Genomic DNA, 56812 nt, shown 5'->3' with positions numbered 1-56812 from the left:
CCGCATCAACGCCACCACCGTGGGCGGCAACCCCATGCGCGCCTACCTCACGCGCGACGGCGACTACTTTGTGCCCCTGGGCACCCGCGTGCAAAAAGCCCGGCGCGTGCAGGCCGACCTGTTCGTCTCCATCCATGCCGACGCCTTCACCACGCCCGAGGCGCGCGGCGCCAGCGTGTTTGCGCTGAGCCAGGGCGGGGCCTCCAGCACCGCAGCCCGCTGGCTGGCCAACAAGGAAAACCAGGCCGACCTGGTGGGCGGCATCAACGTGCAGTCCAAGGACCAGCATGTGCAGCGCGCGCTGCTGGACATGAGCACCACCGCGCAGATCAACGACAGCCTCAAGCTCGGCACCGTGCTGCTGGGCGAGATCGGCAATGTGGGCAAGCTGCACAAGCCGCGCGTGGAGCAGGCAGGCTTTGCCGTGCTCAAGGCGCCCGACATCCCCAGCGTGCTGGTCGAAACCGCCTTCATCAGCAACCCCGAAGAGGAAAAGCGCCTGCGCAGCAGCGCCTACCAGGAGCAGCTGGCCGATGCGCTGATGCGCGGCATCACGCGCTACTTTGCCAAGAACCCACCGCTGGCGCGCAGCCGGTCGGTGTAGGCAGGTCCAAGGGCCGGGCGCGCGGGGCAGCCAGACCACCTTGCGCGCACTGCCAACTGCAGGCACAGTAGGCTGCATCGGCCGGGCGCGCACCGCGCCCAGGCCAGCAAGGAGAACTGCCATGGCCCTGCCCCACGCCCAATCTGGCCAGATCGTCAGCGTGCGCCCTCTGGGGGCGCGTTTGGCCGACACCGTCACCACCGCCATCCTCAAAGCCGGCCAGCTCGAAGTCATGCGGGTGGTCCTGCCGGTGGGCAAATCCATGAAAGAGCACCAGACGCCCGGCGAGGCCACCGTGTTGTGCATCGAGGGCGTGGTGGAGTTTGCGAGCGACCAGGGCGTGCAGCAGTTGCACCCCGGCGACTTTGTGCATCTGGCACCGCGCGCGCTGCATTCGCTCAAGGCGGTGGAGCCTGCGTCCCTGCTGGTCACGATGTGCCTCAAGCCGGCCCCAACCGCTTGAGCCGCTGCCCGCCAAGGCGGTCAGCGCCCCAGCCGGAACACGCTCACGATCTCTGACAGCCGCGCCGCCTGGTGCTTGAGGCTGTCGGCCGCCGCCGCGCTCTGCTCCACCAGCGCAGCGTTCTGCTGGGTGACCTGGTCGAGCTGCATCACCGCCTCGCCCACCTGGCTGATGCCGATGGTCTGCTCGCCCGTGGCGCTGGAGATTTCGCCAATCAGGTCGCTCACCCGCTGCACTTGGGCGACGATGTCTTCCATGCTCTGCCCGGCGTTGCTCACCAGCTGCGTGCCGTTTTCCACCTTCTCCACACTCGCACCGATCAGGGCCTTGATCTCCTTGGCGGCTTCGGCGCTACGCTGGGCCAGGCTGCGCACCTCGCTGGCCACCACGGCAAAGCCACGGCCCTGTTCACCGGCGCGTGCGGCCTCCACCGCCGCGTTCAGCGCCAGGATGTTGGTCTGGAATGCAATGCCGTCGATCACGCTGATGATGTCGGTGATCTTTCGGGACGCGGCCGAGATGTCCTGCATGGTCGTCACCACCTGGCCCACCACCTCGCCGCCCTTGACTGCCGCCTGCGATGCCGAGCCGGCCAGCGTCGCGGCCTTGCGCGCGGTGTCGGCGTTGTTCTTCACGGTGCTGGTGATCTGCTCCATGGAGGCGGCCGTTTCCTCCAGGTTGCTGGCCTGCTCTTCCGTGCGCTGGCTCAGGTCCGCATTGCCCATGGCGATCTCGCTGGAGCCCGTGGCAATGCTGTCGCTGCTGTGCCGCACATCGGCCACGATGCGCACCAGCGAGGTCTGCATGCCCTGCATGGCCCGCATCATCTCGGCCACCTCGCCCCGCCCATGCACCTCGATGGGCTGGGACAGGTCGCCCTCGCCAATGCGCTGCGCCACCGCGCTCACCGCCCCCAGCGAGCGTCGGATGCGCTGCACCACCACCCACGACAGCACCACCAGCAGCGCGAGCCCCGCCACGCCGGCCACCAGCACCGTCATGCGGTAGGACTGGATGAGTTCAGCCGCCTCGGCCGCCTGCTCGGCCGAGCGGCGCACCTGGTAATCGACCATCTTGTCAGCAATGGCGTTGTACTTGTCCAGCACTGGGGCAAACGTGCCCAGCGCATAGGCGCGCGCCTGGGCCATGTCGCCCGCCTTTTTCAGCTCCAGCGACTTGTCGCGCGTCTCCAGGTACGACTTGCGGATGGTGGCCAGCTCCTCCTGGATGCGCAGGCCCTCGGGGCTGTTTTCCAGCTCGGTGTAGCGCTTTTGCACCTTGCTGGTGTCGGCCGTGGTGGCCGCCATCGTGTCCTTGAAGTAGTTTTGCAGGTCATCGCCCTCGGTCTGGGCGATGGAGAACACGCGCGTGGAATTGACGGCGATGTTGCTGCGCCAGCGCAGCGCCAGTTGCAGCCTCTCCACCTGCTCTGATGCGAGATGGTCCACCGTGGCCCCCAGATGCTGCACCCGCACAAGGCTGAGCACCAGCACCACCACCAGCGCCAGCACCGCCACCCCCACGATCAAGCTGATCTGCTGCGCCACCGTCAATTGAGCGCCCACGGCCCCCCGGCCGGCGTGCTGGATGTGCTGGGTCATCGCGTGTCCTTGTGTAAGTTTTGTACGCCCAGGAAATGATCTGCCTGCGCAACGCGGTTGGCAACAGCGCCAAGCGCAGGCAAACCCTTAGAGCCTGCTGAGGTTTTGGCCGGGGATCCGTCCACGCGCTCTAGGAGCCTGTCCTACAGCCACCGCCCTCGCCTGCCTACACCGACAAAAAGCATCACGAGCCACAGTAGAGGCACAGGTCGAGCTTCAGCCGCCACTGCGGAAGGGGACCACGGCCTGACTCCACAACCATCAAGGAATCTCGCCATGAAAATCCGTCACATTCTTCTCGCGACCACTTGCACCGCGGCCCTGGCACTGGGTGGTTGTGCATCCAACCCCACCAACGCCCAAGTGGGCACTGGCGTCGGCGCCGTGGTCGGCGGCGTTGCCGGTAATGCCATCTTCGGCGGCCCCGTGGGCACCATCGGCGGTGCCGCAGCCGGCGCCCTCATCGGCCATGAGGTGGGTGAAGACCGCGACCAGCGTCGCCCCTACCGCCGTTAAATTTGCGGGGCGCTGAGCGCTCCCGCTGGATGCTCAGCACCTGTTTGGGCATCAAAAAAGCGGCAGGCGCATGATCCACATGCGCCTGCCGCTCTTGTTTTGGTAGCAGATGGGCGATCTTCAGACCGTACGCGCCTGACGCCCTGCGCGCCACGCGCCAAAGATGGCGATCAGGCCCGGCACAAAAATCATCGCCCAGATGATCTTGTCCAGGTTCTCCTTGACCCACGCAAAGTTGCCGAAGAAGTACCCCGCCGTGGCAATACCGAGCACCCACAGCAGCGCACCACCCACGTTGTACGCGGTGAACTTGGCACGGTTCATTTCAGCCACACCCGCCACGAAGGGTGCAAACGTGCGGATGAAGGGCATGAAGCGCGCAATCACGATGGTGATGCCGCCGTAGCGCTCATAAAACTCATGCGCCTGATTGAACGCCCGGCGGTTGAACCAGCGCGAATCCTCCCACTGGAACACCTTGGGTCCAAAGTAGCGGCCAATCGAATAGTTGCACTGGTCGCCCAAAATGGCCGCCGCCAGCAGCACCCCGCACGCCAGCGGAAAGTTCATCATCCCCGCCCCACACAGCGCGCCCACGATGAACAGCAGCGAGTCGCCCGGCAGGAACGGCATCACCACCAGACCCGTTTCGACAAACACGATGGCGAACAGCAGCGCATACACCCACATGCCGTAGGTCTGCACAAACGCCTCCAGGTACTTGTCCACGTGCAGGATGAAGTCGATGAGAAAAGTGACAAGTTCCATGAAGAGGCAGGCCCGGCGCGGCGCGGAAAAAAGGTGGGCGCATTATCCCCATCCCGTCCGCCGCACCGCCCGATATCCCTGCACAGCCCCCGCCCTAAAATCCCCCGGGTGAACGACACCACCTCCTCCCTCGCAGCGGCGCAGCCCGCCTCCGGCCCCACGCCCCCCGCGCGCCGCCCCATCCGCGATCTGCCCGATGAGCTGATCAGCCAGATTGCAGCTGGCGAGGTGGTGGAGCGCCCGGCCTCGGTGGTGCGGGAACTGGTGGACAACGCACTGGACGCGGGTGCCACGCAAATCACTGTGCGGCTGTCGGCAGGTGGGGTGCGGCTGATCACGGTGGAAGACGATGGTGGTGGCATTCCGCAAGAAGAACTGCCCGTGGCCCTGCGCCGCCACGCCACCAGCAAGATCACCAACCTGAACGACCTGGAGACCGTGGCCACCATGGGCTTTCGGGGCGAGGCGCTGGCGGCGATTGCCTCGGTGTCGGAGATGGCCCTGCTCTCGCGCCCGGCGGCTCAGGCCAGCGCCTTCTTGCTGGACGCACGCAGCGGCGAGCTGCGCCCCGCCGCACGCAGCACCGGCACCACGGTGGAGGTGAAGGAACTGTTCTTCTCCACCCCCGCGCGCCGCAAGTTCTTGAAGACCGACGCCACCGAGCTGGCGCACTGCATTGAATCGGTGCGCCGCCACGCGCTGGCGCGGCCTGATGTGGGCTTTGCCATCTGGCACGAGGGCAAGCTGGTGGAGCAGTGGCGCGCCACCTTCGTGCCCGGCCAAACCGATGCGCAGGATGCGCTGGCCCGGCGCCTGTCAGATGTGCTGGGCGAGGACTTCGTCACCCAGTCGGTTGCTGTGCAGCACCGCGTGGGGCCTGTCACCGTCACCGGCCGCGCAGGCCTGCCCGACGCGGCCCGCTCGCGGCCTGACCACCAGTACTGCTACGTCAACGGCCGCTTTGTGCGTGACAAGGTGCTCACCCACGCGGCCCGCAGCGCCTACGAAGACGTGCTACACGGCAACAAGCAGCCCATCTACGCGCTGTATGTGGAGATTGACCCGGCGCGTGTGGACGTGAACGTGCACCCCACCAAGATCGAGGTGCGCTTTCGCGACAGCCGCGAGGTGCACCAGGCCGTGCGCCATGCGGTAGAAAACGCGCTCGCAGCGCCCCGCGCCGCCGCACTGGCAGCGGCTGCGGTGGCGCCCAACCCCACTACAGCAGGTGATGCGGAACATTTCAAGCCCCAGACGCCCCAAGCGCTAGTGTGGAATGCCCAGGCTGCTATCAAATTTGAAGAACGCGGCCACCGCGTCGAAGACTTGGCGGCCCTGTGGGCACCGCGCGGTGCGCCCTCCGCAAGCACTATGGCAGACCCAGCGTCTGGCGCTGCGGTGGGTGGGCTGTGGGCACCTTCGGCCCAGGCCGATGCGAACCCAACGCCTCCAGCGCCCGCAATGCCTGGTACATCCGGCGCGTCTGCTACGGGGTGGGATGGCGCGCAGCCTGCAGAGATAGCGGCGCCCTCTGCAGCATCCACAACCGCGCCCCGTGCCAACAACCCGTCCACGGCCTGGCCCGTGGGCCGCGATGGCCAGGAAACCGCCTGGCCCCTGGGCAAGGCCGTGGCGCAGTTACACGGTGTGTACATCCTGGCCGAAAACGCCCAGGGCATGGTGGTGGTGGACATGCATGCCGCCCACGAACGCATCGTCTACGAGCGCCTGAAGGCCCAGGTGGACAGCGGCGCGCGCATCGCGAGTCAGCCCTTGCTGATCCCTGCCACCTTCGCCGCCACGCCACAGGAAGTCGCGACGGCCGAAGAGTCTGCCGAGGTGCTGGCCATGCTGGGCCTGGAGGTGGTGCCCTTCTCCCCCAAGACGCTGGCCGTGCGCGCCGTGCCCACCACATTGGCGCAGGGCGACCCGGTAGAGCTGGCTCGCAGCGTGCTGGCCGAACTGGCCGCACACGACGCCACCACCGTGGTGCAGCGCGCCCGCAATGAAATCCTGGGCACCATGGCCTGCCACGGTGCCGTGCGGGCCAACCGCAAACTCACCATCGACGAGATGAACGCCTTGCTGCGCCAGATGGAAACCACCGACCGCTCCGACCAGTGCAACCATGGCCGCCCCACCTGGCGGCAGCTGAGCATGAAGGAGCTGGACGCGTTGTTCCTGCGTGGACGGTAGCGGCGGGCACCACCCCGCCCGCGACATAGCCAGAGCCCCCTCCTCCAGCCATTGCCCATCGCCCTCCATGACCCCTCGTTGCAGCACCACCGCCCCTACACCCGCCCTGAACCTGCTGGCGGCCACCACCGCCCTGTGCCTGGCCTGGCCCGCCCACGCCGGGCGCCCCCTGTCCGTGGACGATGCGGGCGTGGACGAGGTGGGCCAGGGTCACGTCGAAGTGTGGTGGGAGGGCCAGCGCGGCCAGCCCGGCACGGTGTCCATGGCCCCTGCGTTCACCCCCATCGCTGGACTGGAGCTGGGCGCCGTGTTGGCGCGTGACCGCAACGAGCGCCATACCCTGCAAGGCCTGCAGGCCAAGTGGCTGTGGAGCCCCGCGCAAGAACAAGGCTGCAACGCAGGCAGCAGCGCGGGCGTCGTGCACCGGCGCCAAGGTGCCGGGCAGAGCGCAGGCAGCGTGGTCGCGCTCAATCTCATCGGCACCTGCGCCGCGACCTGGGGCGTGGTCAATGCCAACCTGGGCAGCCAGCGCGAGCGCGGCCAGTCCTGGCGCGCCACCTGGGGCGCCTCGGTGGAACGCAGCTGGGGCGCCATCACGCCGCACCTGGAAGCCTTTGGCACCCAGCACGGCGCCCCCACGTTTCAGACCGGCGCCCGGTGGGAGTGGGCGCCCGGCAGGCAGCTCGACGCCACCATTGGCCGCCAGCAAGGGCGCACCTTGCTCAGCGTGGGGTTTGCGCTGGGGTTCTGACCCCGCACCACACCGTCGCATAAAAAAAGCCCGCCGAAGCGGGCTTTTTGACGGGTGCGCAGAACGCTACTTAGTAGCGTGCAGTGGCATCTTTCAGTTGTCCCGCGCTGCCTTGGCCGTGTCGGCAAAGTCGCTGAACACGCCGTCCACACCCAGGTTGTAGAACAGCTTGTACTCGGCCTTGGGGTCGCCCTTGAAGTCCGAGGCCAGGCGCTTGGCTTCGTTGCGGAAGGTGTAGGCGTGCACGAACAGGCCTTCAGCGTGTGCGTTCTTCACCACGTCAGTAGGCGCCATCATCACGCGGTCGCGCTCGTCGATCTTGCCGTCGCCGTTCAGGTCGTCAGGCTTGCCGTCCTTGTTGGCATCCACTTGCTTGGAGGGGATCAGGTAGGGCTTCCAGGGACCAATGCCGTCGGCATAGGTCTTGACTTCCTTGAGGCCCGCGGGGGTCAGCAGGCTGGCGAAGGTGCGCGAGTCACCGGCCACGGCAAAGTCATAGGGCTTGTCGTACGGGGCCACCAGCGACATGGTGCCATCGGGGTTCACATCGTCTGCGTCCACCAGCTGCACCAGGCGCACCTGGGTCTTGGTGCGCAGGTACTTGAGGTTGGAGACTTCGAACGACTGGATGATGACGGGTGAGCTCTTGGAGGTGTAGCCGTACTTGGCCAGGATGGCCAGCAGGCGGTCTTCCAACGGCAGGCCTTGCTTGACGTGGTAGGTGGGGTGCTTGGTCTCGGGGTACACGCCCACGGTGCGGCCCGCCTTGGCGCCTTCGGTCTTGGCCAGGTCCAGCACTTCTTCAAAGGTGGGGATCTGGAACTTGCCGTTGTACGACTGGTCGCGGTCGGAAAGGGGCTGGATGGCGCGCAGGGTCTTGAGTTCGGCCAGGGTGAAGTCGGTGACAAACCAGCCTTCTTCCTCTACGCCGTCCACCACTTTCTTGGTCTTGCGGCTGGCGAATTCGGGGCGGGTGGAGACATCGGTGGTGCCGGTGATGTTGGGCTCGTGGCGGGCGACCAGCACACCATCCTTGGTGGCCACCAGATCGGGCTCGATGAAGTCGGCGCCCATGTCGATGGCCAGCTTGTAGCCTTCCAGCGTGTGGTCGGGCCGGTAGCCCGCCGTGCCCCGGTGGCCGATGACCAGGGGCTTGTCGCCGTTCAGGGTGGGGTACGGATAGTTGTCGCTGCCGCCGCAGGCTGCCAGCGTGGCCACCATGGCCAGCGCGCCCCATTTCACACCAGGGATGTGCATGCTCTTCTCCTCGCTATGTTGTTGGTAGAACCGCCGAACTGTGGCGTCGGCATGTGACAAGGCCATGACGTTGGCTTGACCAACGGATGACGGCCGAGCCACCCGCCAAACGCACCAATATGTGGCAACTATCCTGGCCACATTCCCCACCATTGTGCATAGACATCGGCATGAACGTATAACTTTTGGACATAATTCGATGTTGCGGTGCGCCAAACCAGTGCACAGCTGCCTTCGATTTTGTTGACCCCTTACTGCTGAAAGCCCTTTGAACCATGAAACACGCGACCGCCGAGAGCTTCCTTTCCCACGTGGCGCTCCGCAATCCCGGCCAGCCGGAATTCCTGCAAGCTGTCACCGAAGTGATGGAAAGCCTGTGGCCGTTCATCGCGCAGCACCCCCGCTATGCTGAGCACGGCCTGCTGGAGCGGCTGGTGGAGCCCGAGCGCGTCGTGATGTTCCGCGTGTCCTGGGTGGACGACCATGGCGCCGTGCAGGTCAACCGCGGCTACCGCATCCAGCACAGCATGGCCATTGGCCCCTATAAGGGCGGGCTGCGCTTTCACCCGTCCGTCAACCTGTCGGTGCTCAAGTTCCTGGCTTTTGAGCAGACCTTCAAGAACGCACTGACCACACTGCCCATGGGCGGCGGCAAGGGTGGTTCCGACTTCGACCCCAAGGGCAAGAGCCCTGCCGAAGTCATGCGCTTTTGCCAGGCCTTTGTGACTGAGCTGTACCGCCATGTGGGTCCGGACACCGATGTGCCCGCCGGCGACATCGGCGTGGGCGGCCGCGAGGTGGGCTTCATGGCGGGCATGTACAAAAAGCTGGCCAACAACGCGGCCAGCGTGTTCACCGGCAAGGGCCTGTCGTTCGGCGGCTCGCTGATCCGCCCTGAAGCCACGGGCTATGGCACCGTGTACTTCGCGCAAGAAATGCTCAAGACCCGGGGCCGCTCGTTCGATGGCCTGCGCGTGTCGGTGTCGGGCTCGGGCAACGTGGCGCAATACGCCGTTGAGAAGGCCATGCAACTGGGTGCCAAGGTCATCACGGTGTCAGACTCCAGCGGCACCATCATTGACGAAGAGGGCTTTACGCCTGAAAAGCTCGCCATCCTCATGGACGTCAAGAACCACCTGTACGGCCGCGTGAGCGATTACGCCGCACGCACGGGCGTGAAGTTCGAGGCCGGTGTCCGCCCCTGGCACGTGAAGGTGGACGTGGCCCTGCCCTGCGCCACGCAAAACGAGCTGGACGAGAACGACGCGAAAACGCTCATCCAGAACGGCGTGGTCTGCGTGGCCGAGGGCGCCAACATGCCCTCGACCATCGAAGCCGCCAAGGCGTTTGAGGCCGCTGGCGTGCTCTACGCCCCCGGCAAGGCCAGCAACGCGGGTGGCGTGGCCACATCCGGCCTGGAGATGAGCCAGAACGCCGCCCGCCTGTCCTGGCCGCGCGAAGAGGTGGACGCACGCCTGCTGCAGATCATGCAGGGCATCCACGCGGCCTGCCTGCAATATGGCAAACGTGCCGACGGCAGCGTGAGCTACATCGACGGTGCCAACATCGCCGGCTTTGTGAAGGTGGCCGACGCCATGCTGGCACAGGGCGTGGTGTAGGACCCCAGCAGGGCCTCAGAGCCTGTTCGCACAGCAAATCACTGGGGCTTCGGCCCCTTTGTTTTTGGCGCGCGGCGCAGTGCAGGCTATGCTGCACCTGGAAACAAATACGCACACTTTTGGGAGTCCGGCATGGAAATCTTCAGCTTCTTGAACGTCATGGTCGAAAAGGGAGGCTCGGACCTCTTTTTCAGTGTCGGCGCGCCGGTCAATCTCAAGATCGAAGGGGTCACCCACCCGTTGAAGATGCCCGCCTTGCTGCCCGGCCAGGTCAAGCAACTGGCCTACTCGGTCATGAACGAAAAGCAGATCGGCGAGTTCGAGGCCAAGCAGGAGATGAACCTGTCGATCTCGGCCGAGAACCTGGGGCGCTTCCGGGTGAACGTTTTTGTGCAGCGCGGCGAAACCGGCATGGTGGTGCGCTACATCAAGAACAAGATCCCGCCACTGGCCGCACTGGGCCTGCCCCCGGTGCTGGAAAAGCTGGTGCTGCGCAAGCGTGGCCTGGTGCTGGTGACCGGCGCCACCGGCTCGGGCAAATCGACCACGCTGGCGTCGATGATCAACTACCGCAACGAGAACGTCACGGGCCACATCCTCACCATCGAAGACCCGCTGGAGTTCTTGCACGCGCACAAGCGCTCGGTGGTGGACCAGCGCGAGGTGGGCATCGACACGCAGTCGTACGAAGAAGCCCTGAAGAACGCGCTGCGCGAGGCACCCGACGTGATCATGATCGGCGAGATCCGCGACCGCAACACCATGAAGCAGGCCATTGCCTATGCCGAGACGGGCCACCTGTGCCTGTCCACGCTGCACGCCAACAATGCCAACCAGGCCATGGAGCGGGTCATCAACTTCTTCCCCGAGGATGCGCACCACCAGCTGCTGATGGACCTGAGCCTGAACCTGGCTGGCGTGATCTCGCAGCGCCTGATCCCCGGCCTGCACGAAAAGCTGGTGCCTGCGGTGGAGGTGATGCTCAACTCGCCCTACATCGCGGACCTGATCGCCAAGGGCGAGTTCTCCGGCATCAAGGAGGCCATGGGCCACAGCACCGAGATCGGCATGTGCACCTTTGACCAGGCGCTGTACCAGCTCTACACCGACGGCCGCATCTCGCTGGACGAGGCGCTACACAACGCCGACTCGCGCACCGACCTGGCGCTGCGCGTGCGCCTGGCGGCGGGCGTGACCACGCAGGATGCGGGGGACCTTTCCATCGACACCTCCTCGCCCATGCAGTCGGCCTCGCGGCTGTCGTGACAGGCAGCGCGCGCATGCAGCATTGGCCGTTTCCGCCGTTCTTTCGCGACGCGCGGCCGGCAGATGTCGTCACACCGGCAGACGCCATCGTCTTCACAACGGGCGGGGACACCCGCCACGGCGTGCTGGAGCAGTTTGACCCGCAGGCACAACGCGCCGTGCTGATGCCGCCAGAGGGCACGGCGGCGGTGACACTGCCGTTTGCGGCCATCAAGAGCATCCAGCTGATGCCACCCATTCCGCTGGCGGCCGATACCGACCTGACGGCGCGTTACCAAGCCGCCGGGGGACACGAAGTCAACACCACATCGCGCCCCTTCACCGTGCAATTCATCGACGATGAAAACCTGCGCGGCGAGACCAAGGGCTTTGTCAAAACCCGCCAGGGCCTGTTCTTCTATCTGACCACCGATGCGGTGCACTGCGTGCGGATATTCATCCCCACCACGGCACTGCGCAGCTACCAGGTGGGCGGCCTGCTGGGCCAGCACCTGATCCAGTCGAACCTGGTCCGCGCCGACACGGTGCAACTGGCCCTGACCGAGCAGGAGCGGCGGCGGCAAGGCCCCTCGGCCAACGGCGAACCCATCCGCAGCCCGGCGCAGCTGGCCGGCCAGATCACCCAGATCGGCAGTTTTGTGCCCGTGCGGCTGGGCGACCTCCTCATCAACCAGGGACTGGTCAGCAACGACCAGATGCGGGATGCCCTGACGCTGATGCAGCGGGGCAACAAGCACCTGCTGGGCAACATCCTGGTGGAGATGGGCGCGCTGAGCCGGGCCCAGCTGACCGAGGTGGTGGCGCAGCAGTTCAGCATTCCGATGGTGGCGCTGGACGGCTTTGTGGTGCAGCCCGAGGTGCTGCGCCTGGTGCCCAAGGAATACGCGGTAGAGCACCAGGTGCTGCCCCTGCTGGTCAGCGACAAGAGCCTGGTGGTGGCGGTGGAAAGCCCGGTGGATGCCGACTACCTGGACGAGCTGCGGTTCTCGGCCCAGAAGCAGGTGGTGCCCGTCATTGCCAACCCGGACGAACTGGCGGCGCGCATCACGGTGGAATACTCCAAGGTGGGCATGGACCGCACCGATCTGTCGATTGAAGAAGAGCTGCGGCAACTGTCCCAGCGGCTCACGGCCAGCGACACATCGCCGGGCCACCCAGACCTGCAGCGGCAGGTGTCCGACAACGACAGCCTGGTGGTGCGGCTGGTCAACAAGACCATCCTGGACGCCCAGGCACGGGGCGCGTCGGACATCCACATCGAGGCCTACCCCGAGGAGCAGCCCACGCTGATCCGGCTGCGCGTGGACGGCGATTTGACCGAATACATGCGCATCCCGTTCGTGCTGCGCGCGGCGCTGCTGTCGCGCATCAAGATCATGGCCAACTTGGACATCTCCGAGCACCGGCTGCCGCAGGACGGAAAGATCGACTTCTCGCGCTTTGGCCACACCAAGCTGGAGCTGCGCGTGGCCGTGCTGCCCACCACCAACGGGCTCGAAGACATCGTGATGCGGCTCCTGGCATCTTCCAAACCCATCCCGCTGGCCAAGCTGGGCATGGATGGCGCCCTGGTCGAACAACTGCAGCAGATGGTGCACCGCAGCTATGGCCTGATCCTGGTGTGTGGGCCCACGGGGTCGGGCAAGACCGCCACCCTGCACTCGCTGCTGGCCGAGGTGAACCACCCGGACACCAAGATCTGGACGGCAGAAGACCCCATCGAGATCACGCACCACGGCCTGCGCCAGATCCAGATGCACCCGCGCATCGGGCTCACGTTTGCCACCGCCATGCGCGCCTTTTTGCGGGCCGACCCCGACGTCATCATGGTGGGCGAAATGCGCGACAGTGAAACCGCCCACATCGCCATCGAGGCCTCGCTGACCGGCCACATGGTGATGTCCACCCTGCACACCAACAGCGCGCCCGAGAGCGTGATCCGCATGCTGGACATGGGGCTGGACCCTTTCAACTTTGCCGACGCGCTGGTGGGGGTGCTGAGCCAGCGACTGGCGCGCCGCCTGTGCCCCGACTGCAAGCAGCCCTACACCCCGGACGCCGACGAGCTGCAGCAGATCGCTACGGACTACGCGGCCGGCACCGGCCTGGCGCCCGAGAGCCTGCTGGCGCCCTGGCGCAGCCGCTTTGTCCCCGCAGGGGCATCGGACTGGGTGCTGTACCGTGCCCAAGGGTGCAACCATTGCGACCACACGGGCTACAAAGGCCGCGTGGGCATCTACGAGCTCATGGCCGCCTCGCCAAGCATCAAGAAGCTGATCCAGACCCGTGCGCCAGTGGACCAGCTGTTTGAGGCCGCCACCGCGCAGGGCATGCTGCGGCTGCTGCAGTACGGGTTGCTCAAGGTGCTGGAGGGCGTGACCGACCAGCGCAGCGTGCGCGGAGCCTGCTCCTGAACCCCAGAGCCCACGGGCGATCTCGCAGGGGATCGTCCATGGGGTCTTCCAATACCCTCCGTCGTCACCGAACTTTTGCACCGGGACCAGAATCTGTCGGACGATGAAACGAATCCCTCTCCTTGCATCCCTGGCGCTGGCGGTGGCCGTGAGCGTGGGTTGCGCCACCCTCGACGCCAAGCAGCGCGAATGGATCTTCCAGCCCAGCGACCGCAGCTGGGGCGGTGCGCCGTCCACCGAAGGCATGCAGGACGTGTGGATCGAGTTCACCTCCGACACCACCGGCAAGGCCGAGCGCCTGCACGGACTGTGGCTGCCCCACACGAAGGCCAGCGCGCCGGTGATGCTGTACCTGCACGGCGCGCGCTGGAACGTGGCAGGTTCGTCGGGCCGCATCCGGCGCATGCAGGAGCTGGGCTTTTCGGTGCTGGCCATCGACTACCGGGGCTTTGGGCGCAGCAGCGCAGGCCTGCCGTCCGAAGCCACCGCCGCCGAGGACGCCCGTGCCGCCTGGAACTGGCTGGCCGAGCAGCACCCGGACAAGCCCCGCTACATCTTCGGCCACTCGCTGGGCGGCGCCATCGCCATCGACCTGGCACGCCAGGTGCCGGATGAAAAGGGCACCATCGTCGAAGGTACCTTCACCAGCATCCCCGACGTGGTCAGCACCTTCAAGTGGGGCTGGCTGCCGGTGTCGCCGCTCATCACGCAGCGGTTCGAGTCCATCCGCAAGGTGGCTGACATCGGCTCGCCGCTGCTGGTGGTGCATGGCAGCGACGACAGCCTGATCCGCCCCGCGCTGGGCCGCCAGCTGTACGAGGCAGCGCGGGAACCCAAGCAGTTTGTGCTGGTGGAAGGCGGCTCGCACCACAACACCAACTCTGTGGGCCAACGGCAGTACCGCGAGGCCGTGGCCTCGCTGTTTCACCTGAAGTAAGCGCGGCGGCTCGCCGCGACATTTCGGCCGCGACGTCCCAGCTGCGCGGTGTCAGCGGCGCACCGCCTGTGCCAGCGCCGCCCAGGCCTTAAGGGTGAGCGGGTGGGTAAAGCCGGCCCCAGCCACGGGGTGGGACGACAGCTTGACCACCACCATCTCGGCGGCAGGGTTCACATGGATGAACTGGCCGTGGATGCCCGCAGCCTCGTAGGCACCATCGGCGTTGTGCAGCACCCACCACTGGTTGCGGTAGCTGTAGCCGGGCCGAAAGGCCATGCCACCCATCTTGAACTTCTCGCGGTCGCCGCCCTTGGCGGTGTCGTCGATCACGGCCTTGTCAAAAATCTTCTGGCCGTTGAAGCTGCCTCCCAGGCGCAGCATCTCGCCAAACCGCGCCAGGTCGCGCGCCGTGGCATTGAGCCCCGCGCCCTGCAGCGGCGTGCCCACGCTGTCCACCATCACATGCGCATCTTCCTCGGTGCCCAGCTTTTGCCAGATGTTGTCGCTCATCAGCTCCGCCCAGTGCTTGCCCGTGGCGCGCGACACGATCCAGCCCAGCACCTCCGAATGCACGGTGCGGTACACAAAACCGGCGCCGTGTTCGCCTTCCTTCTTGAGCGTCTTGAGGAAGTCGTACACATTGGTTGGCCCCTGGTAGCCCGGCGAACGGGGCAGCAGACCGCTGGACCAGCTGTAGCCAAAGATCTCAGTGGTCGGGTCGGTGTAGACCTCGCGGAAGCGCACGGCGCCCGTCATGTCCATCACATCGCGCACCTTCATGTCGCCCCAGGCCGATTCGGCCAGCTCCGGCACGTACTTGGTCACCAGCGCCTCGGGGTCGATCTTGCCCTCGTGCGCCAGCTGCGCCGCCATGAGCCCGGTGAACGACTTGGTGACCGAGAACAGCAGATGCGGCGTGTAGGGCTTCATCTGGTTGTCGTAGCGCTCGTACACCACGCGACCCTTGTGCATCACCACCAGGGCATCGGTGTAGGTGCGGGTGAACCATTGGTCCACCGTGATGGGCTGGCCCTTGTCGTCATCGAATGCCACACCGCCCAACGGTCGCGGGTCGGCGGGCAGGGCCGAGGGCGCGGCACCGCCCCTGCGGATATTGCGCGTGGGCTGCAGCTCGCGCAGGTGCTGCACGGTCCAGCGCAGCTGCGGGTATTTGTAGGAGTTGCTCAGGTCCACCCGCTGCGCCCCCTCGGGCGGGAAGGTGCTCATGTAGCCCAGCTTGTCCAGCGTCACGGTCTCGGGCGCAGGCAATGCCGGGGCCTGCGCCTGGGCTGGGGCCGCCAAGGCCACGCCCAGCGCCGCCACGGCGCAAGCGGTTTGCCACAGCGTTGCAGCGGCTTTGCCAGAACGCCGGGGCGGTGCAGAGCGCACTGAGGGATGGGGGTACGCCACAGAGGCGCTGTGGATCTTGTGCATGTCTTGTCTCCTTTTTATGTTGTGTTGTGCAGCATCTGGGCGCGGCAACCCTCAGAACAGCGTCCAAGGCCAGTCGATCCGCCAGCCACCGCGCAGCCATGGTGCTTCGCCCCGCACTCGCCAGGATGTCACCGGTGCGACCTTTGTCATACACAAATCTGCGCAAGTTCTCACTGGCCCAGGGCAATCAACCTGCCTGCGGCGCACCCACCCCTTCTGGTACGCTCAGACAGATATGTCTGCCCCCTCCGCCACCGCAGCGTCTGCGGCCGCCCCTGTCTCTGTCCAACCCGGCCTGGCCATTCTGGTACTGGCCCTGTTGCTGTCCATCCAGCCCGTCACCACCGACCTGTATCTGCCCGCCCTGCCCGCGCTTACCCGCAGCCTGGGTGCACCCATGGCGGCCGCGCAGCTCACGCTCAGCGGGCTGCTGCTCGCGTTCGGTTGCTCGCAAATGGTGTGGGGCCCGCTGTCTGACCGCTTTGGCCGCCGCCCCGTCCTGCTGGCAGGGCTCACCATCTACACCGCGGCCTCGCTGGGCAGCGCTTTTGCGCCGACCATGGGTCTCCTCATCCTGTGGCGCATCGCCCAGGGGGCTGCCATGGGCGCCGTGGTGATGTGCGCGCGTGCCATCGTGCGCGACCTGTACACCCCGCTGGAGGGCGCGCGTGCCATGTCCAAGGCGCTCACGGGGCTGGGCATCGTGGCCTGCATCTGTGCGCCCATGGGGGGCCTGCTGAGCGAATGGCTGGGCTGGCGCGCTGCGCTGCTGGCGCTCACGGTGTACGCCGTGGTCACACTGGCGCTGGTGGCCTTGCGCTTGCCCGAGACCCTGTCCCACCGTAACCCGCAGGCCCTGCAGCCCCGCGCACTGGTGGGCACCTGGCGGCATGTGCTGCGCAACCCCACCTTCTGGGCGTTTTCACTGCAGACCACGGCCACCTACGGCGGCCTGTTCACGTTTCTGGCGTCGTCCTCGTTCGTTTACATCGATGTGCTCGGCCTCACGCGCACCATGTACGGCTGGGTCATGGCCTCGGCCTGCGTGGCCTACTTTGGGGGCACCTTTGTGTGCCGCGCGCTGCTGGCGCGCTTTGGCTTGCAGCGCACAGTCGCCATTGCCGGGGCCTTGAGCGCCGGTGGCGGCACGCTGATGGCGCTGGTGGCCTGGATGGGCTGGCACCAGCCCTGGGCGCTGACGCTGCCGTTCTACCTGTTCATGGTGGGGCACGGCATCCACCAGCCCTGCGGGCAAAGCGGCGCGGTGGGGCCCTTCCCCAAGGCGGCCGGCGTGGCATCGGCATTGAACGGTTTCATGATGATGCTGGCGGCGTTTGCCATCGGCGGCTGGCTGGGGATGCGGCTTGATGGCACGGTGTGGCCGCTGGTCAATGGCATCTGGTTCTGGTCGGTGGCACTGGCCGTGATCTCGTGGACCCTGGTGCAGAAGTTTGGAGCGCCCCGTGAGCACGCCTGACACCCTCCCCACCATCGCCCTGGCGGGCCCCACCGCATCCGGCAAGACGGCCGGCGCGCTGGCGCTGGCTGCCGTGCTGGGCAAGCAAGGCCGGCCGGTCGAGATCATCAGCGTGGACTCGGCCCTGGTGTACCGGGGCATGGACATCGGCACCGCCAAACCCTCGCCCGACGAGCGCGCCGCCGTACCCCACCACCTCATCGACATCCGCGACCCGCTGCAGGCCTACAGCGCGGCCGAGTTTGTGCAAGACGCCACCCGGCTCATCGCCGAGATCCGCGCGCGCGGCGCACTGCCGTTGCTGGTGGGCGGCACCATGCTGTACTTCAAGGCGCTGTTTGATGGCATAGACGACATGCCTGCCGCCGACCCCGAGGTGCGCGCCAAGATCGAAGCCCAGGCGGCCGAGCAAGGCTGGCCCGCCCTGCACGCCGAGCTGGCGCGTGTAGACCCGGTAACGGCCGCACGCCTGGCCCCCGGCGACAGCCAGCGCATCCAGCGCGCGCTGGAGGTGTGGCATGTCTCGGGCCAGCCGCTGTCGAGCTTTCACACTACCAAAACAGGAGCTAACAGCGCTTTACCAGAAAGCGCTAGAGCACTTTTTTCCTTGGAACCCGACAACCGGGCCTGGCTGCACGAGCGCATCGCCCAGCGTTTTGACGCCATGCTGGCCGGTGGCTTCATTGACGAGGTAACGGCCCTGCGCGCACGCGGCGACCTGCACCCCGACCTGCCCTCCATGCGCTGCGTGGGCTACCGGCAGGTGTGGGAAGAACTCGACTTCCAGGCCAGCCGCCCCGCTGGCACGCCGTTGAACACGGCCTTCCTGCGAGAGCGCGGCATTGCCGCCACGCGCCAGCTGGCCAAGCGCCAGATCACCTGGCTGCGCAGCATGCCGCAGCGCCACGCCATCGCCTGCGATCAGCCCCATGCCGTGGCCCACCTGGTGCAGGCCGTGCTGCAGCGCCTGGAGCAGCGCACACCATGACGCTGCTGCGTGTGCAGAACCTGGGCAAGCACTACGGCAGCACGCCGGTGTTTGCCAACGTGCAGTTCGCCGTGGCGCCGGGCGAGTTTGTCGCCATCGTGGGCGACTCGGGCGTGGGCAAGTCCACGTTGCTCAACTGCCTGGCAGGCCTCGACACCTGGGACACCGGCAGCATCACCCACGGCACCACCGACCTGGGCCAGCTGGACGACACTGCCCGCGCCCTGTGGCGCCGCGCGCAGGTGGGTTTTGTGTTCCAGGCCTTCCACGTGTTGCCGCACCTGGACGTGGCACAGAACGTGGCCCTGCCGCTGATGCTACTGGGCCAAAGTGATGCCGCCCGCGTGCAGCACATGCTGGCCGCCGTGGGCCTGGAAGGGCTGGGTGCACGGCTGCCTCAGCAGCTCAGCGGCGGGCAGCTGCAGCGTGTGGCCATTGCCCGCGCGCTGGTGCACCGCCCCGCCCTGCTGCTGGCCGACGAGCCCACCGGTAACCTCGACCCCACCACCGCCACGCGCGTGATGGACCTGCTGCTGGCCCAGACGCGCGAGCACGGCGCATCGCTGGTGCTGGTCACCCATTCCGACGCCGCCGCGGCGCGGGCCGACCGGGTGCTACGGCTCACGGCCAGCGGTATCGCGGCCTAGGGCAATGCTGAAAAAGTCCCCGCAGTGGCGCGCACCCTGATTTGGGATGGGATGCAAGGCGCAAACCACAGCGATAGCCGTAGCTATCGCGAGGATTTGCAACGCTGCAGACCGCCCAAAGCAGGGGTGCGCGGTGCGCGAGGGACTTGTTCAGCGTTGCCCTAGGTAGCGCCCCATCGCAGCCAAAGCGGCTGCGGACGCATGGAGCGGATCACACAACCCAGCGCAGCGGTTCTGGCTAGGCGCTGAGTCGCAGGCAGTACGTGTAGTACGACAAGACGCAGCAACAACGCCAGAAGGGTTGTGTGAGCCGCGCTCACTCGATGTTCAGCCGCTGCGCTGCCTTGTTCACCTTCTTGGGCAGGTTCAGCGTCAGCACGCCGTTGTCGTACTTGGCCTTGGCCTGCGCGGCGTCCACGTCGGCAGGCAGCTGGAAGCTGCGGGCCACAGCGCCAAAATAGCGCTCGCTGCGCAGCACCTTTTCGCCTTCCCGCTTTTCATCGTGCTGGCGCACCTCGGCGCGCAGGCTCACCACATTGCCTTCGAGCGAGACATGGATGTCCTCCTTGGCCACGCCGGGCACTTCGGCCTGCACCGTGTAGCCGCTTTCGGTTTCCTTCACATCCACCTTGATCTGGCTGGGCGAAGGCAGGTTATCGCCATGCAGCGGACGCACGTAAAAGCCGGGGGCAATGTCCTTGAAGAAGTCGTCAAACAGACTGCCGCGGGTCACAAGAGAGTTCATGGTTTTGGCTCCTGAAAAGGGATTGAAACGGACAACTGAGCCTGCGCAGGAGGGCGGGCCCTGACTCCAAGATAGGCCTGCCGAATCGCGTCTTCAAGGGGGTGGAAATGCAAGGTTGATGTGCATCAAAAGCCCAGGCTACCAATACCTGCGGCCACAATGCAGCCCATGCTCGCCCTGCTCCGCACCTTCTCCTGGCAAGACCTTCGCCACCACCCCTGGCGCAGCGCCGCAGCGGTGGCGGCCGTGATGCTGGGTGTGGCGCTGGCTTTTGCCGTGCATGTGATCAACGCGTCGGCGCTGGACGAGTTCTCGCAGGCCGTGCGCGCCGTCAACGGTCAGCCCGACCTGGAGCTGCGCGCCATGCAAGGCAGCCTGCCCGAGGCGCTGTACGAGCGTCTGGCCACCGACCCGCAGGTGGCCCGCGCCAGCCCGCTGCTGGAGCTGTCGGCCGTGGCGCAGGCAGCCACCACAGCGGGCGCGATTGCAGCGGGCACCAATGACCAGTCCCCTCGCACTCCCATCCGTGTGCTAGGCGCCGATGCACTGCTGCTGCCCACCACGGCCCCAGCGCTGGTGCCACGCCCTTGGGACAGCGCCGACCGGTTCGCCCTCTTCGCCCCCGCCACGGTGTTCCTCAACACGGCCGCGCTGCAGGCACTGGGGCTGCCTGCCGCTGCACCCTCTGCGTCGTCGCCCCTGCCCCGCCTTACGCTGCAGGTGGGCTTGCAACCAGCACTCACCGTGCAGGTGGCAGGCACCGTGACCGCTGGCGGCGCGCCGCTGGCTGTGATGGACATCGGCGCCGCGCAAGACCTGTTTGGCCGCGCGGGTGCACTCACCCGCATCGACCTGCAACTGCAGCCCGGCACCGACCGCGCCGCGTGGGAGGCCGCACTGCGCGCGCAGCCCGGCTGGCCCGCCAACCTGGTGCTGGCGCAGCCCGGCGACGCCACCCAGCGCATCAGCAACCTGTCGCGCGCCTACCGGGTCAACCTGACGGTGCTGGCGCTGGTGGCGCTGTTCACCGGGGCGTTTCTGGTGTTCTCGGTACTGGCCCTCAGCGTGGCGCAGCGCGGGCCGCAGTTTGCGTTGCTGGCCGTGCTGGGCGCCACACCGCGCCAGCGGCTGGCGCTGGTGCTGGCGGAGTCGGCAGCCTTGGGCCTGCTGGGCAGCGTGCTGGGCATTGCCCTGGGCACCGCGCTGGCGGCCACGGCGTTGCAACTGCTGGGCGGCGACCTGGGCGGTGGCTACTTTGCGGGCGTGCGGCCCCCGCTGCAATGGAGCGCCCCCGCCGCCCTGGTGTACGGCGCACTGGGCGTGGCGGCCGCCTTGGCGGGTGGCTGGTGGCCCGCACGCGCCGCGCAGACCCTGCCCCCGGCCCAGACCCTGAAGGGCCTTGGCGCCGCAGCCAGTCAGGCGGACAAGGGCACTGTTGGTATCGTTTTGATAGCTACCGGGGCAATTTTGACTAACGCTCCACCCGTATTTGGCATCCCACTGGCCGCGTACGTCGCCATTGCCCTGCTGCTGGTGGGCGGCATCGCCCTGCTGCCCTGGGGCATGGCACGGTTGCTGGCGTGGCTGCAGCCCCTGGCCGCGCGCCACGCGCTGCCACTGCTGGCGCTGGAGCGCGCGCGGCGCATGCGGGGCAGCGCGGCCATCGCGGTGGGCGGCGTGGTCGCATCCCTCAGCCTGGCCGTTGCGCTGACGGTGATGGTGTCCAGCTTTCGCGGCTCGGTCACGCAGTGGCTGGACGCGGTGCTGCCGTCGCCGCTGTACGTGCGCTCGGCCCTCGGTGGGGGCGGTGCGGGCGGCGGTGAGGCGGCGTTGCTGCCTGCGGGCTTTGCAGAAGCGGTGGCCCAGCTGCCAGGGTTGGACCGTGTGCAGCCCCTGCGCGCCAGCCCGCTGCAGCTGTCCCCCACCCTGCCCGCCCTCACGGTGCTGAACCGCCCCTTGGGCGATGAGCCAGCGCAGACCCTGCCCCTGGTGGGCGAGGCCCTGCCCGTGCCCCCCGGCCGCACCGGCGTGTACATCAGCGAGGCCGTGGTGGACCTGTACGGCCTGCGCCCTGGCATGGAGTGGCCTGCACTTTCCAAGGCTTTTAGCGCCCAAGCGCTAGAGAATCAGGCGCCAGCAGCTATCTTTTACATAGCAGGCATCTGGCGCGACTACGCCCGGCAAACCGGCGCCGTGGTGATGGACCGCGCCGTATGGCTGCGCCTGACCGGCGACGCCCGCACCAGCGACCTGGCCCTGTGGCCCAGCGAGGGCACCGACGTGCCGGCCCTGCAGGCGTCCATCCGCGCGCTCGCTGCAACCCAAGCGGGTCGCCAGCCGTCCACTGCGGCGGGTGCCGCAGCGGGCGACAGCGGCGAGGCCCTGGTGGAGTTCAGCTCCGCCGCCACCATCCGCGAGCGCTCGCTCCGCATCTTCGACCGCAGCTTCGCCGTCACCTACTGGCTGCAGGCCGTCGCCATCGGCATTGGCCTCTTTGGCGTGGCCGCCAGCTTCAGCGCGCAAGTGCTGGCGCGGCGCAAGGAGTTTGGCCTGCTCGCCCACCTGGGCCTCACGCGGCGGCAGATCCTGACCGTGGTGGCTAGCGAAGGCGCTGCATGGACGGCGGTGGGTGCAGCGGCAGGCGTGCTGCTGGGGCTGGCGGTGTCGGTCGTGCTGGTGCACGTGGTCAACCCGCAGAGTTTTCACTGGACGATGGATCTGGCGGTGCCGGGGGGGAGGTTGCTCGCGCTGTGTGCTGCAGTTGTTGTGTCGGGCACGGTCACTGCGTGGCTGGCGGGGCGGGCTGCGGCGGGGAGGGATGCGGTGATGGCGGTGAAGGAGGATTGGTGAGACGCGATGAGGATGACGCGATGCGCCACGCCCGGTTGACCGCCACAGAGCCTCACAGCAGCTTTCCGCAGTCAACCGGCCTTTCTCCCTGTCACGGATCGGGTCGCTCAGTTGTTCGCCGTGGTCGGGTCAATGATTTGCGAAATCTCGGTAATTTTGGCCACGGGGATACCGCTGAGCTCCGCATGCGCGCGAATGGTTGCCTCGCTATCTGCCAGGTAAATACAGAAAGTCCTGTCGCCCGCCACGTAGCTGTGTTGCCACTGGATGGTGGGCCCGATCTTGGCAATGGCCTGGTTCGATGCGCGTGCGGCGCCACACAGTTCAACGATCGACATACCCCCGACTCCCGGGATATCACGCTCGATCAAGAAACGCTTCAGTTGAGACATCGCTCTACTCCTTCGTAGTTGATAAGGAGTGCATCTTCAGCCTCCGCCCACCTGACATCAAGCTAAATAATCTTGATGCAGTGAAAGAAAAGCTTTAGTCTGACCGCATGGACCAACCCAGCCACCTGCGGGCGTTGCAGGCTCTTGAACTTGCGCTGCGTACCGGTTCGCTGACCGGTGCTGCTTCCCGGCTCGCCATCACGCCAGCGGCAGTCGGGCAGCGGGTGAAGGCGTTGGAGGACTATCTGGGCATCGATCTTCTGGTGAGAGGTCGATCCGGCCTGCAGCCAACGCCGGAACTGAGCGGCGCACTGCCCCATCTGCACGCCGCATTTCGCGAGCTGGCGCTAGCAGCGGATCTGCTCGAATTGCAGAAGGGGCAGCAGATACGCATTGCCGCCGCGAGTGACATCGTTGAGTTGTGGCTGGCCCCACGGCTGGTGGCATTCCAGGCCAGGCACCCCAACATTCAGCTTGAGATCAACGGAGAAGGGGAACCACGGCGGCGCATGGTGGCAGCAGACTGCGAAATCTTCTTCGGGCCCATCGGCAGCGTCCGCGCTGGCGAGGACCGACCCGGCGAGCTGCTGTTTCACGACCTTGTGCTGCCCGTCACCTCTCCCGAGAACGAACACCGTGTCGAAGCCAAGGGCGGCGAGACGCGATTAGAGGGCTTTCCACTCCTGCATGTGGACTTCTACCGCAACGATCCGGATTCACCAAAGTGGGCCGAATGGCTCGCTTCCGAGAAACTGGTACGGACAGCGCCCGAGCGCGGGATTCGATTCCAGCGCATCGCGCCTGCGGTGGACGCCGTGATGGCCAACGCAGGTTTTGCACTTTGCGGCATTGCGCTGCTGCGCGGGGCGATTGATGCGGGACGGCTCTCGCTGCCGTTTCCGGTGTCGAGCGGCCGCCGTACATCGCATGCTTTCCAGGTGCGTTTTCGTGCCGAAACCCTGCAGCGCCCGCAGTTGAGGCGCTTTCGCCAATGGTTGCTGGACGAAGCCGGTGAGACCCGGCGCTGGCTGGAAACCCTCGGTGGATAAGGGCGACGGCATGTCTCGGGTTGTCATGGTTCAAGACGTCCGGGCAGGAGCGGAACCCGCCAGCTACCTAAGGGCGAGATTCGTACGGCATGCACGACAATCCCTGCATGACCAGCCCCAGCAGCCCCTGGCTCCACGAAGCCATCGCCCGCATCGAAGCCGACTACCAGCGCAGTGCCGACACCCACCTGATCCCGCTGCGCCTGCCCGCCTTCGCCGCGCATGGCATTGATCTGTACCTCAAGGACGAATCCACCCACCCCACGGGCAGCCTGAAGCACCGGCTGGCGCGGTCGCTGTTTTTGTATGCGCTGTGCAATGGCTGGGTGCATGAAGGCTCGACCATCGTCGAATCCTCCAGCGGCTCCACGGCGGTGAGCGAGGCCTACTTTGCGCGGCTGCTGGGGTTGCCGTTTGTGGCGGTGATGCCGCGCAGCACCTCGCCAGAAAAGATTGCGCAGATCGAGTTCCATGGCGGTCGTTGCCACTTTGTGGACAGCGCAGGCGCGGTGTACGACGCGGCCCGTGCGATTGCCGAAGAAACGGGCGGCCACTACATGGACCAGTTCACCTCTGCCGAGCGCGCGACCGACTGGCGGGGCAACAACAACATTGCCGAGAGCATGTTCACGCAGATGGCGCGCGAGCCGCACCCTGTGCCGCGCTGGATTGTGGTGGGCGCGGGCACGGGCGGCACCAGTGCCACCATTGGCCGCTATGTGCGCTACCAGCGCCATGCCACGCAGGTGTGTGTGGCCGACCCGGCAGGGTCGGTATTCAGCGCCTACCACCGCACGGGTGATGCGCAGCTGACGGCGCCAGGATCGCGCATTGAAGGCATTGGCCGCCCGCGTGTGGAGCCCAGCTTCATCCGCACGCTGGTGGACCGCATGGTGGATGTGGCGGACTGCGAATCCATTGCCGCCATGCGCGCGCTGTCGCAGTTGCTGGGGCGGCGCGTAGGCCCGTCCACGGGCACCAACTTTGTGGCCATGCTCACACTGGCCAGCGAGATGCGTGAGCGGGGCGAGCGCGGCTCCATCCTGTCGCTGCTGTGTGATGCGGGCGAGCGGTATCTGCCCACGTATTTCGACACGGCATGGGTGGACCGCACGTTTGGCGATTGCTCGGCTGCGCAGCAGAAGGTGGATGGCCTGATCGGCTGATGCCAGCCAAGCACTGCACCATGCCCTCTTCTGCTTTGCCCCCCGGCCCCATGGTCACGCGCCGGCAGTGGCTGGCCCAGCAGATGCCCTGGGGCATGGCGGCCGTGGGGGCTGCAGAGTGGCTGCCCCCTGCCGCGCATGCCTTGCCGGCACGCGCGCTGGTCTTTCCGCGCGATCACGGCAGTCACCCGGAGCTGCGCACGGAGTGGTGGTACATCACCGGCCATGTGCAGGCGCAGGGGCAACCCTGGGGTTTTCAGATCACGTTCTTCCGCTCGCGGGTGGATGGCACGCAGCAGTTGCAGTCGGCCTTTGCGGCCAAACACCTGCTGTTTGCGCACGCTGCCATCACCGATGTGCGAGGCCAGCGGCTGGTGCATGACCAGCGGATTGCGCGTGTAGGTTTTGGGATGGCGCAGGCCAGTCACGCCGACACCCGCATCCGTCTGCAGGACTGGACGCTGGAACGCAGCGACACCTCACACGGAAAGCTGGACTTTGCGGCCAGCCGCTACACCACCCACATCGTGGGCAGCGAGTTTGGGCTGGACCTGGTGTTTGACAGCACCCAGCCCGTGCTGCTGCAGGGGCAGCAAGGGCTGTCCCGCAAGGGGCCGGACGCCGAGCAGGCCAGCTACTACTACAGCCAGCCCCAGCTCGCCGTCAGCGGCACGTTGCAGGTGGGCAGCAAGCGCATGGCGGTGACGCCCGACACCGGCCGCGCCTGGATGGACCACGAGTGGAGCGAGGCACTCCTACACCCAGACGCCCAGGGGTGGGATTGGATTGGCATGAACCTGCACAACGGCAGCGCGTTGACAGCCTTCCGCCTGCGGCGGGCTGACGGCACCGCGTTGTGGGCGGGTGGATCGTGGCGCCCCCCCGGGCAGCCGGTGCAGGTGTTTGGGGCGCAGTCTGTGGCGTTCACCCCCTTGCGGTGGTGGACCAGCCCGCGCAGTGGCGCGCGCTACCCGGTGCAATGGCAGGTGCAAACGCCCGCAGGCACCTTTGCAGTGAATGCGCTGCTGGACAGCCAGGAGCTGGACAGTAGCGGATCGACGGGTGCGATCTACTGGGAAGGGCTGTCGGACCTGATGGGTGCCACAGGCCAGCCCGTGGGCAGGGGTTACCTGGAGATGACCGGATATGCAAAGCCGCTGCGCCTGTGAAGGCTGCAGCGGCTTGATGTCAGAAAGATACCGCCAGATCGGGCGGTGTCACTTCGTCAATGCTTGGCAGAGTTGCCTGCGCGGCGTTGTGCCAGCCAGGCGATGATCTCGCCCATGATGCCGCGGCGGAAAGCCAGCACGCAGATCACGAAGATCAGGCCCGTGACCATGGTGACCGACTCGCCCAGGGTCTTGAACCATTCCACGCTGGTCAGTGCGGCCAGCAGGTTGCCAAACTCGCCAATCTTGTTCTCCAGCAGCACCACCACAGCCGAGCCGATGAGCGGGCCCGACAGCGTGCCCAGGCCACCCACCAGCGTCATCAAGATGACCTGGCCCGAGGCCGTCCAGTGCACGTCCGACAGCGTGGCAAAGCCCAGCACCAGCGTTTTGAGCGCGCCGGCGAGACCTGCGAGGGCGGCCGACAGCACAAAAGCGAGCAGCTTGAAGCGGTGCGTGTCGTAGCCCAGCGAGATGGCGCGGGGCTCGTTCTCCTTGATGCCCTTGAGCACCTGGCCAAACGGCGAGTGGATGGTGCGCACGATCAGCAGGAACGCAGCGACCACGATGACCAGCGCCACGTAGTACATGACCAAGTCACTCTTGAGATCGATCACGCCAAACAGCTTGCCGCGCGGCACGCCTTGCAGGCCGTCCTCACCGCCCGTGAAGGGGGCTTGCAGGCAGGCGAAGAACAGCATCTGCGCCAACGCCAGCGTGATCATGGAGAAGTAGATGCCCTGGCGGCGAATGGCCAGCCAGCCAAACAGCAAGCCCAGCAGCGCGCCCCCGGCGGTGCCCAGCAGCAGGCCCACTTCAGGCGTCAGGCCCCACACCTTGATGGCGTGGCCGGCCACGTAGGCAGCGCCACCAAGGAAGGCTGCATGGCCGAAAGACAGCAGACCGGTGTACCCAAGCAGCAGGTTGAACGCTGAAGCAAACAGTGCAAAGCACATGAGCTTCATCACAAAGACTGGATACGCACCTAGAAAAGGCGCGGCAATGAGGGCCAGCAACAGCAGGCCGTAACCAATGGTGGCAGTGTTCTTGGAATTCATGCTGGCAGCCCCTTATTTTTCTTTGCCGAACAGGCCGGCGGGGCGAATGAGGAGAACGATGACCATGATGACGAACACCACGGTGGAAGACGCCTCGGGGTAGAACACCTTGGTGAAGCCTTCGATGACCCCCAGGCCCAGCCCGGTGAGGATGGAGCCCATGATGGAGCCCATGCCGCCAATCACCACCACGGCAAACACCACGATGATGAGGTTCTGCCCCATGAGCGGCGTGACCTGGTACACGGGAGCAGCCAGCACCCCCGCGAAGGCGGCCAGGGCAGCACCAAAGGCGTAGGTCAGTGTCACCATCACCGGCACGTTGATGCCGAAGGCTTCCACTAGGCGCGGGTTTTCGGTACCGGCCCGCAGATAGGCGCCGAGTTTGGTTTTTTCGATCACGTACCAGGTGCCGATACACACCACCACCGAGGCCACGACCACCCACGCGCGGTAGTTGGGCATGATCATGAAGCCGAGGTTGGTCGCGCCTTCCAGCAGTTCGGGGGTGTCGTAGCCCAGGCCCGACACGCCATAGATGGAGCGGAACACGCCTTCGATCAGCAGGGTCAGGCCCAGCGTGAGCAGCAGGCCGTACAGATGGTCGAGCTTGTAGATCCAGCGCAGCAGCAGGCGCTCGATCAGCACACCGAACAGGCCCACCACCAGCGGTGCCAGCACCAGCATCAACCAGTAGTTGATGCCAAAGTAATTCATGGCCATCCAGGTCAGCAACGCCCCGGTCATGAACAGTGCGCCGTGCGCAAAGTTGATGACGTTGAGCAGGCCAAAGATCACAGCCAGCCCCAGGCTGAGGATTGCGTAGAACGATCCGTTGACCAGCCCCAGAAGGAGCTGGCTCAACAGGCCGGGCAGTGAGACACCAAAGATTTCCATGGGAGGCAGCAGCAGGTGGAGAGAGTTCAGGTCAGAGGACCACACCGGGCCCGGCGCCCCGCAGGGACAGCCAGGCCGGCGTGAGCCCTCTCAGGGGTTTACTTCCAGAGCGGGCACTTGCTCTCGGCCTTGGTGGTGAACACGGAGTCACCAGGCAGCTTCTTGATCAGCTTGTAGTAGTCCCAGGGCTTGGTGGACTCTGCAGGCTTTTTCACTTCCATCAGGTACATGTCGTGCACATAACGGCCGTCGGCGCGCAGCTGGCCCGAGCCGAAGAAGTCGTTCATCTTCATGCCGCGCCATGTGGTCATGACCTTGTCGGCGTCCACCGACTTGGCGGCTTCCACGGCCTTGAGGTAGTTCATGGTGGCCGAGTAGTCAGCCGCCTGGATTTCGGTCGGCATGCGCTTGGTCTTCTCGAAGAAGCGGGCCGAGAACTTGCGGGTCTCGTCGTTCAGGTCCCAGTACCAGCTGGTGGTGAACTGCAGGCCTTCGGTGTTGCGCAGGCCCAGACTGTGCACGTCGGAGATGAAGATCAGCAGGCCGGCGAGCTTCATGCTCTTGCCGATGCCGAACTCTTTGGCAGCCTTGATGGAGTTGATGGTGTCACCACCTGCATTGGCCAGGCCCAGGATTTGCGCCTTGGAGTTCTGTGCCTGCAGCAGGAAGGACGAGAAGTCCGACGCGTTCAGCGGGTGGCGCACAGCACCCACCACGTTGCCGCCCTTGGCCTTGACCACGGCGGTGGTGTCGGCTTCGAGCGCATGGCCGAAGGCGTAGTCTGCCGTCAGGAAGTACCAGCTCTTGCCACCACCGTCCACAATGGCCGAGCCCGTGCCCTTGGCCAGTGCCACGGTGTCGTACGCATAGTGCACGGTGTAGGGCGAGCACTGCTCGTTGGTCAGGGCCGAGGTGGCAGCGCCGTTGTTGATGTAGACGCGCTTCTTCTCGGCTGCCACCTTGGCCGTGGCCAGTGCGGTACCGGAGTTGGTGCCGCCGAAGACCATCGTCACACCCTGGGTGTCGATCCATTCGCGCGCCTTGGAGGCTGCGATGTCGGCCTTGTTCTGGTGGTCCGCAGAGATCAGCTCGATCGGCTGGCCCAGTACCTTGCCTCCGAAATCGTCAATCGCCATCTGGATGGCGACCGCACCGTTCTTGCCTTCCACGTCCGCATACAGGCTGGACATGTCGGTGATGAAACCGATCTTGACCTTGTCCTGCGCGTGCGCGGCCGACGTGGCCAGACCTGCAACGCCCAGCATCAGTGCCAGCACTTTGAGTTGTTTCTTCATGGATTTGTCTCCTGTTGGTGTGGTGGAAGAAAACGGTGGGGAAAGGATGTGGGCGTGTCTCAGACGCCCAGCAGTTCGTTGAGCACGGGCATCTTGGCCTCCAGCTCGGCGGCGCCGAACTTCTCCACGATGCGGCCGTGCTCCATCACGTAAAAGCGGTCGGCCAGCGGCGCGGCAAAGCGGAAGTTCTGCTCGACCATGACCACGGTGTAGCCCTTCTGGCGCAGCATGGTGATCATGCGGGCGAGGGCCTGCACGATGACGGGCGCCAGGCCTTCGGAGATTTCATCGAGCAGCAGCAGATTGGCGCCAGTGCGCAGGATGCGGGCCACGGCCAGCATCTGCTGCTCGCCCCCCGAGAGGCGCGTGCCCTGGCTGTTCTTGCGCTCGGCCAGGTTGGGGAACATGGCGTAGATCTCTTGCACCGACATGCCCGGGGTCTTGGTCTTGAGCGCGGGGGGCAGCAGCAGGTTTTCTTCGCACGACAGGCTGGAGAAGATGCCCCGCTCTTCGGGGCAATAGCCCACGCCCAGGTGCGCAATGCGGTGCGTGGGCATGTTCACGGTTTCCACGCCGTTGATCTTGACCGAGCCCTTGCGTGCGCCGGTCAGGCCCATGATGGCGCGCATGGTGGTGGTGCGGCCCGCGCCGTTGCGGCCCAGCAGCGTGACCACCTCGCCCGGCTGGACGACGATGTCCACGCCATGCAGCACATGCGACTCGCCGTACCAGGCTTCGAGGTTCTTGATTTCGAGTGCAGGAACGCCAGCCATCAGTGCGCTCCCTGCAGTTGGCCGTCGGTCGTGCCCATGTAGGCTTCCATGACTTGGGGGTTGTTGGAGACTTCTGCGTAGGGCCCTTCGGCCAGCACGGCGCCGCGCTGCAGCACCGTGATACGGTCTGCGATGGTGGAGACCACCTTCATGTTGTGCTCCACCATCAGGATGGTGCGGCCGGCAGAAACCTTCTTGATGAGCTGCGTGACGCGGTCCACGTCTTCGTGGCCCATGCCCTGGGTGGGCTCGTCCAGCAGCATCAGCTCGGGCTCCATCGACAGCGTGGTGGCGATCTCCAGTGCGCGCTTGCGGCCATAGGGCAGGTTCACGGTCACCTCATCGGCCAGGTCTTCCAGCCCCACCTCGGTCAGCAGTTGCATGGCGCGGTCGTCCAGCTGCCGCAAGGTGCGCTCGCTGCGCCAGAAGTGGAACGACGTGCCCAGCTTGCGCTGCAGGCCCAGGCGCACGTTCTCGATGAGTGTGAGGTGCGGGAACACCGCCGAAATCTGGAACGAACGGATCACCCCGCGGCGTGCGATCTGCGCGGGCTGCTCCCGCGTGATGTCATGCCCGTTGAAGCGGATGACACCCGAAGTCGGCTCCAGAAACTTGGTGAGCAGGTTGAAGCACGTGGTCTTGCCTGCACCGTTGGGGCCGATCAGCGCGTGGATGGACCCGCGCCGAACGGCCAGGTTCACGTCACTGACGGCGGTGAAGCCCTTGAACTCTTTGGTCAGGCTGTTGGTTTCAAGAATGACGTCGCTCATTGCGCCTTGGCCGCTCCGTAGGGTGCTGAAATGAGGAGCCTTGCAACAAGGTCTCCGGGGAGGTTGGATCGCAACGCATCGTATGTCTCCCTACCCTGCGGTAGATACTGGGACTAATGCCTATGTATAAATGCCTACGTACCCGCCCTGAGGACGCACAGCGCCCGGGATGTGCGGGCGTGGGCAGCGCGCCAGTGCTCAATCTGGCGCCGCGGCAGGTTCAGAAGCTGGCAACTGGTGGTGGCGCAGCGCCGCGCTCCTCACTGACTTTTTGCTGACAGGCCTTGGCATTCACCGCCGTGGGCACCACCTACAGTCATAGAGAGGCTAGACCGCGCCCCTCCTGCAGCGCCCGGCTGCGCCGCCTACACTGCCACGATGCCCTCTCTCCCCTCCTCCGCGCCCGCCCGTGGCGCCCCTCGCTCGCTCACGGGACTGCTGCCCTTCTTGCGCCCGTATCGTGCGCGTATTGCACTGTCGCTGGTGTTCCTGGTGCTGGCGGCATTGGCCACCCTGGCGTTTCCCATGGCGTTGCGCAATCTCATCGATGGCGGCCTGGTCTCCGCGACGGGTGACCGGGGAGCTCAGGCCATGGCCCTTCGCGGACATTTTGAAGAGCTGTTTGCCGTGGCTGTGGCGCTGGGTGGGTTTTCAGCCGCGCGCTTTTATATGGTGAGCTGGCTGGGGGAGCGCGTCACCGCCGACCTGCGCAACGCCGTCTACAGCCATGTGCTGCAGCAAAGCCCCCAGTTCTTTGAGACCACCCAGACCGGCGAGGTGCTGTCGCGGCTGACGTCAGACACCACGCTGGTGCAGACCGTGGTCGGCTCGTCGCTGTCGATGGGGCTGCGCAATGCCGTGCTGGGCCTGGGGGCCCTCGTCATGCTGGTGTGGACGAATCCCTATGTGATGTCGGTGGTCTTGCTGGCCGTGGTGCTGGTCGTGCTGCCCACCATGTGGATTGGGCGCAAGGTACGCCGGCTGTCACGCGACAGCCAGGACCGCGTGGCGGACTCCAGCGCCATCGCTGCCGAAGTGCTCAACGCCATCCCGGTGGTGCAGAGCTATACCGCCGAGCCCCGCGAGGCCACCCGGTTTGCGCGGGCCACCGAAGACGCATTTCGCACGGCGGTCAAGCGCACCAAGGCACGCGCCTTGCTCGTGGCTTTCATCATCATTGCGAACGCAGCGCTGCTTCTGTGGGGGCTGTACCGGGGCACAGAGGCTGTGCTGGCCGGACAGATGAGCGCGGGCCACCTGGGCCAGACCGTGGTGTATGTCATTCTGCTGGCCAGCGCCGTGGCCGTGCTGGGCGAGGTCTACGGGGACCTGCTGCGTGCGGCGGGCGCCACAGAGCGCCTGATGGAGCTGCTGTCCAGCCAGTCCCCCGTGGCGAACCCCGGAACACCCCAACGGCTGCCCACTTCGGATCAGGGGCTGGAGGTGCAATTTGACAACGTGCAGTTTCACTACCCGTCGCGCCCGGACCAGCCAGCGCTGCAAAACTTCTCACTGAACCTGGCGCCCGGCGAGACGGTGGCGCTGGTGGGTGCCAGCGGCGCCGGAAAAACCACGGTGTTTCAGTTGCTGCAGCGCTTTTACGACGTGGATGGAAACGGGCAAACCGGCAAGCCAGGCGCTACGGCGGGACGCATCTTGCTGAATGGCGTAGACATCCGGGACCTGACGCTGGACACGCTGCGCGCCCATACGGGCACCGTGCCCCAGGATGCCGTGATCTTCTCTGCGTCGGCCATGGATAACATCCGCTATGGCCGTCCGGATGCTTCGGACGAAGAGGTCATGGCAGCCACCAAAGCGGCCTTTGCGCATGACTTCATCATGGCCCTGCCCGAGGGCTATCACACGTTTCTGGGCGAGCGGGGGGTGCGCCTTTCGGGCGGCCAACGCCAGCGCATCGCCATCGCCCGCGCCATGCTCAAAAACCCGCCGTTGCTACTGCTGGACGAGGCCACCAGCGCGCTGGACGCAGAGAGCGAGCGCATGGTGCAGGCAGCGCTGGACACAGCCATGCAGCGCCACACGGGCAGAAGAACCACTCTGGTGATCGCCCATCGCCTGGCCACCGTGCAAAATGCAGACCGCATCGTGGTGCTGGACCACGGTCAGATCGTAGAGCAAGGCACCCACAGCGCGCTGATGGCGCAAGGTGGGGTGTATGCGCGCCTCGCGGCGCTGCAGTTCACCAGCTGATCGCGGCGCCTCTCGGCAGGGCATCCACACCCAGAATACCCGCACAGGGCTACTGCAAGGTTTCCTTGGCTGCCGCTGGCAGGGGCAACGGCATGACGGCAATGCCCTCGTCCAGGAGCTGCAATGCCTCTTGCGCGGTGGCCTGACCACGGATGGCACGCTCCTGGATCTCGCCGTGGTGCATGCGCCGGGCTTCGTCGGCAAAACGGGGGCCTACATCCTCCGTATTCGCAATGACTTTGCGGGCCAGCTGCAGCCAGGCTGCCTGTAGCGCGGGTGGGAGCGTCGATCCCTCGACCGGTGTATCGGAAGCAGCGTGTGAAACGGACGATGCACCGGAAGGAGTCACTGGGGCCGCAGTGGGCTCGCGGGCACCCAGATTCAGGCGCGGCGCGCTCAGACGCTTGTCAATGCGGATGTCCGCGCACAAAGGGCACTGCACCAGGCCGCGCTGCTTTTGGCTCTGAAAGTCATCTTCAGAACCAAACCAGCCTTCAAAGACATGGCCGTGCTGACATTGGAGATCCAGTACCTTCATAAGATGCATCGTACGCCGGTCCGCACCATCAAGAGATCGAGTAAACCGGGCACACCAAGGTGCAGGGTTACATACAAGAGTGCTGCGCGCGATCTGCGAAACCGGTACAGCAAAGGTCGCGGAAGCCCCGACGCTTCAACACGATCCAGCCAGGGCCATCACCCGTGGCGACGCAGCAGATACCGGTAGACGAAGCCGGGAAAGGCCAGCGTCAGAAACATGGTGCCGGTGATGGCGTAGAACTCCCATCCCTGGGGTGCAATCTGGCCTGCACGCCGCTCCAGCAGCAAGGCCAGACCGCCCACCAAAAAATACAACAGGATCAGTTCAGCCAACCGTCCGACCAAGGGCTTGCCGTGAGCCGCTGCAGGCCCCACCACCAACCACCGCTGGTTGATGAACGGCAGGTTGGCGGCGATCAACGCCGCCACAATCACGAGCCAGACCGATCCGGTGAGTGACACAGAAAAACTGATCGAGGAGAGAGGTTCGACGGATGAACAGTTGCCCGCGCAGTGCGGGCGCCTGCTCTCCCGATCAGGTCGCCAGTGCGCGCACCACGGCGTCTGCACACAGGGCCATCAAGCCACCTGGCAGCAAGCCCAGCACCAGCACCAGAGCGCCGTTGATGGTCAGCACCACGCGCACATCCACCGGGGCAGACACATTGGTCGCTGTGAGCGGTGCATCGAAATACATCACCTTCACTACACGCAGGTAGTAGAAGGCACCGATCAGCGACATGATCACGGCGAACACGGCCATCGCCATGTAAATTGTCTGACCCGAGGCCACCAGGGCCTGCAGAACCGCCAACTTCGCGTAGAAGCCCACCAAGGGAGGAATACCCGCCATGGAGAAAAGGCAGACTGCCATCACACCAGCGTACAGGGGACTCCGCTGGTTGAGGCCTGCGAAATCGGAGATTTCTTCGCTCTCGAAACCTTCGCGGGCCAGCAGCAGAATCACGCCAAACGCTGCGAGCGTGGTCAGCACATACGTGATGACGTAGAACATCGAGGCACTGTAGGCGTTCTCCACCGCTGTGGCGTCCACATTGCCGTTGATGACCCCAGACATCAGGCCCAGCAGCACAAAGCCCATCTGGGAGATGGTGGAGTACGCCAGCATGCGCTTGAGGTTGGTCTGCGCAATGGCTGCCAGGTTCCCCACCAGCAACGAACCAATCGCCAGCACAGCCAGCATCTGCTGCCAGTCGATGGCCAGGGGCAGCAGGCCATCCACCAGCAAACGGATGGTGATGGCAAAGGCAGCCAGCTTGGGCGCGCCGCCAATCATCAGCGTCACGGCCGTGGGCGCGCCCTGGTACACATCGGGAATCCACATGTGGAAGGGCACCACGCCCAGCTTGAACGCCAGACCGGCCACCACAAACACCAGACCGAACACCAGCACCTGGTGCTTGATCTGACCGGAGTTGACTGCCTTGAACACCTGGCCGATGTCCAGCGAGCCCGTGGCACCGTACACCATGGATAAGCCATAGAGCAGGAAGCCACTGGCCATGGCGCCCAGCACAAAATACTTCATGGCTGCTTCCGTGGCCGTGGCGTTGTCACGGCGCAATGCCACCAAGGCATAGCTCGACAGTGTCAGCAGCTCAAGGCCCAGGTAGATCACCAGGAAGTTGTTGCCCGAGATCATGATGAACATGCCGAGCAAGGCGAACATGGACAGCGTGAACAGTTCACCCCCACGCAGCATGTCGCGGTCCGCAGCGTAAGGGCGGCCGTACACCAGGGTGACCATCATGGCCACGGTGGCAAAGCACTTGAGCCAGTTGCCCATGGCGTCGCTCACCACCATGTTGCCAAAACCATAGAAGGTGTTACCGCTGCTGGCGTACATGCCCTGCAGGGCAGCCACCACGGCCAGCGTGAGCATGGTCAGCACGTAGGTGCTGGTGCGGCGAGGGCTGTGGACACCCAGATCGACCAGCGCAATCACGCAGGCCATGGTCAACAGCACAATTTCGGGGTAAATCGCTAGCCAGCTGATGTTGTCAATCATCTCGAATCTCTCAGTTCAGTCTGGTCTGTTCAGTTCAGCTTGGTCTGCGCGACATGCTTGAGCAGTTCTGCCACCGAGGTGTCCATCACATCGGTGAACGGACGGGGGTAGAGGCCCATGGCCAGCACCGCGATGCCCAGAACAGCCAGCACCAGGAACTCGCGGCTGTCGATGTCCGTCAAGCCCTTGACGTTGTCATTGCCCACGGGGCCCAGGTACACACGCTTAAACATCCACAGGGTGTAGGCAGCACCGAAAATCAGTGCCGTGGCAGCGGCCAGACCGATCCAGAAATTGGCCTTGACAGCACCCAGGATCACCATCCATTCGCCCACAAAACCGGCCGTGCCCGGCAGGCCGCAGTTGGCCATGGCAAACAGTAAAGCAAACGCCGTGAAATTGGGCATGGTGTTGACCACGCCACCATAGGCGGCAATCTCACGCGAGTGAACGCGGTCATAAAGCACGCCGATGGACAGGAACATGGCGCCGGACACAAAACCGTGCGCAATCATCTGAACGATACCGCCAGAGACACCCAGGTCATTGAAGATGAAAAAGCCCAGGGTCACAAAGCCCATGTGCGCCACCGACGAGTAGGCCACCAGCTTCTTCATGTCCTTCTGGACCATGGCCACCAGACCCACGTAGATCACGGCGATCAGCGACAAGGCAATCATCAGCCATGCCCACTGGCGTGCAGCGTCAGGAGCGATCGGCAGAGAAAACCGCAGGAAACCGTAGGCACCCAGCTTCAGCATGATGGCGGCCAGCACTGCGGAGCCACCGGTAGGCGCCTCCACGTGCACGTCGGGCAGCCAGGTGTGAACTGGCCACATGGGCACCTTCACAGCGAAGGCGGCAAAGAAGGCAAAGAACAGCAGGGTCTGCGCACGGCCGCTCAATGGCAACTGGTGCCAGGTGGCAATGTCAAAGCTGCCACCCGACTGGTTGTACAGGTAGATCAGCGCGATCAGCATCAGCAGCGAGCCGAGCAGCGTGTACAGGAAGAACTTGAACGCCGCGTAGATCTTGTTGGGGCCGCCCCAGATACCGATGATCAGGTACATCGGGATCAGCGTCGCTTCGAAGAACACGTAGAACAGGATGCCGTCGAGTGCACTGAAGACACCGATCATGAGCCCCGAGAGGATCAGGAAAGCACCCATGTACTGGTTCACGCGCTCGGTGATGGACTCCCAGGAAGCAATCACCACGATGACGGTGATGAATGCTGTCAGCGGCACGAACCAGAAGGAGATGCCGTCCACCCCGAGGTGGTAGTGGATGTTGAAGCGCTCGATCCAGTCGGCCTTCTCCACGAACTGCATGGCTGCCGTACCCAGCTTGAAGCCATCGTACAGAGGCAGCGTGACCAGGAACCCAATCAAGGCTCCCACCAGCGCCAACCACCGCACTGCCCGCGCATGTTCGTCGCGCCCGATGGCGAGCAACAGCGCACCAAACGCAATCGGTGTCCAGATTGCAAGACTCAACAGACCCATTTTTATTCTTCTCCTACTTGTTGAGCCAGACGAAATACGTCATGAGCACAAAAACACCCAGGATCATGACCAGCGCATAGTGGTAGATGAAGCCCGACTGCACCCAACGCACGGCACCGGCCACCCAGCGCACCAACTTCCAAGAGCCATTGACCAAGGCGCCATCGATCACCGCCTGATCTCCGCCCTTCCAGAGACCCACGCCCAGTGCACGGGCACCACGGGCCAGGATGTTCTCGTTGATCCAGTCCATGCCGTATTTGTTTTCCAGCAGCTGGTAGACCTTGATCGACTCGAAGAAGCGCTTGAGTGCCGCAGGCACTGCGGGGTTGACCATGTACATGTAATACGAGGTGGCCACACCCGCCAAAGCAAGCCAGAACGGAGCCGTCTTCAAACCGTGCAGAGCCATCTCCCATGCGCTGTGGAAATGTTCAGCGATATGTGCCATGGACGGGTGCTTGGCCGCATCCACAAAAATGACATCCTTGAAGAAGTCACCGAACAGCATCGGCTGGATGAACAGGAAGCCCACCACCACCGACGGGATCGCCAGCAGCACCAAGGGGACTGTCACTACCCAAGGCGACTCGTGTGGCTTGGCATCATGACCGTGGTGGTCATCATGGCCATGGTGATCGTCGTGGTGGGCATCCGGGTTCTGGTCGTAACGCTCCTTGCCATGGAAGACCAGGAAGTACATCCGGAACGAGTAGAACGCCGTAATGAACACGCCTGCCAGCACAGCGAAGTGTGCGAAGCCCGCACCTGGCAAATGGCTGAAGTGCACCGCCTCAATGATGCTGTCCTTAGAGTAGAAACCCGAGAACAACGGGGTGCCGATCAGGGCCAGCGAGCCCAGCAGCGAGGTGATCCAAGTGATGGGCATGTACTTGCGTACGCCGCCCATCCAGCGAATGTCCTGGTTGTGGTGCATGCCCATGATGACCGAGCCAGCCCCGAGGAACAACAACGCCTTGAAGAACGCGTGGGTCATCAGGTGGAACACCGCCACCGAGTAGGCCGAAGCGCCCAAGGCCACCGTCATGTAACCCAGTTGGGACAGCGTGGAGTACGCCACCACACGCTTGATGTCGTTCTGGATGATGCCGAGGAAACCCATGAACAATGCGGTGATGGCACCGATCACCAGGATGAAGTTCAACGCTGTGTCTGACAGCTCGAACAGCGGCGACATGCGCGACACCATGAAGATACCGGCGGTCACCATGGTGGCCGCGTGAATCAGTGCCGAAATGGGGGTCGGGCCCTCCATCGAATCGGGCAGCCAGACGTGCAGCGGAAACTGGGCCGACTTGCCCATCGCACCGATGAACAGGCAGATGCAGATCACCGTGACAAGCATCCAGCTGGTGCCGGGGAAAGACAGTGCGCCCAGATCACCGGCCTTGGCGAAGATTTCGCCATAGTTCAACGTGCCGGTGTAGGCAGCAATCAGGCCAATGCCCAGAATGAAGCCGAAGTCACCCACGCGGTTGACCAGAAACGCCTTCATGTTGGCGAAGATGGCTGTAGGCTTGTTGAACCAGAAGCCAATCAGCAGGTAGGACACCAAGCCCACGGCCTCCCAGCCGAAGAACAACTGCAGCAGGTTGTTGCTCATGACCAGCATGAGCATGGAGAACGTGAACAGAGAGATGTAGGCAAAGAAGCGGTTGTAGCCCTCGTCCTCTTCCATGTAGCCGATGGTGTAGATGTGAACCATCAACGACACGAAGGTCACGACCACCATCATCATCGCGGTGAGGCTGTCGATCAGGAAGCCCACTTCCATCTTCAGGCCGCCCACCACCATCCAGGTGTACAGGGTTTCATTGAAGCGGGCACCGTCGAGCGCAACGCTCTTGAGCGTCATGGCCGACAGGATGAACGCAACCAGTACGCCGAGGATGGTCAGGGTGTGACTCAGACGACGACCGATCCAGTTACCACCGAAGGTCGTACCGAAGATGCCGGCCAGCACGGCGCCCGCCAGCGGTGCCAAAGGCACAGCCAGGAGCGTTGAAGCAGAGAGGGTTTGACTCATTCTTGAGAACCTTGGGAATACTCGTGACCCGTCAACCCTTGAGGGTGTTGAGGTCTTCCGCGTTGATACTGGATTTGTTGCGGAACAGCAGCACCAGGATGGCCAGGCCGATCGCCGATTCGGCGGCTGCCACCGTCAGGATAAAGAACACAAACACCTGGCCGTGCATGTCTCCCAGGTAGTGGGAGAACGCCACGAAGTTCATGTTCACGGCCAGCAGCATGAGCTCGATCGCCATCAGCAGCACGATCAGGTTCTTGCGGTTCAGGAAGATGCCGATCACAGCGAGCGCAAACAGCATGGCGCCCAGCGACAAAAAGTGGCCCAGAGTCAATGTCATGCTTTTTTCTCCTCGACAGCAGCTTGAGCAGGCTCTTCCGCCGCAGGCCTTTGAGTAGCGGCCACCTTGACCACAGCCAGACGATCGGCTGCACGCACACGAATCTGCGTGGAAGGATTGATGGCCTTGCTGTCCTTGCGCTGACGCAGGGTCAAAGCGATGGCCGCAACCATGGCCACCAGCAAAATGACAGCAGCGATCTCAACGGGGTACAGATACTGGGTGTACAGCAGCTTGCCCAGCGCCTTGGTATTGGAGTAAGGGACCACATGGCCAGACGCATCGACCACGGCAGCGATGGCCTTGGGCTCTTCCATGCCACGGAATCCACCCATCAGCACCGCCGCCATTTCCAGCGCGATGACCGCACCGATGAGAGCCGCCAGTGGAAAGTGTTTCCAGAACCCCTTGCGCACGGTATCGATGTGAATGTCCAGCATCATCACCACGAACAAGAAGAGCACCATGACCGCTCCCAGGTACACCAGCACCAGTGCAATCGCCAGGAACTCGGCCTTGAGCAACAGCCAGACAGCCGCCGCCTGCGAAAACGCAAGGATGAGATACAGCACCGCGTGCACGGGGTTGCGCGCAGTGATCACCCGGAAGGCCGCGAACAGCAGCACCACCGAGAAGAGATAGAAGAAACCAGTCTTGGCGTCCATGAATCGGGTCTTTATAGAAAGTCTGGCAAAGAGGCTGAACCCCGCACCGCTCAGCGGTACTTGGCGTCTGCAGCCTTGGCTGCCGCAATTTCACCTTCGTACCGGTCGCCCACGGCCAAGAGCATGTCCTTCGTGAAATACAGGTCACCACGCTTTTCGCCGTGGTACTCAAAGATGTGTGTTTCGACGATCGAATCGACCGGGCAGCTCTCTTCGCAGAAGCCGCAGAAAATGCACTTCGTCAGATCGATGTCATAGCGCGTGGTGCGGCGCGAACCATCAGCACGCACATCCGATTCGATGGTGATGGCCATCGCTGGGCATACGGCTTCGCACAGCTTGCAAGCGATGCAACGCTCTTCGCCATTGTCATAACGGCGCAGCGCATGCAGTCCACGAAAACGTGGCGACAAAGGCGTCTTCTCTTCAGGGAACTGCACGGTCACCTTGCGGCGAAATGCATAGCGGCCAGTCAGGGCCATCCCCTTGAGCAACTCCACGAGCATGAAGCTCTTGAAGAAATCCTTGAACGAAAAAGGTGCAGCAGCAGCAACAGCAGTCATTTGTGTCCCCGCTTATTTCCAGATATTCCAAGGCGAGAGCAACCACCCGCCAACAATCAACAAGTACACCAGCGTGACCGGAATGAAAATCTTCCAGCCCAGACGCATGATCTGGTCATACCGGAACCGTGGGAAGGTAGCCCGGATCCAGATGAACATGGACACCACGAGGAAGGTCTTGAGACCCAGCCAGATCCAGCCTGGCACCCAGTTGAACAGAGCGCTGTCAATCGGAGGCAACCAGCCACCCAGGAACATCAACGCCGCCAGAATGGACACGAGCCACATGCTGGCGTATTCGGCCAGGAAGAAGATCGCGAAACCCATACCCGAGTACTCGACCATGTGGCCAGCCACGATCTCTGCCTCGCCTTCCACCACGTCGAAGGGGTGGCGATTGGTTTCTGCCACGCCAGAGATCAGGTACACGAGGAAGATCGGCAGCAAGGGCAGCCAATTCCAGGACAGGAAAGTCAGGCCCTTGTCTGCAGCCATGCCTCTGCCCTGCCCCAGCACGATTTCCGTCAGGTTCATGCTGCCCGAGACCATGATCACGACCAGGAAACAGAAGCCCATTGCGATTTCGTAGCTCACCATCTGGGCCGAGGCCCGCAGTGCACCCAAGAAGGCGTACTTGGAGTTGGAGGCCCAGCCGGCAATGATCACGCCATAGACTTCGATGGACGTGATAGCCATCACCAACAGCAGGCCGGCATTCACATTAGCCAGGGCCACATCGGGACCGAAGGGAATCGCTACCCAGGCAGCCAAGGCCGGCATGATGGCCATGACAGGCCCCAGGACAAACAGGCCCTTACTGGCCGCCGTGGGCTGGATGATTTCCTTGGTCAGCAGCTTCAGCGCATCCGCAATGGGCTGCAGCAACCCCATGGGTCCCACGCGGTTGGGGCCATGGCGCACCTGCATGAAGCCCAGCAGCTTACGCTCCCACAACGTGAGGTAAGCCACGGCACCCATGAGCGGCGCCAGGATGCAGACGATCTTGATCAGGATCCAGAGCACTGGCCAGACAATGCCGGTCCACCACCCAAAGGAGAGCAGGTTCAGGCCCGCGTTGTAGATCGCGTCGATCATGCGGCCACTCCTTCACGTGCCATGCGTGCGTCGGCAGTGAGCTGCAGCGACGTGGAACGGCGCACCAGGCCGTCCAGTTGATAGATGGAAGCCACGACCGGCTCACCAGCTGTAGCCGTCGCAGCGGGCACCGCCTTCACAGCATTCGACAGCTGTTCAGCGGGGACTTGCATGACGGTACCTGCAGGGGCATTCGTGGCACGGGCCAGCACGTCCTGGGAGGTTTCGAAGTCGAAACCTGGAACGCCCAGCAGATTGGCCAGCACGCGCAGAACCTTCCATGCCGGACGGGTATCGCCCAGCGGGCGAACCACGGCATGGAAACTCTGTATGCGCCCTTCAGCGTTGACAAAGCTGCCCGAGGTCTCGGTGAACGGAGCAATTGGCAACAAAACGTCACTGAACTCCATGTTGGCCTTGAAGGGGCTCAACGTGACCACCATTTCTGCACCAGCGAGGGCAGTTGCAGCCTGAGCACCCGCCGCAGAATCATGGACGGGCTCAGTGTTCAGCAACACCGCAGCCTTCAAACCACCGGAGAGCATTTGAGCCGCATTCAGACCACCGTTGACAGGGTGAGCGCCCGCAAACTGCGCGCCCACGGTATTGGCGGCTTCTGTCAGGTAACCCACTGTCGCGCCGGTGTTCTCGGCAATCCAGTTGGCCCATGCCAACAATTGGGTGGCTTGCGCATGGTGCGCCGCCGCATTGCCCAGCAGCACAGCCTTGCGCTCGCCACCCAGCAGCGAGCGGGCGATGGCCTGGGCAGCCTCGTTGGCTGCACTGGCACCTTGCGGAGCAGCAATACTTTTTTCCTGGGCGATGGCGGAAGCAATGCCTCCGAGCATCTCTACCCATTGGCCAGCACCCTGTTCCACAAATGTCTGCACCGGCATGGCCCAGTCATGGGCGGCCGAAGCGATGGCATTGACTTGACAGCCATGGCGGGCCGCCTGACGGATACGCTGCGCAAACAGCGGATGGTCCTTGCGCAGGTTGGAGCCCACCACCAGCACGCGCTGCAGTGTGGACAACGAAGCGATGGACGTACCGAGCCAGCGAATACCTTCAGGCACAGCGAATTCGGCGTTGCGCAGGCGATAGTCGATGTTGTCGCTGCCAAGGCCACGCACCAGGGCGCTGGCCAGGTACAGCTCTTCCACCGTGCTGTGAGGGCTCACCAGCGCACCAATGCTGGCGGCGCCGTGGTCGTTCTTGATGTTCTTGAGACCGTTGGCCACGTATTCCAACGCAGTCTGCCAGTCCACTTCCTTCCACACACCGCCCTGCTTGAGCATGGGCTGGGTCAGGCGGTCGTCGCCGTTGAGCGCTTCGTATGAGAAACGATCACGGTCGGCAATCCAGCATTCGTTGACAGCCTCGTTTTCGAACGGGACCACGCGCATGACCTTGTGGTTCTTGACTTGGACAATCAGGTTGGCGCCAGTGGAGTCATGTGGACTCACAGAACGGCGGCGCGACAGCTCCCAGGTGCGGGCGCTGTAGCGGAAAGGTTTGCTGGTCAGTGCTCCGACGGGGCAGATGTCGATCATGTTGCCCGACAACTCGGAGTCCACCGTGTCGCCGGTGACCGTGGTGATTTCAGAATGTTCGCCACGATGGATCATTCCGAGCTCCATCACGCCCGCCACTTCCTGGCCGAAGCGCACGCAGCGGGTGCAGTGGATGCAGCGGCTCATCTCTTCCATGGAGATCAGCGGGCCCACGTCCTTGTGGAACACCACACGCTTCTCTTCCTCGTAACGCGAGGAAGAACCGCCGTAGCCCACCGCCAAATCCTGCAGCTGGCACTCGCCACCCTGGTCGCAGATTGGGCAGTCCAGGGGGTGGTTGATGAGCAGAAACTCCATGACCGACTGCTGAGCCTTGATGGCCTTGTCGCTCTTGGTGCGCACGATCATGCCCTGCGTGACCGGTGTGGCGCAGGCAGGCATGGGCTTGGGCGCTTTTTCCACGTCCACCAGGCACATGCGGCAATTGGCGGCGATCGAAAGCTTCTTGTGGTAGCAGAAATGCGGAATGTAAGTGCCCACCTTTTCAGCCGCATGCATCACCATGCAGCCTTCGGCGACTTCCACCTTCTGACCGTCCAGTTCAATTTCAACCATATGTTCTCTCGCGATCAGACGGAAGTCGCGGCTTGTGGAGCCTTGTTCCGGATCAGTGCCTCAAACTCGGGACGGAAGTGTTTGATCATGGCGCGCACAGGCATGGCTGCGGCATCACCCAGCGCACAGATGGTGCGGCCCTGGATGTTGTCTGCCACGGAATTGAGCAGATCCAGATCGCCCTCGCGGCCCTGGCCATGCTGGATGCGATCGATCACGCGCCACATCCAGCCCGTGCCTTCACGGCAAGGCGTGCATTGGCCGCAGGATTCGTGCGAATAGAAATACGACAGACGCAGCAGGCTCTCGACCATGCTCCGGGAGTCGTCCATGACGATCACGGCACCCGAGCCCAGCATGGAGCCGGCCTTGGCGATGGAGTCATAGTCCATCGTGCATTCCATGATGATGGATGCTGGCAAAACAGGGGCCGACGAACCGCCAGGGATCACCGCCTTGAGCTGGCGACCTTTGCGCACGCCGCCAGCCAGTTCCAGCAGCTTGGCAAACGGTGTCCCCAAGGGTACCTCATAATTGCCAGGCTTTTCGACGTCGCCGGACACCGAGAAAATCTTGGTGCCGCCGTTGTTGGGCTTGCCGCACTCCAGGTAAGCCGCTCCGCCGTTGCGGATGATCCATGGCACGGCCGCAAAGGTTTCCGTGTTGTTGATCGTGGTGGGCTTGCCATACAGGCCAAAGCTGGCGGGAAACGGCGGCTTGAAACGGGGTTGCCCTTTTTTGCCTTCCAGCGATTCGAGCAATGCCGTTTCTTCACCGCAAATGTAGGCGCCAAAACCATGAGCCGCATGCAGCTGAAAACTGAAGCTGCTACCCAGGATGTTGTCACCCAGGTAACCCGCTGCCCGTGCTTCTTCCAGCGCGGCTTCAAACCGCTCGTAAGTTTGGAAGATCTCGCCGTGAATGTAGTTGTAGCCGACGGAGATGCCCATCGCATAGGCAGCGATAATCATGCCCTCGATGACGATGTGCGGGTTGAACTGCAGGATGTCACGGTCCTTGCAGGTACCAGGCTCGCCCTCGTCGGAATTGCACACCAGATACTTCTGACCAGGAAATGAGCGGGGCATGAAGCTCCACTTCAGGCCCGTAGGGAAGCCCGCGCCGCCGCGGCCACGCAGACCGGATTCCTTGACAGTGGCAATGACCTGATCTTGCGTCAGGCCCTCGTTACCGTCCTTGCCCAGAATGCGACGCAGTGCTTGATAGCCGCCACGCGCTTCGTAGTCCTTGATGCTCCAGTTGCTGCCATTGAGTCCCGCATAGATCTGGGGGTTGATGTGGCGGTCGTGGAAACAGGTCTGAACACCTGTGGCCTGGAACTGGGAGAGTATTTGGGCTGCCGTGGTCATCACTGGCCCTCCGCGGCGCGCAGGCCGTCCACGAGCTGGTCTAGCTTGTCGTTGTCCATGAAGCTGCACATCGTGCGATCGTTCACCAGCATCACAGGCGCATCGGCGCAAGCACCCAGGCATTCGCACTGCTGCAGGGTGAACAGGCCATCAGGCGTGGTCTCACCCATCGACACACCCAGCTTCTTTTCCAGGTGATGCAGCGCCTTCTGCCCGTCGCGCAACTGGCAAGGCAGATTGGTGCACACGTTGAGCTTGTACTTGCCCACCGGTTGCTGGTTGTACATGTTGTAGAAGGTCGTGACCTCGTGCACGGCGATTTGTGCCATGCCCAGATAGTCAGCGATCACCGCCTCGCTCTCGGTGCTGACGTAGCCTTGCTCCTGCTGAACGATGGACAAGCACGCCATCACCGCAGACTGCTTCTGGTCTGCGGGGTACTTGGCCACTTCGCGCGCAAACCGCGCCTTGGTCGCTTCGGTAATCATCGGTCAATCTCTCCGAACACGATATCCATGGTGCCAATGATGGCGACGGCATCCGCAATCATGTGACCACGCGCCATTTCGTCGAGCGTGGCCAGATGCGCAAAACCCGGTGCTCGGATCTTGAGGCGGTAAGGCTTGTTGGCACCATCGCTCACCAGGTAGATACCGAACTCGCCCTTGGGGTGCTCCACAGCCGCGTAAGCCTCGCCTTCGGGGACGTGGAAGCCTTCCGTGAAGAGCTTGAAATGGTGGATCAGCTCTTCCATGTTCGATTTCATGGATTCACGCGCAGGCGCGGCAACCTTGTGGTTGTCGGTGATCACCGGGCCGGGGTTGGCCTTGAGCCAGTCCACGCATTGCTTGATGATGCGATTGGACTCGCGCATTTCCTGCACACGCACCAGATAGCGGTCGTAGCAGTCGCCAGTCTTGCCCACTGGCACGTCGAAGTCGACGCGGTCGTATGCATCGTACGGCTGGGTCTTGCGCAGGTCCCAGGCAATGCCAGAGCCGCGAAGCATGGGGCCAGTCATGCCCAGATTCAACGCCCGCTCAGGCGGCACCACGCCGATGCCTACGGTGCGCTGCTTCCAGATGCGGTTGTCGGTGAGCAGCGTTTCGTACTCGTCCACGCAGCCGGGGAACCGCTGCGTGAAATCGTCGATGAAGTCCAGCAAAGAACCCTGGCGATTCTGGTTCAGGGCCTCCAGTGCCTTGGCGTTCTTGATCTTGCTGACCTTGTACTGCGGCATGCTGTCGGGCAGATCGCGGTATACGCCGCCGGGACGGAAATACGCCGCATGCATGCGCGCCCCAGAAACCGCTTCGTACATGTCGAACAGGTCTTCACGCTCGCGGAAGGTGTAGATCAGGATCGTGGAGCTGCCGCAGTCGTTACCGTGCGAACCGAGCCACATCAGGTGGTTCAGCAGGCGCGTGATTTCGGAGAACATCACGCGGATGTACTGCGCGCGCACCGGCACTTCCAGGCCCAGCAATTTTTCAATCGCCAGACAGTAGGCGTGCTCGTTGCACATCATCGACACGTAGTCCAGCCGGTCCATGTAAGGCAGCGACTGGATGTAGGTCTTGTGCTCGGCCAGCTTTTCGGTGGCGCGGTGCAGCAGACCGATGTGCGGGTCAGCGCGTTGCACGACCTCGCCGTCCAGCTCCAGCACCAGGCGCAACACACCGTGCGCCGCAGGGTGCTGCGGACCAAAGTTCAGGGAATAGTTCTTGATTTCAGCCATGATGGATCACATGAGACGCGGGGCGGCTCAGTGCAGGCCTCCGTACTTGTCTTCGCGGATGATGCGCGGCGTGATTTCGCGCGGCTCGATGGACACGGGTTCGTACACCACGCGGCGCTGGTCGGCGTCGTAGCGCATTTCGACATAACCCGACAACGGGAAATCCTTGCGGAAGGGGTGCCCGATAAAGCCGTAGTCCGTGAGAATGCGGCGCAGGTCGTTATGACCGTCGAAAACGATGCCAAACAGGTCAAACGCTTCGCGCTCGTACCAATTGGCGGAGTTCCACAACTCAGCCACCGAGGGAACGACCGGGAAGTCATCGTCCTGGCAGAACACCTTCACGCGCACGCGCTGGTTGAGGCTGACCGACAACAAGTGCGACACCACACAGTAGCGGGCGCCTTCATGGACAGCATCCCCATACGCAGAATAGTCCACACCACACAAATCGATCAGTTGCTCAAAACGGCAACCTTCGGAGTCGCGAAGCAGGCGCATGGCGTCCAGATAGTCGGCAGCAGCGACCACCACGGTCACCTCGTCGAGGGCCACCGAAATCTGACGCACTTTGGCACCCAGAGCCGCAGCGATATTGTCCTTGAGCTTCTCAGGCCGAATGGCAACAGCTGTCATCATCAACCCTTCAGACGCGAGCAATGGTATTGGTGCGGCGGATCTTCTGCTGCAACTGAATGATCCCGTAAATCAGAGCTTCTGCCGTCGGAGGGCAACCGGGCACGTAGACATCTACGGGCACAATGCGGTCACAACCGCGCACCACCGAGTAGCTGTAGTGGTAGTAGCCACCACCGTTGGCGCACGAACCCATCGACAGAACCCAACGGGGCTCGGACATCTGGTCGTAGACCTTGCGCAAAGCCGGGGCCATCTTGTTGCACAGCGTGCCTGCCACGATCATCAGATCGGACTGACGAGGGCTGGCACGGAACACTTCCGCACCAAAACGGCCGATGTCATACCGGGCCGCTGCCGCGTGCATCATCTCGACAGCACAGCAGGCCAGACCAAACGTCATCGGCCACAGGGAGCCGGTCTTGGCCCAGTTCACCACGGAGTCGTAACTCGTGGTGATGAAGCCTTCCTTCATCACGCCTTCAATCATTGCATTGTCCTTGTTGAAGTCCGCTCATTCCCAATCCAGGGCACCCTTTTTCCACTCGTAAGCAAAGCCCACGACCAGGATGGCCAGGAAAATGACGACCGCGACGAAACCAGCAACACCCACCTCGTGCAGCGCGACTGCCCAGGGGAAAAGGAATGCGATTTCCAGGTCGAACAGAATGAAGAGAATGGCCACGAGGTAGTAACGCACATCGAATTTCATGCGCGCATCCTCGAAGGCTTCAAAGCCACATTCGTAGGGGGAGTTCTTTGCGGCATCCGGGCGGTTGGGGCCCAGTATGTAGCCGAGTACAAGGGGGACAACGCCTACGGCGATGCCGACCAAGATGAACAAAAGGACGGGGAGGTACTGATCGAGGTTCATCTTGAGGATGTGCTCACCGCTGTGGCCTTGCCCGTCAGGACCCAAGCCGGGTCATGCAGGCAGGCCTTTGTTTTGGTGCCGTCGGCGAGACTCGAACTCGCACAGCTTTCGCCACTACCCCCTCAAGATAGCGTGTCTACCAATTTCACCACGACGGCTGATTTTTGCATCTGGATGGCATGAGGAACCTTGCGGCTTTTGGCTTTCCAGACAATCCAGAATTCTACTCCGGAAAAACCCTGCTTCGGCCCAGAGGGCCGAAATTCAGTTCAATTATTTGGTCGGGATCTGCGCTGCGCCAGAGGCGGGAGTCGCAGGCGCCGCAGGCGCCTCAGAAGCCGGTGCGCTGGCGGGCACGGCAGCCGCAGGCGTTTCCAGAACGCTGCCCGAACTGGCAGGACGCGCATTGCCAAAGTAGGCCAATGCCAGCGTCGAGACAAAGAACACGGCTGCCAGCACAGCCGTCGTGCGGGACAGGAAGTTGGCGCTGCCACTGGCACCGAACAGGCTGCCCGAGCTGCCACTACCAAAGGCGGCACCCATGTCAGCCCCCTTGCCATGCTGGATCAGGATCAGGCCAATCATGGCCAAGGCCGCCAACATCTGCACCGCCAGAATCACATTCACGATCACGTTCATTCTCTGTTCACTCCTGATTGAATTGTTTGCCTCGCAGCCGCCTCAACGGGCTGCCGCAATGATTTGTAGGAAGTCGGGCGCCTTCAACGAGGCACCGCCGACCAGGCCGCCGTCGATATCGGGCTGGGCCAGCAGCTGGGCCGCATTGGCTGCGTTCATGCTGCCGCCGTACAGCAAGCGGATGCGATCCGCATGCTCGCTCGCAGCCGCCAGCTGGGTGCGCAGCACCGCATGCACGGCTTGCGCCTGCTCCGGCGACGCAGTGCGACCCGTACCGATGGCCCACACAGGTTCGTAAGCCACCACGATCTCGCTGATGCAATGGCCGTTCAGATGGATCACTGCGGCGAGCTGGCGCTTGACCACCGCCTCGGTCATGCCCGCTTCACGCTCTTGCAGAGTTTCACCCACGCAGACGACTGGAGTCACACCCGCCGCCAGTGCGCGCTGGGCTTTCTCCGCCACGATTGCATCGGTTTCACCATGGTACTGGCGACGCTCAGAGTGCCCCACCAGCGCATAGCGCACACCAAAATCCTTCAGCATGGCCACCGATACCTCACCGGTGTAGGCACCCGACTCGTGCGCAGACACATCCTGCGCCGCCACCGCAATGGTGGTGCCAGCCGTCAATGCCTGCACCTGCGCCAGATAGGGCGAAGGCACTGCGACAGCGATATCACAAGCCACCTCTGCGGTGCCCGCAATCAAGGCCTTCAACAAAGCCTCGTTGGCGGCCAGGCTGCCATTCATCTTCCAGTTGCCGGCGATGAGTTTTTTCTTGTTGTTCATGATTACCACGTCAAAACAATCTTGCCGATGTGCTGGTTGGACTCCATCAGCGCATGGGCTTGTGCGGCGTCCGCCGCGGCAAACGTGCTATGGATGACCGGACGGACCTTGCCCGCTGCCAGCAAAGGCCAGACATGCTCGCGCAGCGAGCGTGCAATTGCACCCTTGAACGCCACGGGACGCGGACGCAATGTAGACCCCGTGATGGTGAGACGCTTGCGCAGCACCAGTCCCGCATTGAAGCCACTCTGCACGCCCCCTTGCACGGCGATGATGACGATCCGGCCATCCTCGGCCAGGCATTCGACTTCGCGGGCGACATAGTCACCCGCCACCATATCGAGCACCACGTCAACACCACGCGCTTGGGTGATTCGCTTCGCCTCGGCCACAAAGTCCTGGGACTTGTAGTTGATAGCGTGGTGTGCACCCAGTGAAAGGCAAGCCGCACACTTGTCATCGCTGCCCGCCGTGGCGATCACGGTGGCACCGAACGCACGGGCGAGCTGAATGGCGGTCACGCCAATGCCGCTCGTGCCGCCCTGCACCAGCAAGGTTTCCCCCGCTTGCAAACGCGCACGGTCAAAGACATTGCTCCACACCGTAAAGAACGTCTCCGGAAGGGAAGCAGCCTCCACGTCACTGAAGCCCTCAGGCACCGGCAGGCACTGCACCACCGGTGCGACGCACCACTGGGCATAACCACCACCTGCCACCAAGGCGCAAACGCGGTCACCCACACGAATGCCCGCCTCTGCCATCGCCGAAGCATCGCCCGACTCGACCACCCCCGCGACCTCGAGCCCCGGAAGGTCCGAGGTGCCGGGAGGCGGCGCGTAGTGGCCCAGTCGCTGCAACACGTCGGGGCGGTTGATGCCACTGGCCGCCACGCGGATCAGCAGCTCACCCGCCCCCGCCACGGGAGCAGGACGCTCACCCAGACGCAGCACCTCAGGCCCACCAAAGGATGTGATCTCGACAGCTTGCATAACGGGGTTTACCGGATATGGATTGGAATGATTTGGGCCGCTAGCGCATGACTTACATGCCCTAGCAGCTACCAAATCAATAGCACATCAGCAATTTAGCCGTTCACCTGGGCAGAGGCACCATCTGCAGGCAGGGACTGCTGCTGTTGCTGCTCAGCGGGATGGCGTCCACCATCGCGGCCGTGGTCGCGGCGGGGTTCGCGGTCGCCACGCTCTGCGGGCGCGGGGCGGTCGCTGCCGCCCGCGGGACGATCTGCCAACACCTTCATGGACAGCTTGATGCGGCCCTTTTCGTCAGTTTCCATGACCTTGACCTTCACGATCTGGCCTTCGGTCAGGTAGTCGGACACCTTCTCGACGCGTTCGTGGGCGATCTGGCTGATATGCAGCAGACCGTCCTTGCCGGGCAGCAGGTTGATCAGTGCGCCAAAGTCCAGGATCTTGGTCACAGGGCCTTCGTAGATCTTGCCGATCTCGACCTCGGCAGTGATCTGCTCGATGCGGCGCTTGGCTTCGTCAGCCTTGGCAGCGTCGGTGGCGGCGATGGTGATGGTGCCGTCTTCCTCTATGTTGATCTGGCAGCCGGTCTCTTCGGTCAGCGCACGGATCACGGCGCCGCCCTTGCCGATCACGTCACGGATCTTCTCGGGGTTGATCTTCATGGTGTACAGCTTGGGCGCGAAGTTCGACACTTCGGTCTTGGCTTCACCCATGGCCTCTTGCATCTTGCCCAGGATGTGCATGCGCGCTTCCTTGGCCTGGGCCAGTGCCACCTGCATGATTTCCTTGGTGATGCCCTGGATCTTGATGTCCATCTGCAGGGCCGTGATACCGCCCGTGGTACCCGCCACCTTGAAGTCCATGTCGCCCAGGTGATCTTCATCACCCAGGATGTCGGTCAGCACGGCGAAACGGTTGGCATCCTTGATCAGGCCCATGGCGATACCCGCCACGTGCGCCTTCATGGGCACGCCGGCGTCCATCAGCGACAGGCAGCCGCCGCAGACCGAAGCCATCGACGAGGAACCGTTGGACTCGGTGATTTCCGACACCACACGCATGGTGTAGGGGAATTCTTCCTTGGTCGGCAGCACAGCCACCAGAGCACGCTTGGCCAGACGGCCGTGGCCGATTTCGCGGCGCTTGGTCGAGCCCATGCGGCCCACTTCGCCGGTGGCGAAGGGAGGCATGTTGTAGTGCATCATGAAGCGGTCTTCGTACTCGCCGGCCAGCGCGTCGATGCGCTGTGCATCGCGCTCGGTGCCCAGCGTGGTCACCACCAGCGCCTGGGTTTCACCACGCGTGAACAGGGCCGAGCCGTGGGCACGGGGCAGCACGCTGTTGCGGATTTCGATGGGGCGCACGGTGCGGGTGTCGCGGCCGTCGATGCGGGGTTCGCCCGCCAGGATCTGGCTGCGCACGATGCCTGCTTCAATGTCGAACAGCATGCCTTCGACCTTGACGGAGTCGAACTCCACGCCATCGGCCTTCAGGCCAGCCATCACAGCAGCGTAGGCTTCACGGCAGGCTTGGGTACGGGCTTGCTTGTTGCGGATCTGGTAGGCAGCGCGCAGCTTGTCGTCAGCCAGAGCCACCACTTTGGCGATCAAGGCTTCGTCCTTGGCAGGCGCTTCCCATTGCCACACGGGCTTGCCCGCGTCGCGCACCAGTTCGTGGATGGCGTTGATGGCCACGTTGCCTTGCTCGTGACCGAACACCACGGCGCCCAGCATGATTTCTTCGGACAGTTGCTGGGCTTCGGACTCCACCATCAGCACAGCAGCTTCAGTGCCCGCCACCACCAAGTCCATCTGCGAGTTCTTGCGCGCAGTCTGGCCGGGGTTCAGCACGTATTCGCCGTTGATGTAACCCACGCGGGCGGCACCGATGGGGCCGTTGAACGGGATACCAGAGATGGCCAGGGCTGCGCTGGTGGCAATCAGGGCTGCAATGTCAGCATCCACTTCGGGGTTCAACGAGATCGTGTGGACCACCACATGCACTTCATTGAAGAAACCTTCAGGGAACAGCGGGCGGATCGGACGGTCGATCAGGCGGCTGGTCAGGGTTTCGTGTTCGCTGGGCTTGGCTTCGCGCTTGAAAAAGCTGCCGGGGATCTTGCCAGCGGCATACGTCTTCTCGATGTAGTCCACCGTCAGCGGGAAAAAGTCCTGACCGGGCTTGGCGGACTTGGAAGCCACCACAGTGGCCAGCACCACGGTGTCGTCAATGTTCACCAGCACGGCGCCGGAGGCCTGGCGGGCGATCTCGCCCGTTTCCATGATGACGGTCTTGTCGCCCCACTGGAAGGTCTTGGTGACTTTGTTGAAAATGCTCATGTTCAGCTCCTGTTTTAATAGCTGGTAGTGCCCTACCAGATTGGCTTGGAGAGCAATTCAGAACACGATGCCATTCCAGGGAAGTGCTGCACAATGCAGCGGCAACAACTTCATTGGAATGACACAGCTTCGCTCTGTTTTGCGGCTCCGAAGTAAAAAACGCCTGAGCTAGCGGACTAACCCAGGCGTTTTGGCATGCAATGAAAATTACTTGCGCAGACCCAACTTGGCGATCAGCGCGGTGTAACGGTCAGCGTCCTTGGCCTTCAGGTAGTCCAGCAGCTTGCGACGACGGCTCACCATGCGCAGCAGGCCACGACGACCATGGTGGTCCTTGGCGTGCGTCTTGAAGTGAGGGGTCAGTTCGTTGATGCGAGCGGTCAGCAGGGCCACTTGCACTTCTGGGCTACCAGTGTCGTTGGCAGCACGGGCGTTCGCCTTGACGACTTCAGCCTTGATGGAGGATGCGATCATGTTTTTCCTTGAATGTGGCCTGCCGCAGACGGAAGACCATGGTTTTTACTTGCGCCAGCAGCTGGAACGGCCGCAGGCGTGCGTCTTGCACCATGCAAAACTCACGGATTATAACCCGAGGCCCTGAATTCACCTCTGGCCGGTCTCTCGGCACACGCCCAGGCCGGTGTCACCCGATCTGAACCAAAGGCCTGTTGCCGCCTTGGACCGCCTGTGTAGCGCCGAGGATACGCCGCAGCTCCGGCGCCGGTGACATAGGGCCACCCCGGCGCATTCCAGCCCAAGCCACCCTTAAGATCACTCGTGGATCAGCCAAGCCCCGGAATTTCAACACTTCACTCCCGGACGATTCAACATGCCACCCACCCCGGCTCCACACCCCTCGACCCACGTGGCACTGCACAAGACGACCGCTCCCCTGCTTTTGTGCATGCTGGCCCTGTGCTTCGGGCTGCATTCCGGGGCAAGCCACGCCACGACCAAGAACGCGACCCAAGGCGCCCATGGCGAAGCGAGCAAGAAAAAGAAGTCCACCAAGGTGAAACAGGAGCGAAGCTCATCCGAGGAAAGCCGCTCGGACCGTGACCGCCGGCTGTACCGGGAATGCAAGGGTCGCGCCAATGCAGGTGCCTGCCTGGGATACACCAGCAAACCCTGACCCCACGTACCCCCTACAAAGACACAGGCTCACCGCATCGCTGAGACGCCCTGGCACGGCGCAGGCGCTGCGCACCGGCCGCTGCTGGTTCAGGCGTTGGCCGCCGTGATGCCCCAGCGCGCGAGCGCAGCGTCGTCACTCACCCGGGCATCCACCCAGCGAGCGCCCTGGGGGGTTTGTTCCTTTTTCCAGAAAGGCGCCTGGGTCTTGAGGTAGTCCATCAAAAACTCGCAGGCCTGAAAACTCTGCCCCCGGTGCGCGCTGGTCACCGCCACCAGCACGATCTGGTCGAGCGGCTGCAGCAGCCCCACACGGTGAATCACGCGGGCACCAAAAATATCGAAGCGCCGAAAGGCCTCGTCCACCATGGCTTCGATGGATTTTTCGGTCATGCCGGGATAGTGCTCCAGCTCCATGGACGACACCGGGTCGCCATCGTTGCGGTCACGCACGGTGCCCACAAAGCTGCACACAGCACCCACCCCCTTGTTCTCGCGGCGCAGGGTGGCGATTTCAACGGACAGGTCAAAGTCCTCGGTCTGGATGGAAACACGGGGCAAGGTCATGGCAATAGCTCTCAGCGGGGCGATGAAGTTCGGCCAGAAAGGCGCATCAAGGCGAGCGATGCAGCCGTGGCGCAGCCAGCAAGGCGCGCTCCTCTTCCACCACCTTGTTCAGCTGCACCAGTGCGGGCGACGAGGGCAACTGGGCCAGCAATGCTTGCAGGCGCGTGATGTCGCCCACGCTGGGCGCCACCTTGATCTGTGCGACGGCGGCGGGCAGGTTGCCGCCCCGGACCAGCGCCAGTACCTTGGCGGGCCATTCACTTTTGTTGCGTGCCATAACTTGGTAAAAACAATTGTCTGTACGATTCGCCCGCACTGTACCCGCATGCGATCGGGTGCGCGATCTTCTAGCCCTCCCCCGCCCATGGCCACACAAACGATTGAGACCGACCTCTACAAGCTCTATCCATCCCCGCGCAATGCCGTCCGCGATGTGTTCGAGCACCAGGTCTTCGTGCCCCACCCTTACGCCATCATTGACCTCGATGTGATGGAACTGGCGGGCAAAACCACGCTGTTCGGCGCGTGCCGCCTGTCGGACATGAAAATGGGCCAGGTCGTGACTTTCGAGCTGGCATCCGACCAGGCCAAGTTCGAGCGGCTTTTTACCCCCGACTGAGCCCATGGACGACGACAACCAGATCCACGTGCCCCCGTCCTTCATGGCGGTGTACACCGACGCACGGGGTCGCCTGACCGAAAAGGCGGACGCCGTGCGCACCCGCTACGAGCTGTGCGAAGACCTGGCGGGCCACCTGGTGGAGCACGCACAGACGCTGTACCACGTGCAGGCGCCGTCAGAGACCGAGATCCTGCAGCGCATTCATGCCGGGCTGTGCACGGCGGAATCTGGCGTGTCGGTGCCCGAGGCAACGTGGATCGTCACCCGGCTGGCTGAGCTACTGGTATGGCAATGCCCGTTGCTGCAAGCCCCTCCACCCACGCCGGTGGACGATGCGCCGCCGGGACTGCCCTCACGTTGATGCGTCCATGGCCCCTTGCAAAGGCCTGGCTATACTGCGCACATGCCCACGTACGCACTCTTTGCCATGGCCGCCGCACCTGCGGTGGCGTTGCAGTGCGTGGTCAAAGCCAAAAAACCCCAGCTCATCTGACCGGAGCTGTGTGGTTCCGTCCCGGATGAGCGACGGAACCTGTTGGCAAAAATCTCCCTTTTTTGGCTCCTGGCGACTCGCGCACCTGTGACGGTTCTTCCCTTGGTCGAACCTTGAAAGGACGCTTCGCATGCCTGCAGTCTCTGCCTCCCCCACCCCATTCCAGGGTCTCTGGATTCCCCTGGTCACCCCGTTCCATGACGGCGCTGTGGACCACCCCTCCCTCGCCCGTATGACAAAGAAGCTGGCCGGCCAGGGCATTGCGGGTTTTGTGGCCTGCGGGTCCACCGGCGAAGCCGCAGCGCTCGACAAGGCGGAGCAGTTGGCCGTGCTGGAGACGGTGCTCGACGCCTCACAAGGCCTGCCCGTGGTGATGGGCCTGTCGGGCTACCA

General features: G+C 63.7%; 55 protein-coding genes and 1 tRNA gene (2 of these 56 running past the window's edge). 21 read left to right on the top strand and 35 right to left on the bottom strand.

What is annotated here, in order from left to right:
• Together C380_RS07780 and C380_RS07775 are read left to right on the top strand one after the other, a co-directional pair.
• Nucleotides 1-604: the end of an N-acetylmuramoyl-L-alanine amidase gene (locus C380_RS07780; protein WP_015013311.1), read on the top strand. 863 nt of this gene lie to the left of the window's left edge; only the last 604 of its 1467 coding nucleotides appear in the window; the start codon falls outside the window, past its left edge; its stop codon occupies nucleotides 602-604.
• A gap of 121 nt (nucleotides 605-725) precedes the next feature.
• Entirely contained in the window at nucleotides 726-1067 is a 342-nt protein-coding gene (locus C380_RS07775; RefSeq protein WP_015013310.1) for a cupin domain-containing protein, read from the top strand.
• 20 nt (nucleotides 1068-1087) lie between these two features.
• On the opposite strand, the gene C380_RS07770 is transcribed toward C380_RS07775, so the two are convergent.
• Nucleotides 1088-2668: a methyl-accepting chemotaxis protein gene (locus C380_RS07770; protein ID WP_015013309.1), complete on the bottom strand. Its 1581-nt coding sequence runs from the start codon at nucleotides 2666-2668 to the stop codon at nucleotides 1088-1090.
• A 276-nt stretch (nucleotides 2669-2944) separates the two neighbouring features.
• On the opposite strand from C380_RS07770, the gene C380_RS07765 reads away from it, so the two are divergent.
• Nucleotides 2945-3184: a glycine zipper 2TM domain-containing protein gene (locus C380_RS07765; protein ID WP_015013308.1), complete on the top strand. Its 240-nt coding sequence runs from the start codon at nucleotides 2945-2947 to the stop codon at nucleotides 3182-3184.
• 120 nt (nucleotides 3185-3304) lie between these two features.
• Here C380_RS07765 and C380_RS07760 read toward each other — a convergent pair whose 3' ends face one another.
• Entirely contained in the window at nucleotides 3305-3952 is a 648-nt protein-coding gene (locus tag C380_RS07760; RefSeq protein ID WP_015013307.1) for a DedA family protein, read from the bottom strand.
• Nucleotides 3953-4060: 108 nt separating this feature from the next.
• Here C380_RS07760 and mutL point away from each other — a divergent pair, with 108 nt between their 5' ends.
• Both mutL and C380_RS07750 read left to right on the top strand, forming a co-directional pair.
• Nucleotides 4061-6148, top strand: coding sequence for a DNA mismatch repair endonuclease MutL (gene mutL / locus C380_RS07755; protein WP_015013306.1), 2088 nt, complete (start codon nucleotides 4061-4063; stop codon nucleotides 6146-6148).
• Between the two features lie 67 nt (nucleotides 6149-6215).
• A complete protein-coding gene (locus tag C380_RS07750; protein ID WP_015013305.1) occupies nucleotides 6216-6899 on the top strand; it encodes a hypothetical protein in 684 nt (227 codons plus the stop codon).
• A gap of 93 nt (nucleotides 6900-6992) precedes the next feature.
• Here C380_RS07750 and C380_RS07745 read toward each other — a convergent pair whose 3' ends face one another.
• Nucleotides 6993-8156 carry a glycerophosphodiester phosphodiesterase gene (locus C380_RS07745; RefSeq protein ID WP_015013304.1) on the bottom strand — a complete coding sequence of 388 codons (1164 nt, stop codon included), beginning with the start codon at nucleotides 8154-8156 and terminating at the stop codon, nucleotides 6993-6995.
• Between the two features lie 275 nt (nucleotides 8157-8431).
• Between C380_RS07745 and gdhA the strand changes: the two genes are divergently transcribed.
• The 4 genes from gdhA (at nucleotide 8432) to C380_RS07725 (ending at nucleotide 14392) form a co-directional block, all read left to right on the top strand.
• A complete protein-coding gene (gdhA, locus tag C380_RS07740; protein ID WP_015013303.1) occupies nucleotides 8432-9775 on the top strand; it encodes an NADP-specific glutamate dehydrogenase in 1344 nt (447 codons plus the stop codon).
• Nucleotides 9776-9907: 132 nt separating this feature from the next.
• On the top strand, nucleotides 9908-11041 hold the full coding sequence (locus C380_RS07735; RefSeq protein ID WP_015013302.1) for a PilT/PilU family type 4a pilus ATPase: 1134 nt from the start codon (nucleotides 9908-9910) through the stop codon (nucleotides 11039-11041).
• A 14-nt stretch (nucleotides 11042-11055) separates the two neighbouring features.
• Nucleotides 11056-13455: a GspE/PulE family protein gene (locus C380_RS07730; protein WP_015013301.1), complete on the top strand. Its 2400-nt coding sequence runs from the start codon at nucleotides 11056-11058 to the stop codon at nucleotides 13453-13455.
• Nucleotides 13456-13558: 103 nt separating this feature from the next.
• Entirely contained in the window at nucleotides 13559-14392 is an 834-nt protein-coding gene (locus C380_RS07725) for an alpha/beta hydrolase (protein ID WP_015013300.1), read from the top strand.
• Between the two features lie 51 nt (nucleotides 14393-14443).
• On the opposite strand, the gene C380_RS07720 is transcribed toward C380_RS07725, so the two are convergent.
• The gene (locus C380_RS07720; protein ID WP_015013299.1) at nucleotides 14444-15826 is read right to left on the bottom strand and encodes a serine hydrolase; all 1383 of its coding nucleotides are present in this window, start codon (nucleotides 15824-15826) and stop codon (nucleotides 14444-14446) included.
• 235 nt (nucleotides 15827-16061) lie between these two features.
• Between C380_RS07720 and C380_RS07715 the strand changes: the two genes are divergently transcribed.
• The 3 genes from C380_RS07715 to C380_RS07705 are packed head-to-tail and all read left to right on the top strand — an operon-like array spanning nucleotide 16062 to nucleotide 18938.
• Nucleotides 16062-17303 carry a multidrug effflux MFS transporter gene (locus C380_RS07715; RefSeq protein ID WP_015013298.1) on the top strand — a complete coding sequence of 414 codons (1242 nt, stop codon included), beginning with the start codon at nucleotides 16062-16064 and terminating at the stop codon, nucleotides 17301-17303.
• A complete protein-coding gene (gene miaA / locus C380_RS07710) occupies nucleotides 17290-18291 on the top strand; it encodes a tRNA (adenosine(37)-N6)-dimethylallyltransferase MiaA (RefSeq protein WP_015013297.1) in 1002 nt (333 codons plus the stop codon). Before C380_RS07715 ends, miaA begins: the two co-directional genes overlap by 14 nt.
• Complete coding sequence (locus C380_RS07705) at nucleotides 18288-18938, top strand: ABC transporter ATP-binding protein (protein ID WP_015013296.1); 651 nt, start codon at nucleotides 18288-18290, stop codon at nucleotides 18936-18938. The genes miaA and C380_RS07705 overlap by 4 nt, the downstream gene beginning before the upstream one ends.
• Nucleotides 18939-19254: 316 nt before the next feature.
• Here C380_RS07705 and C380_RS07700 read toward each other — a convergent pair whose 3' ends face one another.
• Nucleotides 19255-19683, bottom strand: a complete 429-nt coding sequence (locus C380_RS07700; RefSeq protein WP_015013295.1) for an Hsp20/alpha crystallin family protein — start codon at nucleotides 19681-19683, stop codon at nucleotides 19255-19257.
• A gap of 159 nt (nucleotides 19684-19842) precedes the next feature.
• Here C380_RS07700 and C380_RS07695 point away from each other — a divergent pair, with 159 nt between their 5' ends.
• A complete protein-coding gene (locus C380_RS07695; RefSeq protein WP_015013294.1) occupies nucleotides 19843-22533 on the top strand; it encodes an FtsX-like permease family protein in 2691 nt (896 codons plus the stop codon).
• Nucleotides 22534-22640: 107 nt separating this feature from the next.
• On the opposite strand, the gene C380_RS07690 is transcribed toward C380_RS07695, so the two are convergent.
• Nucleotides 22641-22925: a DUF4242 domain-containing protein gene (locus C380_RS07690; protein ID WP_015013293.1), complete on the bottom strand. Its 285-nt coding sequence runs from the start codon at nucleotides 22923-22925 to the stop codon at nucleotides 22641-22643.
• A 107-nt stretch (nucleotides 22926-23032) separates the two neighbouring features.
• On the opposite strand from C380_RS07690, the gene C380_RS07685 reads away from it, so the two are divergent.
• From C380_RS07685 to C380_RS07675, 3 genes are all read left to right on the top strand, one after another.
• Nucleotides 23033-23974 (top strand): LysR family transcriptional regulator, encoded by a 942-nt coding sequence (locus tag C380_RS07685; RefSeq protein WP_015013292.1) that lies wholly within the window; start codon nucleotides 23033-23035, stop codon nucleotides 23972-23974.
• A 107-nt stretch (nucleotides 23975-24081) separates the two neighbouring features.
• On the top strand, nucleotides 24082-25140 hold the full coding sequence (locus tag C380_RS07680) for a PLP-dependent cysteine synthase family protein (RefSeq protein WP_238544077.1): 1059 nt from the start codon (nucleotides 24082-24084) through the stop codon (nucleotides 25138-25140).
• A 20-nt stretch (nucleotides 25141-25160) separates the two neighbouring features.
• Nucleotides 25161-26309, top strand: coding sequence for a lipocalin-like domain-containing protein (locus tag C380_RS07675; RefSeq protein ID WP_369750487.1), 1149 nt, complete (start codon nucleotides 25161-25163; stop codon nucleotides 26307-26309).
• A gap of 56 nt (nucleotides 26310-26365) precedes the next feature.
• Here the strand turns inward: C380_RS07675 and C380_RS07670 are convergent, their stop codons facing one another.
• The 5 genes from C380_RS07670 to C380_RS07650 all read right to left on the bottom strand — a co-directional run bounded on the left by C380_RS07670 (nucleotide 26366) and on the right by C380_RS07650 (nucleotide 31102).
• Nucleotides 26366-27367 carry a branched-chain amino acid ABC transporter permease gene (locus tag C380_RS07670; RefSeq protein WP_015013289.1) on the bottom strand — a complete coding sequence of 334 codons (1002 nt, stop codon included), beginning with the start codon at nucleotides 27365-27367 and terminating at the stop codon, nucleotides 26366-26368.
• Nucleotides 27368-27379: 12 nt separating this feature from the next.
• Nucleotides 27380-28264 carry a branched-chain amino acid ABC transporter permease gene (locus C380_RS07665; protein ID WP_015013288.1) on the bottom strand — a complete coding sequence of 295 codons (885 nt, stop codon included), beginning with the start codon at nucleotides 28262-28264 and terminating at the stop codon, nucleotides 27380-27382.
• A gap of 98 nt (nucleotides 28265-28362) precedes the next feature.
• Complete coding sequence (locus tag C380_RS07660; RefSeq protein WP_015013287.1) at nucleotides 28363-29559, bottom strand: ABC transporter substrate-binding protein; 1197 nt, start codon at nucleotides 29557-29559, stop codon at nucleotides 28363-28365.
• Between the two features lie 59 nt (nucleotides 29560-29618).
• Nucleotides 29619-30332, bottom strand: a complete 714-nt coding sequence (locus C380_RS07655; RefSeq protein ID WP_015013286.1) for an ABC transporter ATP-binding protein — start codon at nucleotides 30330-30332, stop codon at nucleotides 29619-29621.
• On the bottom strand, nucleotides 30332-31102 hold the full coding sequence (locus tag C380_RS07650) for an ABC transporter ATP-binding protein (RefSeq protein WP_015013285.1): 771 nt from the start codon (nucleotides 31100-31102) through the stop codon (nucleotides 30332-30334). The genes C380_RS07655 and C380_RS07650 overlap by 1 nt, the downstream gene beginning before the upstream one ends.
• Before the next feature lie 378 nt (nucleotides 31103-31480).
• Here C380_RS07650 and C380_RS07645 point away from each other — a divergent pair, with 378 nt between their 5' ends.
• Complete coding sequence (locus C380_RS07645; protein ID WP_015013284.1) at nucleotides 31481-33316, top strand: ABC transporter transmembrane domain-containing protein; 1836 nt, start codon at nucleotides 31481-31483, stop codon at nucleotides 33314-33316.
• Between the two features lie 49 nt (nucleotides 33317-33365).
• Here C380_RS07645 and C380_RS07640 read toward each other — a convergent pair whose 3' ends face one another.
• The 22 genes from C380_RS07640 to rpsO form a co-directional block, all read right to left on the bottom strand.
• A complete protein-coding gene (locus C380_RS07640; RefSeq protein WP_015013283.1) occupies nucleotides 33366-33854 on the bottom strand; it encodes a DUF1178 family protein in 489 nt (162 codons plus the stop codon).
• 158 nt (nucleotides 33855-34012) lie between these two features.
• Nucleotides 34013-34318, bottom strand: coding sequence for a DUF2818 family protein (locus C380_RS07635; protein WP_015013282.1), 306 nt, complete (start codon nucleotides 34316-34318; stop codon nucleotides 34013-34015).
• Nucleotides 34319-34391: 73 nt separating this feature from the next.
• Nucleotides 34392-35885, bottom strand: a complete 1494-nt coding sequence (gene nuoN / locus C380_RS07630; RefSeq protein ID WP_015013281.1) for an NADH-quinone oxidoreductase subunit NuoN — start codon at nucleotides 35883-35885, stop codon at nucleotides 34392-34394.
• Between the two features lie 29 nt (nucleotides 35886-35914).
• The gene (locus C380_RS07625) at nucleotides 35915-37390 is read right to left on the bottom strand and encodes an NADH-quinone oxidoreductase subunit M (protein WP_015013280.1); all 1476 of its coding nucleotides are present in this window, start codon (nucleotides 37388-37390) and stop codon (nucleotides 35915-35917) included.
• A gap of 13 nt (nucleotides 37391-37403) precedes the next feature.
• Entirely contained in the window at nucleotides 37404-39437 is a 2034-nt protein-coding gene (gene nuoL / locus C380_RS07620; protein ID WP_015013279.1) for an NADH-quinone oxidoreductase subunit L, read from the bottom strand.
• 31 nt (nucleotides 39438-39468) lie between these two features.
• On the bottom strand, nucleotides 39469-39777 hold the full coding sequence (gene nuoK, locus C380_RS07615; protein ID WP_005793248.1) for an NADH-quinone oxidoreductase subunit NuoK: 309 nt from the start codon (nucleotides 39775-39777) through the stop codon (nucleotides 39469-39471).
• Nucleotides 39774-40442, bottom strand: a complete 669-nt coding sequence (locus tag C380_RS07610) for an NADH-quinone oxidoreductase subunit J (protein ID WP_015013278.1) — start codon at nucleotides 40440-40442, stop codon at nucleotides 39774-39776. Before C380_RS07610 ends, nuoK begins: the two co-directional genes overlap by 4 nt.
• A 50-nt stretch (nucleotides 40443-40492) precedes the next feature.
• Complete coding sequence (gene nuoI, locus C380_RS07605) at nucleotides 40493-41005, bottom strand: NADH-quinone oxidoreductase subunit NuoI (protein ID WP_010463942.1); 513 nt, start codon at nucleotides 41003-41005, stop codon at nucleotides 40493-40495.
• Nucleotides 41006-41017: 12 nt separating this feature from the next.
• A complete protein-coding gene (gene nuoH / locus C380_RS07600; protein WP_015013277.1) occupies nucleotides 41018-42100 on the bottom strand; it encodes an NADH-quinone oxidoreductase subunit NuoH in 1083 nt (360 codons plus the stop codon).
• Nucleotides 42097-44229 (bottom strand): NADH-quinone oxidoreductase subunit NuoG, encoded by a 2133-nt coding sequence (gene nuoG / locus C380_RS07595; protein ID WP_015013276.1) that lies wholly within the window; start codon nucleotides 44227-44229, stop codon nucleotides 42097-42099. The genes nuoH and nuoG overlap by 4 nt, the downstream gene beginning before the upstream one ends.
• A 14-nt stretch (nucleotides 44230-44243) precedes the next feature.
• A complete protein-coding gene (gene nuoF / locus C380_RS07590) occupies nucleotides 44244-45599 on the bottom strand; it encodes an NADH-quinone oxidoreductase subunit NuoF (protein WP_015013275.1) in 1356 nt (451 codons plus the stop codon).
• Entirely contained in the window at nucleotides 45599-46087 is a 489-nt protein-coding gene (gene nuoE / locus C380_RS07585) for an NADH-quinone oxidoreductase subunit NuoE (protein WP_015013274.1), read from the bottom strand. The genes nuoF and nuoE overlap by 1 nt, the downstream gene beginning before the upstream one ends.
• Entirely contained in the window at nucleotides 46084-47337 is a 1254-nt protein-coding gene (locus tag C380_RS07580; protein WP_015013273.1) for an NADH-quinone oxidoreductase subunit D, read from the bottom strand. The genes nuoE and C380_RS07580 overlap by 4 nt, the downstream gene beginning before the upstream one ends.
• A 27-nt stretch (nucleotides 47338-47364) precedes the next feature.
• Nucleotides 47365-47973, bottom strand: coding sequence for an NADH-quinone oxidoreductase subunit C (locus tag C380_RS07575; RefSeq protein ID WP_015013272.1), 609 nt, complete (start codon nucleotides 47971-47973; stop codon nucleotides 47365-47367).
• 10 nt (nucleotides 47974-47983) lie between these two features.
• Nucleotides 47984-48463, bottom strand: coding sequence for an NADH-quinone oxidoreductase subunit B family protein (locus tag C380_RS07570; protein WP_007849129.1), 480 nt, complete (start codon nucleotides 48461-48463; stop codon nucleotides 47984-47986).
• Between the two features lie 24 nt (nucleotides 48464-48487).
• Complete coding sequence (locus tag C380_RS07565) at nucleotides 48488-48847, bottom strand: NADH-quinone oxidoreductase subunit A (RefSeq protein WP_015013271.1); 360 nt, start codon at nucleotides 48845-48847, stop codon at nucleotides 48488-48490.
• A gap of 73 nt (nucleotides 48848-48920) precedes the next feature.
• Nucleotides 48921-49005: transfer RNA gene (locus C380_RS07560), tRNA-Leu, on the bottom strand.
• Between the two features lie 115 nt (nucleotides 49006-49120).
• A complete protein-coding gene (secG, locus tag C380_RS07555; RefSeq protein ID WP_015013270.1) occupies nucleotides 49121-49486 on the bottom strand; it encodes a preprotein translocase subunit SecG in 366 nt (121 codons plus the stop codon).
• Nucleotides 49487-49528: 42 nt separating this feature from the next.
• Nucleotides 49529-50278, bottom strand: coding sequence for a triose-phosphate isomerase (tpiA, locus tag C380_RS07550; protein ID WP_015013269.1), 750 nt, complete (start codon nucleotides 50276-50278; stop codon nucleotides 49529-49531).
• A gap of 2 nt (nucleotides 50279-50280) precedes the next feature.
• Nucleotides 50281-51267, bottom strand: a complete 987-nt coding sequence (locus tag C380_RS07545) for an NAD(P)H-quinone oxidoreductase (RefSeq protein ID WP_015013268.1) — start codon at nucleotides 51265-51267, stop codon at nucleotides 50281-50283.
• Between the two features lie 95 nt (nucleotides 51268-51362).
• Nucleotides 51363-53606 (bottom strand): polyribonucleotide nucleotidyltransferase, encoded by a 2244-nt coding sequence (pnp, locus tag C380_RS07540; protein WP_015013267.1) that lies wholly within the window; start codon nucleotides 53604-53606, stop codon nucleotides 51363-51365.
• Nucleotides 53607-53813: 207 nt separating this feature from the next.
• Nucleotides 53814-54080, bottom strand: a complete 267-nt coding sequence (gene rpsO / locus C380_RS07535; protein WP_005793232.1) for a 30S ribosomal protein S15 — start codon at nucleotides 54078-54080, stop codon at nucleotides 53814-53816.
• A 391-nt stretch (nucleotides 54081-54471) separates the two neighbouring features.
• On the opposite strand from rpsO, the gene C380_RS07530 reads away from it, so the two are divergent.
• Nucleotides 54472-54738 (top strand): hypothetical protein, encoded by a 267-nt coding sequence (locus tag C380_RS07530; protein WP_051022510.1) that lies wholly within the window; start codon nucleotides 54472-54474, stop codon nucleotides 54736-54738.
• A gap of 89 nt (nucleotides 54739-54827) precedes the next feature.
• On the opposite strand, the gene C380_RS07525 is transcribed toward C380_RS07530, so the two are convergent.
• Entirely contained in the window at nucleotides 54828-55304 is a 477-nt protein-coding gene (locus C380_RS07525) for a molybdenum cofactor biosynthesis protein MoaE (protein ID WP_015013265.1), read from the bottom strand.
• Nucleotides 55305-55350: 46 nt separating this feature from the next.
• Nucleotides 55351-55581, bottom strand: a complete 231-nt coding sequence (locus C380_RS07520; protein ID WP_015013264.1) for a hypothetical protein — start codon at nucleotides 55579-55581, stop codon at nucleotides 55351-55353.
• A gap of 87 nt (nucleotides 55582-55668) precedes the next feature.
• Here C380_RS07520 and C380_RS07515 point away from each other — a divergent pair, with 87 nt between their 5' ends.
• The 3 genes from C380_RS07515 to dapA all read left to right on the top strand — a co-directional run.
• Nucleotides 55669-55923, top strand: coding sequence for a hypothetical protein (locus tag C380_RS07515; RefSeq protein WP_015013263.1), 255 nt, complete (start codon nucleotides 55669-55671; stop codon nucleotides 55921-55923).
• Between the two features lie 4 nt (nucleotides 55924-55927).
• Nucleotides 55928-56287, top strand: a complete 360-nt coding sequence (locus tag C380_RS07510) for a hypothetical protein (RefSeq protein WP_015013262.1) — start codon at nucleotides 55928-55930, stop codon at nucleotides 56285-56287.
• Nucleotides 56288-56549: 262 nt separating this feature from the next.
• Nucleotides 56550-56812, top strand: partial view of a 4-hydroxy-tetrahydrodipicolinate synthase gene (dapA, locus tag C380_RS07505; RefSeq protein ID WP_015013261.1) — the 5' end (the start) only. It continues 625 nt past the right edge of the window; 263 of the gene's 888 nt are visible here — the first part of the coding sequence; its start codon is at nucleotides 56550-56552; the stop codon falls past the right edge of the window.

Origin of the sequence: Acidovorax sp. KKS102, assembly GCF_000302535.1 — a bacterium.
Classification (GTDB): domain Bacteria; phylum Pseudomonadota; class Gammaproteobacteria; order Burkholderiales; family Burkholderiaceae_C; genus Acidovorax.
Note: the sequence above shows the minus strand (reverse complement) of the source record. Positions and strands in the feature narration are given on the sequence as shown.

Coding starts and splice junctions, on each gene's coding strand:
- C380_RS07775 (WP_015013310.1), top strand. CDS start 726: ATGGCCCTGCCCCACGCCCAATCTGGCCAGATCGTCAGCGTGCGCCCT.
- C380_RS07770 (WP_015013309.1), bottom strand. CDS start 2,668: ATGACCCAGCACATCCAGCACGCCGGCCGGGGGGCCGTGGGCGCTCAA.
- C380_RS07765 (WP_015013308.1), top strand. CDS start 2,945: ATGAAAATCCGTCACATTCTTCTCGCGACCACTTGCACCGCGGCCCTG.
- C380_RS07760 (WP_015013307.1), bottom strand. CDS start 3,952: ATGGAACTTGTCACTTTTCTCATCGACTTCATCCTGCACGTGGACAAG.
- C380_RS07750 (WP_015013305.1), top strand. CDS start 6,216: ATGACCCCTCGTTGCAGCACCACCGCCCCTACACCCGCCCTGAACCTG.
- C380_RS07745 (WP_015013304.1), bottom strand. CDS start 8,156: ATGCACATCCCTGGTGTGAAATGGGGCGCGCTGGCCATGGTGGCCACG.
- gdhA (WP_015013303.1), top strand. CDS start 8,432: ATGAAACACGCGACCGCCGAGAGCTTCCTTTCCCACGTGGCGCTCCGC.
- C380_RS07735 (WP_015013302.1), top strand. CDS start 9,908: ATGGAAATCTTCAGCTTCTTGAACGTCATGGTCGAAAAGGGAGGCTCG.
- C380_RS07730 (WP_015013301.1), top strand. CDS start 11,056: ATGCAGCATTGGCCGTTTCCGCCGTTCTTTCGCGACGCGCGGCCGGCA.
- C380_RS07725 (WP_015013300.1), top strand. CDS start 13,559: ATGAAACGAATCCCTCTCCTTGCATCCCTGGCGCTGGCGGTGGCCGTG.
- C380_RS07720 (WP_015013299.1), bottom strand. CDS start 15,826: ATGCACAAGATCCACAGCGCCTCTGTGGCGTACCCCCATCCCTCAGTG.
- C380_RS07715 (WP_015013298.1), top strand. CDS start 16,062: ATGTCTGCCCCCTCCGCCACCGCAGCGTCTGCGGCCGCCCCTGTCTCT.
- C380_RS07705 (WP_015013296.1), top strand. CDS start 18,288: ATGACGCTGCTGCGTGTGCAGAACCTGGGCAAGCACTACGGCAGCACG.
- C380_RS07700 (WP_015013295.1), bottom strand. CDS start 19,683: ATGAACTCTCTTGTGACCCGCGGCAGTCTGTTTGACGACTTCTTCAAG.
- C380_RS07695 (WP_015013294.1), top strand. CDS start 19,843: ATGCAGCCCATGCTCGCCCTGCTCCGCACCTTCTCCTGGCAAGACCTT.
- C380_RS07690 (WP_015013293.1), bottom strand. CDS start 22,925: ATGTCTCAACTGAAGCGTTTCTTGATCGAGCGTGATATCCCGGGAGTC.
- C380_RS07685 (WP_015013292.1), top strand. CDS start 23,033: ATGGACCAACCCAGCCACCTGCGGGCGTTGCAGGCTCTTGAACTTGCG.
- C380_RS07680 (WP_238544077.1), top strand. CDS start 24,082: ATGACCAGCCCCAGCAGCCCCTGGCTCCACGAAGCCATCGCCCGCATC.
- C380_RS07675 (WP_369750487.1), top strand. CDS start 25,161: ATGCCCTCTTCTGCTTTGCCCCCCGGCCCCATGGTCACGCGCCGGCAG.
- C380_RS07670 (WP_015013289.1), bottom strand. CDS start 27,367: ATGAATTCCAAGAACACTGCCACCATTGGTTACGGCCTGCTGTTGCTG.
- C380_RS07665 (WP_015013288.1), bottom strand. CDS start 28,264: ATGGAAATCTTTGGTGTCTCACTGCCCGGCCTGTTGAGCCAGCTCCTT.
- C380_RS07660 (WP_015013287.1), bottom strand. CDS start 29,559: ATGAAGAAACAACTCAAAGTGCTGGCACTGATGCTGGGCGTTGCAGGT.
- C380_RS07655 (WP_015013286.1), bottom strand. CDS start 30,332: ATGGCTGGCGTTCCTGCACTCGAAATCAAGAACCTCGAAGCCTGGTAC.
- C380_RS07650 (WP_015013285.1), bottom strand. CDS start 31,102: ATGAGCGACGTCATTCTTGAAACCAACAGCCTGACCAAAGAGTTCAAG.
- C380_RS07645 (WP_015013284.1), top strand. CDS start 31,481: ATGCCCTCTCTCCCCTCCTCCGCGCCCGCCCGTGGCGCCCCTCGCTCG.
- C380_RS07640 (WP_015013283.1), bottom strand. CDS start 33,854: ATGAAGGTACTGGATCTCCAATGTCAGCACGGCCATGTCTTTGAAGGC.
- nuoN (WP_015013281.1), bottom strand. CDS start 35,885: ATGATTGACAACATCAGCTGGCTAGCGATTTACCCCGAAATTGTGCTG.
- C380_RS07625 (WP_015013280.1), bottom strand. CDS start 37,390: ATGGGTCTGTTGAGTCTTGCAATCTGGACACCGATTGCGTTTGGTGCG.
- nuoL (WP_015013279.1), bottom strand. CDS start 39,437: ATGAGTCAAACCCTCTCTGCTTCAACGCTCCTGGCTGTGCCTTTGGCA.
- nuoK (WP_005793248.1), bottom strand. CDS start 39,777: ATGACATTGACTCTGGGCCACTTTTTGTCGCTGGGCGCCATGCTGTTT.
- C380_RS07610 (WP_015013278.1), bottom strand. CDS start 40,442: ATGGACGCCAAGACTGGTTTCTTCTATCTCTTCTCGGTGGTGCTGCTG.
- nuoI (WP_010463942.1), bottom strand. CDS start 41,005: ATGACTGCTGTTGCTGCTGCTGCACCTTTTTCGTTCAAGGATTTCTTC.
- nuoH (WP_015013277.1), bottom strand. CDS start 42,100: ATGATCGACGCGATCTACAACGCGGGCCTGAACCTGCTCTCCTTTGGG.
- nuoG (WP_015013276.1), bottom strand. CDS start 44,229: ATGGTTGAAATTGAACTGGACGGTCAGAAGGTGGAAGTCGCCGAAGGC.
- nuoF (WP_015013275.1), bottom strand. CDS start 45,599: ATGACCACGGCAGCCCAAATACTCTCCCAGTTCCAGGCCACAGGTGTT.
- nuoE (WP_015013274.1), bottom strand. CDS start 46,087: ATGATTACCGAAGCGACCAAGGCGCGGTTTGCGCGCGAAGTGGCCAAG.
- C380_RS07580 (WP_015013273.1), bottom strand. CDS start 47,337: ATGGCTGAAATCAAGAACTATTCCCTGAACTTTGGTCCGCAGCACCCT.
- C380_RS07575 (WP_015013272.1), bottom strand. CDS start 47,973: ATGACAGCTGTTGCCATTCGGCCTGAGAAGCTCAAGGACAATATCGCT.
- C380_RS07570 (WP_007849129.1), bottom strand. CDS start 48,463: ATGATTGAAGGCGTGATGAAGGAAGGCTTCATCACCACGAGTTACGAC.
- C380_RS07565 (WP_015013271.1), bottom strand. CDS start 48,847: ATGAACCTCGATCAGTACCTCCCCGTCCTTTTGTTCATCTTGGTCGGC.
- secG (WP_015013270.1), bottom strand. CDS start 49,486: ATGAACGTGATCGTGAATGTGATTCTGGCGGTGCAGATGTTGGCGGCC.
- tpiA (WP_015013269.1), bottom strand. CDS start 50,278: ATGAACAACAAGAAAAAACTCATCGCCGGCAACTGGAAGATGAATGGC.
- C380_RS07545 (WP_015013268.1), bottom strand. CDS start 51,267: ATGCAAGCTGTCGAGATCACATCCTTTGGTGGGCCTGAGGTGCTGCGT.
- pnp (WP_015013267.1), bottom strand. CDS start 53,606: ATGAGCATTTTCAACAAAGTCACCAAGACCTTCCAGTGGGGCGACAAG.
- rpsO (WP_005793232.1), bottom strand. CDS start 54,080: ATGATCGCATCCTCCATCAAGGCTGAAGTCGTCAAGGCGAACGCCCGT.
- C380_RS07525 (WP_015013265.1), bottom strand. CDS start 55,304: ATGACCTTGCCCCGTGTTTCCATCCAGACCGAGGACTTTGACCTGTCC.
- C380_RS07520 (WP_015013264.1), bottom strand. CDS start 55,581: ATGGCACGCAACAAAAGTGAATGGCCCGCCAAGGTACTGGCGCTGGTC.
- C380_RS07515 (WP_015013263.1), top strand. CDS start 55,669: ATGGCCACACAAACGATTGAGACCGACCTCTACAAGCTCTATCCATCC.
- C380_RS07510 (WP_015013262.1), top strand. CDS start 55,928: ATGGACGACGACAACCAGATCCACGTGCCCCCGTCCTTCATGGCGGTG.